At 68.4% G+C, this 55,279-nt stretch carries 54 protein-coding genes and 1 pseudogene (2 of these 55 cut by a window edge); 31 read left to right on the top strand and 24 right to left on the bottom strand.

What is annotated here, in order from left to right; all coding sequences use genetic code 11:
• Positions 1 to 1,350 carry the 5' portion of an acetolactate synthase large subunit gene (locus tag AB7E83_RS00560; protein WP_428563970.1) on the bottom strand. It extends 285 nt beyond the left edge of the window, so the window shows 1,350 of its 1,635 coding nt (coding positions 1-1,350); the start codon lies at positions 1,348 to 1,350; the stop codon falls past the left edge of the window.
• A gap of 110 nt (positions 1,351 to 1,460) precedes the next feature.
• Positions 1,461 to 2,732: an acetyl-CoA hydrolase/transferase family protein gene (locus AB7E83_RS00555; protein ID WP_428563967.1), complete on the bottom strand. Its 1,272-nt coding sequence runs from the start codon at positions 2,730 to 2,732 to the stop codon at positions 1,461 to 1,463.
• Positions 2,733 to 2,779: 47 nt separating this feature from the next.
• Between AB7E83_RS00555 and AB7E83_RS00550 the strand changes: the two genes are divergently transcribed.
• Positions 2,780 to 3,712 (top strand): LysR family transcriptional regulator, encoded by a 933-nt coding sequence (locus tag AB7E83_RS00550; protein WP_428563964.1) that lies wholly within the window; start codon positions 2,780 to 2,782, stop codon positions 3,710 to 3,712.
• A gap of 30 nt (positions 3,713 to 3,742) precedes the next feature.
• Here AB7E83_RS00550 and AB7E83_RS00545 read toward each other — a convergent pair whose 3' ends face one another.
• The 3 genes from AB7E83_RS00545 to AB7E83_RS00535 are packed head-to-tail and all read right to left on the bottom strand — an operon-like array spanning position 3,743 to position 5,854.
• On the bottom strand, positions 3,743 to 4,921 hold the full coding sequence (locus tag AB7E83_RS00545) for a CaiB/BaiF CoA transferase family protein (protein ID WP_428563961.1): 1,179 nt from the start codon (positions 4,919 to 4,921) through the stop codon (positions 3,743 to 3,745).
• A gap of 19 nt (positions 4,922 to 4,940) precedes the next feature.
• A complete protein-coding gene (locus tag AB7E83_RS00540) occupies positions 4,941 to 5,363 on the bottom strand; it encodes a MaoC/PaaZ C-terminal domain-containing protein (RefSeq protein ID WP_428563958.1) in 423 nt (140 codons plus the stop codon).
• A gap of 2 nt (positions 5,364 to 5,365) precedes the next feature.
• Positions 5,366 to 5,854 (bottom strand): FAS1-like dehydratase domain-containing protein, encoded by a 489-nt coding sequence (locus tag AB7E83_RS00535; RefSeq protein WP_428563955.1) that lies wholly within the window; start codon positions 5,852 to 5,854, stop codon positions 5,366 to 5,368.
• Positions 5,855 to 5,962: 108 nt separating this feature from the next.
• Between AB7E83_RS00535 and AB7E83_RS00530 the strand changes: the two genes are divergently transcribed.
• The 6 genes from AB7E83_RS00530 to AB7E83_RS00505 all read left to right on the top strand — a co-directional run bounded on the left by AB7E83_RS00530 (position 5,963) and on the right by AB7E83_RS00505 (position 12,167).
• Positions 5,963 to 7,561, top strand: coding sequence for a carboxylesterase/lipase family protein (locus AB7E83_RS00530; RefSeq protein ID WP_428563952.1), 1,599 nt, complete (start codon positions 5,963 to 5,965; stop codon positions 7,559 to 7,561).
• Between the two features lie 123 nt (positions 7,562 to 7,684).
• Positions 7,685 to 8,647, top strand: a complete 963-nt coding sequence (locus AB7E83_RS00525) for a Bug family tripartite tricarboxylate transporter substrate binding protein (RefSeq protein WP_428563949.1) — start codon at positions 7,685 to 7,687, stop codon at positions 8,645 to 8,647.
• Positions 8,648 to 8,810: 163 nt separating this feature from the next.
• Positions 8,811 to 9,773, top strand: coding sequence for a Bug family tripartite tricarboxylate transporter substrate binding protein (locus AB7E83_RS00520; protein WP_428563946.1), 963 nt, complete (start codon positions 8,811 to 8,813; stop codon positions 9,771 to 9,773).
• A gap of 11 nt (positions 9,774 to 9,784) precedes the next feature.
• On the top strand, positions 9,785 to 10,483 hold the full coding sequence (locus AB7E83_RS00515; RefSeq protein WP_428563943.1) for a nitroreductase: 699 nt from the start codon (positions 9,785 to 9,787) through the stop codon (positions 10,481 to 10,483).
• Between the two features lie 69 nt (positions 10,484 to 10,552).
• Positions 10,553 to 11,035, top strand: a complete 483-nt coding sequence (locus AB7E83_RS00510; protein ID WP_428563940.1) for a TspO/MBR family protein — start codon at positions 10,553 to 10,555, stop codon at positions 11,033 to 11,035.
• A 97-nt stretch (positions 11,036 to 11,132) separates the two neighbouring features.
• Positions 11,133 to 12,167, top strand: coding sequence for an STAS-like domain-containing protein (locus tag AB7E83_RS00505; RefSeq protein WP_428563937.1), 1,035 nt, complete (start codon positions 11,133 to 11,135; stop codon positions 12,165 to 12,167).
• 17 nt (positions 12,168 to 12,184) lie between these two features.
• On the opposite strand, the gene AB7E83_RS00500 is transcribed toward AB7E83_RS00505, so the two are convergent.
• On the bottom strand, positions 12,185 to 13,621 hold the full coding sequence (locus AB7E83_RS00500; protein ID WP_428563935.1) for an N-acyl-D-amino-acid deacylase family protein: 1,437 nt from the start codon (positions 13,619 to 13,621) through the stop codon (positions 12,185 to 12,187).
• Positions 13,622 to 13,755: 134 nt separating this feature from the next.
• Between AB7E83_RS00500 and AB7E83_RS00495 the strand changes: the two genes are divergently transcribed.
• Together AB7E83_RS00495 and AB7E83_RS00490 are read left to right on the top strand one after the other, a co-directional pair.
• Positions 13,756 to 14,064: a toxin-antitoxin system TumE family protein gene (locus AB7E83_RS00495; protein ID WP_428563932.1), complete on the top strand. Its 309-nt coding sequence runs from the start codon at positions 13,756 to 13,758 to the stop codon at positions 14,062 to 14,064.
• Positions 14,045 to 14,392 carry a DNA-binding protein gene (locus tag AB7E83_RS00490; RefSeq protein WP_428563929.1) on the top strand — a complete coding sequence of 116 codons (348 nt, stop codon included), beginning with the start codon at positions 14,045 to 14,047 and terminating at the stop codon, positions 14,390 to 14,392. Before AB7E83_RS00495 ends, AB7E83_RS00490 begins: the two co-directional genes overlap by 20 nt.
• Positions 14,393 to 14,414: 22 nt before the next feature.
• Here AB7E83_RS00490 and AB7E83_RS00485 read toward each other — a convergent pair whose 3' ends face one another.
• Complete coding sequence (locus tag AB7E83_RS00485) at positions 14,415 to 15,182, bottom strand: IclR family transcriptional regulator (RefSeq protein ID WP_428563926.1); 768 nt, start codon at positions 15,180 to 15,182, stop codon at positions 14,415 to 14,417.
• Positions 15,183 to 15,285: 103 nt separating this feature from the next.
• Between AB7E83_RS00485 and AB7E83_RS00480 the strand changes: the two genes are divergently transcribed.
• From AB7E83_RS00480 to AB7E83_RS00470, 3 genes are read left to right on the top strand one after another with little or no spacing between them, the layout of a single operon-like run.
• Positions 15,286 to 16,251, top strand: coding sequence for a Bug family tripartite tricarboxylate transporter substrate binding protein (locus AB7E83_RS00480; protein WP_428563923.1), 966 nt, complete (start codon positions 15,286 to 15,288; stop codon positions 16,249 to 16,251).
• A 39-nt stretch (positions 16,252 to 16,290) separates the two neighbouring features.
• The gene (locus tag AB7E83_RS00475; protein WP_428563920.1) at positions 16,291 to 16,971 is read left to right on the top strand and encodes an RraA family protein; all 681 of its coding nucleotides are present in this window, start codon (positions 16,291 to 16,293) and stop codon (positions 16,969 to 16,971) included.
• A 2-nt stretch (positions 16,972 to 16,973) separates the two neighbouring features.
• Positions 16,974 to 17,939, top strand: coding sequence for an NAD(P)-dependent oxidoreductase (locus AB7E83_RS00470; RefSeq protein WP_428564716.1), 966 nt, complete (start codon positions 16,974 to 16,976; stop codon positions 17,937 to 17,939).
• Here the strand turns inward: AB7E83_RS00470 and AB7E83_RS00465 are convergent.
• Entirely contained in the window at positions 17,908 to 18,906 is a 999-nt protein-coding gene (locus AB7E83_RS00465) for an NAD(P)H-dependent flavin oxidoreductase (protein WP_428563917.1), read from the bottom strand. The genes AB7E83_RS00470 and AB7E83_RS00465 overlap by 32 nt on opposite strands.
• A 165-nt stretch (positions 18,907 to 19,071) precedes the next feature.
• Complete coding sequence (locus AB7E83_RS00460; protein WP_428563914.1) at positions 19,072 to 19,989, bottom strand: LysR family transcriptional regulator; 918 nt, start codon at positions 19,987 to 19,989, stop codon at positions 19,072 to 19,074.
• Between the two features lie 162 nt (positions 19,990 to 20,151).
• On the opposite strand from AB7E83_RS00460, the gene AB7E83_RS00455 reads away from it, so the two are divergent.
• From AB7E83_RS00455 to AB7E83_RS00420, 8 genes and pseudogenes are all read left to right on the top strand, one after another.
• On the top strand, positions 20,152 to 20,919 hold the full coding sequence (locus tag AB7E83_RS00455) for an enoyl-CoA hydratase/isomerase family protein (protein WP_428563911.1): 768 nt from the start codon (positions 20,152 to 20,154) through the stop codon (positions 20,917 to 20,919).
• 2 nt (positions 20,920 to 20,921) lie between these two features.
• Positions 20,922 to 22,112 carry a CaiB/BaiF CoA transferase family protein gene (locus AB7E83_RS00450; protein ID WP_428563908.1) on the top strand — a complete coding sequence of 397 codons (1,191 nt, stop codon included), beginning with the start codon at positions 20,922 to 20,924 and terminating at the stop codon, positions 22,110 to 22,112.
• Positions 22,109 to 23,086, top strand: a complete 978-nt coding sequence (locus tag AB7E83_RS00445) for a Bug family tripartite tricarboxylate transporter substrate binding protein (RefSeq protein WP_428563905.1) — start codon at positions 22,109 to 22,111, stop codon at positions 23,084 to 23,086. Before AB7E83_RS00450 ends, AB7E83_RS00445 begins: the two co-directional genes overlap by 4 nt.
• A gap of 5 nt (positions 23,087 to 23,091) precedes the next feature.
• On the top strand, positions 23,092 to 23,883 hold the full coding sequence (locus AB7E83_RS00440) for an enoyl-CoA hydratase/isomerase family protein (protein ID WP_428563902.1): 792 nt from the start codon (positions 23,092 to 23,094) through the stop codon (positions 23,881 to 23,883).
• A 16-nt stretch (positions 23,884 to 23,899) separates the two neighbouring features.
• Complete coding sequence (locus AB7E83_RS00435; protein WP_428563899.1) at positions 23,900 to 24,883, top strand: tripartite tricarboxylate transporter substrate-binding protein; 984 nt, start codon at positions 23,900 to 23,902, stop codon at positions 24,881 to 24,883.
• Entirely contained in the window at positions 24,880 to 25,428 is a 549-nt protein-coding gene (locus AB7E83_RS00430; protein WP_428563896.1) for an FAS1-like dehydratase domain-containing protein, read from the top strand. The genes AB7E83_RS00435 and AB7E83_RS00430 overlap by 4 nt, the downstream gene beginning before the upstream one ends.
• Positions 25,419 to 25,928 (top strand): MaoC family dehydratase, encoded by a 510-nt coding sequence (locus AB7E83_RS00425; protein WP_428563893.1) that lies wholly within the window; start codon positions 25,419 to 25,421, stop codon positions 25,926 to 25,928. Before AB7E83_RS00430 ends, AB7E83_RS00425 begins: the two co-directional genes overlap by 10 nt.
• Before the next feature lie 28 nt (positions 25,929 to 25,956).
• A pseudogene (locus AB7E83_RS00420) lies at positions 25,957 to 27,176 on the top strand (CaiB/BaiF CoA transferase family protein).
• 150 nt (positions 27,177 to 27,326) lie between these two features.
• Here AB7E83_RS00420 and AB7E83_RS00415 read toward each other — a convergent pair.
• From AB7E83_RS00415 to AB7E83_RS00385, 7 genes are all read right to left on the bottom strand, one after another.
• The gene (locus AB7E83_RS00415) at positions 27,327 to 28,775 is read right to left on the bottom strand and encodes an NAD-dependent succinate-semialdehyde dehydrogenase (RefSeq protein WP_428563890.1); all 1,449 of its coding nucleotides are present in this window, start codon (positions 28,773 to 28,775) and stop codon (positions 27,327 to 27,329) included.
• 11 nt (positions 28,776 to 28,786) lie between these two features.
• Complete coding sequence (locus AB7E83_RS00410) at positions 28,787 to 30,409, bottom strand: GMC family oxidoreductase (RefSeq protein WP_428563887.1); 1,623 nt, start codon at positions 30,407 to 30,409, stop codon at positions 28,787 to 28,789.
• A 4-nt stretch (positions 30,410 to 30,413) separates the two neighbouring features.
• Positions 30,414 to 31,406, bottom strand: a complete 993-nt coding sequence (locus AB7E83_RS00405; RefSeq protein ID WP_428563884.1) for a Bug family tripartite tricarboxylate transporter substrate binding protein — start codon at positions 31,404 to 31,406, stop codon at positions 30,414 to 30,416.
• Positions 31,407 to 31,531: 125 nt separating this feature from the next.
• Positions 31,532 to 32,512 carry a LysR family transcriptional regulator gene (locus tag AB7E83_RS00400; RefSeq protein ID WP_428563881.1) on the bottom strand — a complete coding sequence of 327 codons (981 nt, stop codon included), beginning with the start codon at positions 32,510 to 32,512 and terminating at the stop codon, positions 31,532 to 31,534.
• A 102-nt stretch (positions 32,513 to 32,614) separates the two neighbouring features.
• The gene (locus tag AB7E83_RS00395) at positions 32,615 to 34,573 is read right to left on the bottom strand and encodes an AMP-binding protein (RefSeq protein ID WP_428563878.1); all 1,959 of its coding nucleotides are present in this window, start codon (positions 34,571 to 34,573) and stop codon (positions 32,615 to 32,617) included.
• The gene (locus AB7E83_RS00390) at positions 34,570 to 35,361 is read right to left on the bottom strand and encodes an enoyl-CoA hydratase/isomerase family protein (protein ID WP_428563875.1); all 792 of its coding nucleotides are present in this window, start codon (positions 35,359 to 35,361) and stop codon (positions 34,570 to 34,572) included. The genes AB7E83_RS00395 and AB7E83_RS00390 overlap by 4 nt, the downstream gene beginning before the upstream one ends.
• 9 nt (positions 35,362 to 35,370) lie before the next feature.
• Positions 35,371 to 36,324, bottom strand: a complete 954-nt coding sequence (locus AB7E83_RS00385; protein ID WP_428564713.1) for a Bug family tripartite tricarboxylate transporter substrate binding protein — start codon at positions 36,322 to 36,324, stop codon at positions 35,371 to 35,373.
• A gap of 220 nt (positions 36,325 to 36,544) precedes the next feature.
• Between AB7E83_RS00385 and AB7E83_RS00380 the strand changes: the two genes are divergently transcribed.
• The 3 genes from AB7E83_RS00380 to AB7E83_RS00370 all read left to right on the top strand — a co-directional run bounded on the left by AB7E83_RS00380 (position 36,545) and on the right by AB7E83_RS00370 (position 39,601).
• The gene (locus AB7E83_RS00380) at positions 36,545 to 37,462 is read left to right on the top strand and encodes a LysR family transcriptional regulator (protein ID WP_428563872.1); all 918 of its coding nucleotides are present in this window, start codon (positions 36,545 to 36,547) and stop codon (positions 37,460 to 37,462) included.
• Positions 37,463 to 37,535: 73 nt separating this feature from the next.
• Positions 37,536 to 38,621: a Bug family tripartite tricarboxylate transporter substrate binding protein gene (locus tag AB7E83_RS00375; RefSeq protein WP_428563869.1), complete on the top strand. Its 1,086-nt coding sequence runs from the start codon at positions 37,536 to 37,538 to the stop codon at positions 38,619 to 38,621.
• 20 nt (positions 38,622 to 38,641) lie between these two features.
• Positions 38,642 to 39,601, top strand: coding sequence for a Bug family tripartite tricarboxylate transporter substrate binding protein (locus tag AB7E83_RS00370; RefSeq protein WP_428563866.1), 960 nt, complete (start codon positions 38,642 to 38,644; stop codon positions 39,599 to 39,601).
• A gap of 77 nt (positions 39,602 to 39,678) precedes the next feature.
• On the opposite strand, the gene AB7E83_RS00365 is transcribed toward AB7E83_RS00370, so the two are convergent.
• Entirely contained in the window at positions 39,679 to 40,455 is a 777-nt protein-coding gene (locus tag AB7E83_RS00365; protein WP_428563863.1) for an SDR family oxidoreductase, read from the bottom strand.
• Positions 40,456 to 40,669: 214 nt separating this feature from the next.
• On the opposite strand from AB7E83_RS00365, the gene AB7E83_RS00360 reads away from it, so the two are divergent.
• The 3 genes from AB7E83_RS00360 to AB7E83_RS00350 are packed head-to-tail and all read left to right on the top strand — an operon-like array spanning position 40,670 to position 44,055.
• Entirely contained in the window at positions 40,670 to 41,935 is a 1,266-nt protein-coding gene (locus AB7E83_RS00360; RefSeq protein WP_428563860.1) for a CaiB/BaiF CoA transferase family protein, read from the top strand.
• Between the two features lie 20 nt (positions 41,936 to 41,955).
• Positions 41,956 to 43,140: a CaiB/BaiF CoA transferase family protein gene (locus AB7E83_RS00355; RefSeq protein WP_428563857.1), complete on the top strand. Its 1,185-nt coding sequence runs from the start codon at positions 41,956 to 41,958 to the stop codon at positions 43,138 to 43,140.
• A gap of 24 nt (positions 43,141 to 43,164) precedes the next feature.
• Positions 43,165 to 44,055, top strand: coding sequence for an HpcH/HpaI aldolase/citrate lyase family protein (locus AB7E83_RS00350; protein WP_428563854.1), 891 nt, complete (start codon positions 43,165 to 43,167; stop codon positions 44,053 to 44,055).
• Positions 44,056 to 44,068: 13 nt separating this feature from the next.
• Here the strand turns inward: AB7E83_RS00350 and AB7E83_RS00345 are convergent, their stop codons facing one another.
• From AB7E83_RS00345 to AB7E83_RS00335, 3 genes are read right to left on the bottom strand one after another with little or no spacing between them, the layout of a single operon-like run.
• Positions 44,069 to 45,031, bottom strand: a complete 963-nt coding sequence (locus AB7E83_RS00345) for a Bug family tripartite tricarboxylate transporter substrate binding protein (RefSeq protein WP_428563851.1) — start codon at positions 45,029 to 45,031, stop codon at positions 44,069 to 44,071.
• Between the two features lie 41 nt (positions 45,032 to 45,072).
• Positions 45,073 to 46,224 carry an MFS transporter gene (locus AB7E83_RS00340; protein WP_428563849.1) on the bottom strand — a complete coding sequence of 384 codons (1,152 nt, stop codon included), beginning with the start codon at positions 46,222 to 46,224 and terminating at the stop codon, positions 45,073 to 45,075.
• Between the two features lie 58 nt (positions 46,225 to 46,282).
• On the bottom strand, positions 46,283 to 47,050 hold the full coding sequence (locus tag AB7E83_RS00335; protein WP_428563846.1) for an enoyl-CoA hydratase/isomerase family protein: 768 nt from the start codon (positions 47,048 to 47,050) through the stop codon (positions 46,283 to 46,285).
• A gap of 159 nt (positions 47,051 to 47,209) precedes the next feature.
• Between AB7E83_RS00335 and AB7E83_RS00330 the strand changes: the two genes are divergently transcribed.
• Positions 47,210 to 47,440, top strand: a complete 231-nt coding sequence (locus AB7E83_RS00330; RefSeq protein ID WP_428564710.1) for a helix-turn-helix domain-containing protein — start codon at positions 47,210 to 47,212, stop codon at positions 47,438 to 47,440.
• Positions 47,441 to 47,507: 67 nt separating this feature from the next.
• Here AB7E83_RS00330 and AB7E83_RS00325 read toward each other — a convergent pair whose 3' ends face one another.
• Entirely contained in the window at positions 47,508 to 47,789 is a 282-nt protein-coding gene (locus tag AB7E83_RS00325) for a hypothetical protein (RefSeq protein ID WP_428563843.1), read from the bottom strand.
• Between the two features lie 73 nt (positions 47,790 to 47,862).
• On the bottom strand, positions 47,863 to 48,492 hold the full coding sequence (locus AB7E83_RS00320) for a nucleotidyltransferase domain-containing protein (RefSeq protein WP_428563840.1): 630 nt from the start codon (positions 48,490 to 48,492) through the stop codon (positions 47,863 to 47,865).
• Between the two features lie 147 nt (positions 48,493 to 48,639).
• Here AB7E83_RS00320 and AB7E83_RS00315 point away from each other — a divergent pair, with 147 nt between their 5' ends.
• Complete coding sequence (locus AB7E83_RS00315; protein ID WP_428563837.1) at positions 48,640 to 50,067, top strand: APC family permease; 1,428 nt, start codon at positions 48,640 to 48,642, stop codon at positions 50,065 to 50,067.
• 19 nt (positions 50,068 to 50,086) lie between these two features.
• On the opposite strand, the gene AB7E83_RS00310 is transcribed toward AB7E83_RS00315, so the two are convergent.
• Complete coding sequence (locus AB7E83_RS00310; protein WP_428563834.1) at positions 50,087 to 51,262, bottom strand: MFS transporter; 1,176 nt, start codon at positions 51,260 to 51,262, stop codon at positions 50,087 to 50,089.
• A gap of 109 nt (positions 51,263 to 51,371) precedes the next feature.
• On the opposite strand from AB7E83_RS00310, the gene AB7E83_RS00305 reads away from it, so the two are divergent.
• Positions 51,372 to 52,190: an enoyl-CoA hydratase/isomerase family protein gene (locus AB7E83_RS00305; RefSeq protein WP_428563831.1), complete on the top strand. Its 819-nt coding sequence runs from the start codon at positions 51,372 to 51,374 to the stop codon at positions 52,188 to 52,190.
• A gap of 60 nt (positions 52,191 to 52,250) precedes the next feature.
• Positions 52,251 to 52,865 (top strand): isochorismatase family protein, encoded by a 615-nt coding sequence (locus AB7E83_RS00300; RefSeq protein ID WP_428563828.1) that lies wholly within the window; start codon positions 52,251 to 52,253, stop codon positions 52,863 to 52,865.
• A 13-nt stretch (positions 52,866 to 52,878) separates the two neighbouring features.
• Here AB7E83_RS00300 and AB7E83_RS00295 read toward each other — a convergent pair whose 3' ends face one another.
• Complete coding sequence (locus tag AB7E83_RS00295; RefSeq protein ID WP_428563825.1) at positions 52,879 to 54,057, bottom strand: MFS transporter; 1,179 nt, start codon at positions 54,055 to 54,057, stop codon at positions 52,879 to 52,881.
• A gap of 121 nt (positions 54,058 to 54,178) precedes the next feature.
• On the opposite strand from AB7E83_RS00295, the gene AB7E83_RS00290 reads away from it, so the two are divergent.
• Positions 54,179 to 55,279 carry the 5' portion of a CaiB/BaiF CoA transferase family protein gene (locus AB7E83_RS00290; RefSeq protein ID WP_428563822.1) on the top strand. The gene runs 45 nt beyond the window's last position, so only the first 1,101 of its 1,146 coding nucleotides appear in the window; it begins with the start codon at positions 54,179 to 54,181; its stop codon lies beyond the right edge, outside the window.

The raw sequence follows: 55,279 nt of genomic DNA, 5'->3' as shown, positions 1-55,279 counted from the left end.
GCGCGCCTGCGTCCAGAGCGACTGCACCGTATACATCGCGCCGCCGTCGCCGTGGAACACGAGCGTCTGGCGGCCCGGCGTCGCGATGGCCGCGCCGGTGCCCGCCGGCAGGCCCTGGCCGATGGAGCCGCCCGTGAGGTTCATCCACGAATGCGGTGCGGCCCCCTTCATCGTGTCGTCCGCGCCGACGGAGGACACGCCCGATTCGTCGCTCACCACCGCGCCTTCGGGCAGCGCCCGGTTGACGGCGGCCCACACGGCCTTGGGCGAGAGCGCGCCGGCGGGGGCGTCCGACTGCGTGCGCGCGACGACGCGCGGGGCGGGCAGGGTGCCGGCGAGCTGCGCCATCTGCTCCAGCAGCGCGACCGGCGACTGCGTGGGCGCATGCGCGAGCACTTGCGCATCGGGCGCGGTGAGGACGCTGCCCGCATCCGGGCTGCCGAAGAACGACACCGGCGGGCGGCTGCCGAGCAGAAGCAGATGGCGCGTCGAGGCGAGCTTGTCGACGGCGAGTTCGCGGAAGTAGGGCAGGCGCTCGACGTGCGGCACGCCCGCCCCGCGCTCGTGCAGCGCATTGAAGGTTTCGCACATCAGCGTGCAGCCGGTGAGTTGCGCGAGGCTGTCGGCGAGCTTCAGCGCGTGCGCCGAGAGCGCCGCGCCGCCCAGCAGAACCGTGGCGCCCGGAGAGCGCAGGAACGCGAGCGCCTTCGCGGCGTCGAGCGGGGGAGGGCGGTCTGCCGGGCTCGATGTGTTCGAGGTACCTGGCGCGCTCGATTCGTGCGATGCGCCCCCTGCGTCGGACACGCCCGATGCACCCGCCACCCCCGGCGCACCCCACATCACATCCGCATTCGCCACCACCACGACCGGCCCCGACGGCCGCGCCTGCGTCGCGGCGACGGCGCGCGCGATCAGCGCATCGAGGTCATCCCCCGGCCGCGCGTGCATCACCTCCTTCGCGGCGTAGCCCGCCAACGATTCGAGATCGCTCCTCAAGGGCGACTCGTACTGCAGGTGCTGCGTCGCATGTTCGCCCACCAGCACGATCATCGGCGTGCCGGCCTTCATCGCGTTGTGCAGGTTCGCGAGGCCGTTCGCGAGGCCGGGGCCGAGGTGCAGCAGCACGGCGGCGGGCTTGCCCGAAGCGCGCGCGTAGCCGTCCGCCGCGCCCGTGGCGACGCCCTCGAACAGGCACAGCACCGCGCGCGCCGTCGGATGCCGGTCGATCGCGGAGACGAGGTGGATCTCCGACGTGCCGGGGTTCGCGAAGAAAGTGTCGACGCCGTGGGCGACGAGCGATGCGACGACGACGTCGGCGCCGAAGGAGGGGGTTGCCGCGGAAGAGGTCATGGCGGCCATGCTAAGGGGCCGCGGCAGGGCGCCGCAAGCCGGGCGGCCGCGCCCTCGGCGGAATACCTGCAATCGGGTAGCGCCATCCCCCGAAGGACGGCCTGCGGTTGCTAGGCGACCGCCAGCCCCGCATCCCGCGCGAGCGGGTCGCGGAAATCCGGGTGCGCCAGCGGAATCATCGCCTCGATGCGCTGCTTCAGGCTCTTGCCGCGCAGGTCCGCGATGCCGAACTCCGTCACCACGTACTGCACGTCGCTGCGCGGCGTGGTCACCACCGGCTCCGACAGGCGCGCGACGATGCGGCTCACCTTGCCGCGGCGCGCGGTCGACGAGAACATCATGATCGACGCGCCGCCCGGCGACAGGTTCGCGCCGCGCACGAAGTCGCCCGCGCCGCCCACCGCGCCGATGTAGCGGCCGTTGGCGATCTCGCCGTTCACCTGTCCGGTGAGGTCGATCTCCACGCCCGACGAGACCGAGAAGAATCGCGGGATGTCGCGCATGTTCGCGATGTCGTGCGTGAACGAGGTCGGCGCGACGCGCAGGCGCGGGTTGCGGTGCGCATAGGCGAGCAGCCTCCGGCTGCCCATCAGCATGTTGGCGACCGAGACGCCCGTGTAGACCGGCTTCGATTCGTTCGTGACGACGCCTGACTCGATCAGCTCCACCACCGCTTCGCCGATCGCGCCCGAATGGATGCCGAGGTTGCGGTGGTTCAGCATCGCGCGCATCACGAAATTGGGCATCGACCCGACCCCCAGCGCGAGGGTCGCGCCGTCGGGCACGAGCTTCGCCACGTTCGCGGCGATGGCGCGCTCCTCGTCGGAGCCCTCGCCCGTCTCCGGCATCGCCACCGGCTCCGCGCCCGCGCGCAGCAGCACGTGCGGACGAATGTCGTCGGGCAGCTCCGCGCCGTTCATCCACGGCAGGCCCGGCATCACTTCCGCGATCACGACGCGCGCCCTGCGCGCGGCCGCCACGGCATAGTCGTTCGCCGTGCCGAGGTTGAAGCGGCCCTGCGCGTCGGGCTCCGTGAGCGCGAGGAACGCGACGTCGCAGGGCATCGCGCCGCTCGCGAAGACCCGCGGGTACTCCGAGAAATGCGTCGGCACCGGATCGAGCGCGCCAGCGTCGGCCAGCAGCGCGTTGCGCGCCGTGCCGCAATAGCTGCGGAAGGTGATGAAGTCCGCGTGCTCGGGGCCGAAGGTGTCGGCCAGCAGGGGGCCGATGAAGATGCTCACCTTGCCGATGGCGGCGCGCTGCGCGATGAGGCGGCGCACCAGCGTCACGGGCTCGGCATGCATCTGCGTGGTGACGAGGGCGTCGCCCGCGCGGATGTAGCGGGTGAGGTCGAGCTGCTCGGGGTTGTCGAGTTCGATCATGGCTTCACCGGGGACCCCGGTGTTTTCCTTTGATGTAAATTGGACGCATGGCTGGCGCATTCAACAAGATCCACCTCATCCGGTCGGTGGACCTGTTCACCCTGAAGCTCTTCCTGACGGTCGTGCAGGAGGGGCAGGTCGGGCGCGCCGCCGCGCAGGAGAACATCACCGCCTCGGCGGCGACGAAACGAATCCGGGACCTGGAGGAAATCGTCGGCGTCCAGCTGTTCGAGCGCAATCCGCGCGGCGTGCTGCCCACGGCCGCGGGCCGCGTGCTCGCGCGTTACGTCACGCAGGTGTTCGGATTGTTCGAAGACGTGCGCCGTGACTTCAGCGAGTTCACCGAGGGCGTGCGCGGCACGATCCGCGTGTGCGCCACCGGCGGCATCATCAGCCTGTACCTCGCGCACGAGATCGCGGAGTTCGCGCACGCCTTCCCGATGGTCGACATCGACCTGAGCGAGGGCCACAACGCCGAGGTGATCCGCCGGGTGGCCTTCGGCGAGGTCGACGTGGCCGTGTTCGTCCACACGCCCGCGGCCGACGGGGACTCCATCGACATGCTGCCCTACCGCGCCGATCGCCTCGTGGCGGTGGTGCCGCGCGGCCACGTGCTGGCCGACCGCGAAGCGGTGAGCGTGCCCGAGCTCCTGAGCCACAACTTCATCGGCATCGCGCCCTCCACCAACCTCATGAGCCAGATTCCGCGCGAGGCGGCGCAGGCCGGCGTGGAGTTCAAGCCCAAGTACATGGTCAACAGCGTGTACGCGGCGACGGCGCTGGTGCGCGTGAAGCAGGGCGTGACCATCCAGCCGGACAACATGCTGTCGGCCGCCGACCTGGACCTCGTGCAGTCGATCCCGCTGGTCGAGCCGTGGGCGAAGCGGCAACTGGTCGTCGGCACGGCGCGCGGACGCACGCAGACCGTGGCCGCGCGCAACTTCCTCGCGCAGCTGATCGGCCAGGGCCAGGTGCAGTAGGCGCAGCGCGCGCATGCCGGACCTCGTCCGCTAGCGCGGGACGGCGTTGACGGTGCCGCCGGCGATGAGCGCCTCCACCTGCTCGGGCGTGCGCAGCTCCTGGAGGATTTCGCGCGTGTGCTGTCCGATGTGCGGCGCGGCCTGGGTGCGGTCCGGGCGCTCGCCGTCGAAGCGCCAGGGCGGGCGCACCAGCAACTTGCCGCCCGGCTCGCGCGACGTCATTTGTAGCCACTGCATCTGCGGATGGTCGGCGTACTGCAGCAGGTCGAGCACCGGCGCATAGGGGACGTCGAGCGCGGTGAGCTTCTCCTCCCACTCGGCCAGCGGGCGCTTCGCGATCTCTTTCGCGAAGATGTCCACGAGCGCGAAGTAGTGGTCCGGCACCATGCGGTCGGCGTAGGTCGCGAAACGCTTGTCCTGCAGCAGGTCCTCGCGCTCGACGACGCGCAGGAGGTTGGTCCAGAATTTCTGCGAACTCGACAGGTGCAGCGTCACGGCCGCGCCGTCCGAGGTCTTCAGGCAGAAGTTCTGCGCCTGCGGATGGCGCGCCTGGCGCGTGGGCGCCTCGCCCATCTCGAAGGCCTGCGTCATCGAGTCGACGGTGATCAGCGACACCGCTTCCAGCAGCGAGGTGCCGACGGCCGAGCCCTTGCCGGTGCGGCCCTTCGCGACGAGGCCTGCGAGGATGCCCATCACGCAGCTCACGCCCGTGATGAGGTCCGCGACGGGCGAGCCCGTGAGGCCCGGCTTGCCCGCGTCGTGCATCAGCGAATAAAGGCCGCCGTAGCTCTGGCCGATGGTGTCGTAGGCGGGCCGGTCGACGAGCGGGCCGCCGTCGCCGAAGCCGGAGATCGATGCGTAGACCAGGCCCGCATGCACCGCGCGGCAGGCGTCCTTGCCGAGGCCGAGCGCGTCCATCTTGCCGGGCCGCATGTTCTCGATCAGCACGTCGAACTTCGGCAGCATGTCCTTCACGAGCGCGACGCCCTCCTTCGACTTCAGGTCGATGGCGATGCTGCGCTTGCCCGCGTTGTACTGCACGAAGTAGTCGCTCCCGATGCCCATGCCGCGGCGGAAGGCGTCGCCTTCGGGCGGCTCCACCTTCACGACGTCGGCGCCCAGCGCGGCCAGCAGCGAACCCGCATACGGCGCGGAGATGTAGGCGCCGATCTCCAGCACCCGGATGCCGTCCAGCGGCTTGTTGCTCATTTCAGGGTCTCCTGCGTTTTCATTCGTCGATGCGCGCCGTGGCCCAGCCCGCGAGCACTTCGGCCCCGTGCTGGTTGACGGTCGCGATGGTCAGGTCCGCGAGGCGCCGTCCGCCTTCCTCGCGCAGGGCCGTCACGGTCACGGTGGTGTCGAGCGTGTCGCCCGGCCAGACCTGGCCGCGGAACTGCGCGCCGTACTTCGCGAGGCGGCCCGCGCCCACGAAGTCGGTCACGGCCCTGCCCGTCATGCCCATGGTGAGCATGCCGTGCGCGAAGATCGACTTGTAGCCGCCGATCTCGGTGGCGAAGACTTCGTCGGAATGCAGCGGGTGGTAGTCGCCGGAGGCGCCCGCGTATTGCACGAGCTGCGTGCGCTTCAGGTCTTCCACGACGCGCGTGGTGCGCGAGTCGCCGACGCGCAGGGTCGATGCGGACAAGGCCATGCTCATGCGCTCCCGGCGGGCGGCTGGTCCAGCAGCACGCGCACGCGGCGCACGCTCAGCACGAGCTCGCCCTGCGCGTCGCGGTAGTCGTAGAGGTACTCGACGAAGCGCATCTTCCCGGCGCGCTTGCCTTCCTTCTCCCACGTGTCGCCCGTGCGCAGCTCGACCGTCAGCACGTCGCCGGGACGGATGTCGCGGTGGTAGGTGAACTCCTGGCTCGCGTGCAGGCCCTGCGGACCGAAGGCGAAGCCGGGCGTCGCACCCGAGCCGAACCAGGGCTGCCCCGGGCGCGGCCGCGCGTAGTGCTCGGGGTCGAACTGCTCGGCGATCATCCCGAAGGTCGGCGGCGCGACGATGCCGCCGCTGGCCTCCGCCTCGGGTGAATCGGCATCGCGGAAGGCGGGGTTGTCGTCGCCGATGGCGCGCGCGAACAGCTGGATCTGCGTGGCTTCGACCGGAAAAGTCCACTGGCGTGGGGGCGGGGCGCTCATGACGGCGAATCTTGCCCGTGCGCAGGCGCGCGGCACAGTGCCGAAACACGAATCGGTGCTTCTTCGACCGGAAATTGATGCGCCGCGCCGGTTTCCTTAGGATGCGCCGTGGACAATGAAGACCGAATTTCGACCCCGGTCGAGACGCGCAGCGGCAGGCTGCGGGGACTGCGGGGCCCGCGTGCCGGCTCGGCGCTGAGCTTCCGGGGCATCCCCTATGCGGCGGACACGTCGGGCGCGAACCGCTTCGTCGCGCCGAAGCCCGTGCCCGCGTGGACCGGCGTGCATGATGCGTTCGCGCTCGGCGACCGCTGCCCGCAGCTGCCCGAGAACCTCGTGAAGATCCCGGCCTTCGCCTGGTACGGCGAATCCACCGGCTTCAGCGAGAACTGCTGCGTGCTCAACGTCTTCACGCCGGACCTCGACCCGCAGGCGAGGCGCCCCGTGATGGTCTATCTGCACGGCGGCGGCTACTGGAGCGGCGGCAGCGGCAGCCCCGCGTCCGACGGCAGCGAGCTCGCGGCTTTCGGCGACGTGGTCGTCGTCACCCTCAATCACCGGCTCAACGTGTTCGGCCACACCGATTTCGCGGGCCAGGGCGCGACCGACTTTCCTGATGCCTGCCACGTGGGCCAGCTCGACATCGTCGCCGCGCTCCAGTGGGTGCAGGACAACATCCGCGCCTTCGGCGGCGACCCGGACAACGTCACGCTCTTCGGCCAGTCCGGCGGCGGCGGCAAGGTGCTGGTGGCGATGATGATGCCGGCCGCGCGCGGGCTCTTCCACCGCGCCATCAACATGAGCGGCGCGACGGGGCTGCGGCTCGTGCGGTCGGCCGACGTCGCGCCCTACGTGCGCGAACTGCTGAAGGCGCTCGGCGTCGATGCGCGCGACGTCCGCCGCCTGCAGGATGTGCCGGCCGACGTGCTGGTCGCCGCGCGCGCGAAGGCGATGGCGGCCGCGCGCATGGAGGGCGCGCACCCGGTGATCGACGGCCGCCATGTGCTCGCGAGCCCCTTCGATCCCGAGGGGATCGCCCTGCAATCGTCGGTGCCGCTCATGATGGGCACGACAGGGACGGAGGCGACGCTCTTCCTCGGCAACAACCGCGCCAACTTCGCGATCGGCGAGGCGCAGCTGAAGGCGCGCGTGCAGGCGCAGTTCGGCATGAATGCCGCCGAGGCCGACGCGATGATCGCGGCCTACCGCACCGACGACCCCGGGCGCAGCGCCGCCGATCTCCTGGCCTCGCTCGCGAGCGACATCCTCGCGCGCGGCGCGATGATCCGGTGCGTGGAGGCGAAGGCGTCGGCGCCGGGCGCGCCCGTCTACCTCTACCACCTCGCCTGGCGCAGCCCGGTGGAAGGCGGCGTCTGGCGCTCGCCGCACACCATCGACATTCCGCTCGTCTTCGGCACGCTGGAAGCCGCCCCCGCGCTGATCGGCGATGCGTCGGCGGCCCGCGGCGTGTCGCACGACATCATGTCGGCCTTCGTCGCTTTCGCGCGCACCGGCGACCCGAACAATGCGCGCCTGCCCGCGTGGAAACCCTATGACATGGCCACGCGCGCGACGATGGTGTTCGACACCGAGAGCCGCGCGGTGAACGACTACGAAGGTGCGCAGCGCATCGCGTGTACGCCGCACATCGCCGAGGTGCCCATCGCGCTGATGCGCGGCCCGCTCTTCAGGGGCGTGCCGGACTGAGCTTGCCCGGTATCGGGGTTTTTGCGCCTTGTGGCTTGCGGCAAGGCTCCCTAGGATGCGGACCGAGCGGCCTTCGGGTCGACCCCCGCGATTCCCTTTGTCATTACCCTGGAGACACCAAGCATGATCACGAGGCGCAGCCTTCTCGCTTCTTCGGCCCTGGCCACCCTTCCCGCCGGATTCGCTTTCGCCGACGACTACCCGAGCAAGCCCGTGCGCATCGTCGTGTCCATCGGCGCGGGCTCCGCGACCGACGCGGCGGCGCGCTACACGGCCAGCCAGCTTTCGAAGATGCTGAACCAACCCTTCGTGGTCGAGAACGTCGCGGGCGCGGGCGGCGTCATCGCGACCACGCAGGTCTTCCGCGCGCCGGCCGACGGCTACACGCTGCTCTTCACGTATGCCTCCCATTACTCGAACCAGTGGTCGACCAAAACGCCTTACGACGCGGTCGCCGATTTCGAGCCGGTCGCGCGCGTGGCGACCACGGCCCTCGTGCTGGCCGTCAAGCCCGACTCGCCGTTCAAGACCGCGCAGGACGTCGCCGCCGCCGCGAAGCGCGCGCCCGGCACGCTGACCTACGGCACCGCCGGCCCGGGCACCACCGGCCACATGGCGGGCGCGCTGTTCGCGAGCCTGACCGGCGGCGAACTGAAGCACGTGCCGTACAAGACGCCGGCCGCCGCTGCCGTCGATGCCTCGTCGGGCGTGCTCGACATGTGTTTCACCGGTCCCGCGGCGGTGCTTCCGCTCGTGCAGGGCGGGCGACTGCGGGTCCTCGCGCAGACGGGCCTGAAGCGCATGTCCTCCTTCCCCGACATCCCCACGATGGTCGAGGCGGGCGTGCCCGGCTACGAGAACTCCTCGCCGATCTGGATGTTCGCCGTGAAAGGCGTGCCGCAGCCGGTCCTCGCGAAGCTGTCGGACGCGCTGGTTCGCATCGGCAACACGCCCGAGTACAAGGAAGCCGTGGCCAAGGCCGGCCTCGACGTCGACGTGCAGGGCATGGCGCAGGCCAAGGCCCACGGCCCCGTCGAGCTCGAGAAGTGGAAACGCCTGACGGCGCTGGTCACGGCCAAGAACTAGGAACCGTGCGCGCCCGCCGTTCAGCGGCGTGTCAGCCTGAAGAAAATCGAATCGGGGGTTCACCGCTCGGAACTTGCCGCATGCGGTGGGGCTCCCTACGATTCCCACAGAGCGCCCGTCCGGTATCCGGCGGGCGATTCGTTCATCTTCTGGAGACATTCCCATGATCACGAGGCGCAGCCTTCTCGCATCTTCGGCCCTGGCCACCCTTCCCGCCGGCTTCGCTTTCGCCGACGAATACCCGAGCAAGACGATCCGCATCCTCGTGTCCACCGGCGCGGGCACCGCGACGGACGCCACCGCGCGCTATGCGGCCAGCCAGCTCACGAAGATGTGGAACCAGCCCGTCGTCGTCGAGAACGTTACCGGCGCGGGCGGCGTGATCGCGACCACGCAGGTGTTCCGCGCGCCGGCCGACGGCTACACGCTGCTGTTCACGTACGCGTCGCACTACTCGAACCAGTGGACGACCAAGACGCCCTACGACGCCGTCAACGACTTCGAGCCCGTGGCGCGCATGGCGAGCACGGCGCTCGTGCTGGCCGTCAAGCCCGACTCCCCGTTCAAGACGGCGCGCGACGTGATCGCCGCCGCGAAGAAGGCGCCCGGCACGCTGACCTACGGCACCGCCGGCCCCGGCACCACCGGCCACATGGCAGGCGCGCTGTTCGCGAGTATCGCGGGCATCGAGCTCAAGCACGTGCCTTACAAGACGCCGGGCGCCGCCGCCGTGGATGCCGCATCGGGCGTGCTCGACATGTGCTTCAACGGCCCCGCGTCGGTGATGCCGCTCGTGCAGGGCGGACGGCTGCGCATCGTCGCGCAGACCGGCACGAAGCGCATGAGCTCCATGCCCGACGTGCCGACGATGGTCGAGGCGGGCCTGCCCGGCTACGAGAACTCGTCGCCGGTGTGGATGTTCGCCGTGAAGGGCACGCCGCAGCCGATCCTCGCCAAGCTGTCCGACGCGCTCGTGCGCATCGGCAACACGCCCGAGTTCAGGGATGCCGTGGCGAAGGCCGGCCTCGAAGTCGACGTGGCGGGCATGGCGCAGTCCAAGGCCGCCGGCCCGGCCGAACTCGAGAAGTGGAAGCGCATGACGGCGCTCACCGCGTCCAAGGACTGAGCGCGTCCGCCATGCTGCAAGCGTCCGAACAAGTGGGCAGCGACATCGAGCAGCTCGACGCGCTGCTCGCGCGCCGCCACAGCTGCCGCGCGTTCCGCCCGGACCCCGTGCCGCGCGAGGTGATCGAACGGCTGCTCGCGACGGCGGGCCGCACGGCCTCGTGGTGCAACTTCCAGCCGTGGCAGATCCACGTGGTGAGCGGCGAGCCGCTCGAGCGGCTGCGCGCGGACCTCGTCGCGCGTGCGTCTTCGGGCGCGCAGCCCGCGCCCGAGCTCGACTGGCCGAAGGACTACGGCGGCGTGTACGTCGAGCGCCGCCGCGCCACCGGCTGGAGCCTCTACCAGGCGGTCGGCATCGGCAAGGGCGACCGCGAAGCGTCGGCGAAGCAGGCGCTCGAGAATTTCCGCATGTTCGGCGCGCCGCACCTCGTGGTGCTGACGAGCCCGCAGACGCACGGCACGCACGGCGTGATGGACTGCGGCGCGTGGGTCGCGACCTTCCTGCTCGCCATCGAGGCGCTCGGCCTCGGCGCGATCGCGCAGGCCGCGCTCGCTTCCTGGCCCGACATCCTGCGCGCGCACGTCGAGATCCCCGAAGGGCGGCGCATCGTGTGCGGCATCTCGTTCGGCTACGAGGACGCGTCGCACATCGCGAACTCGTACCGGCTGGGGCGCGCATCCCTGGACGAACTGGTCACCTGGGTCGGCTGAGCGCGCGAGTCGCGTCGAGGGCCGGCACGAATCGAACCGGCGCGCGGCGCGCACGTGCTTCAATGCGGCATGCAATCCCGTCCGCCCATCCGCAATCTCGTTCCCTGGCTTCTATTCGTCGGCGCTTTCGCCGTTCTCGCCTCGCTGGCGTCCCGCGAGGCGGGGACCTTCTATGCCCAGCTCGCCAGGCCCGCCTGGGCGCCGCCCGCGGCGATCTTCGGCCCGGTGTGGAGCGCGCTCTACGTGCTCATGGCCGTGGCCGCATGGCTGACCATCGCGCCGCTGGCCGATCACCGCAAGCTCGCGGGACTGTTCGTCGCGCAGCTCGCGGTCAACGCGCTGTGGTCGTGGCTGTTCTTCTCATGGAAGATGGGCGGCGCCGCGTTCTTCGACATCCTGCTGCTGATCGCGCTGGTGATCGCGACCATGGTCGGCTTCGCACGGCGGCGACGCCTCGCGGCGGTCCTGATGGCGCCCTACCTGCTGTGGATCTGCTTCGCCGCCGCGCTCAACTGGAGCGTGTGGCGGATGAATCCGCAGCTGCTCGGATAGCCGCGCCCCAACGGCGGCGGCCCCCGCCGGAAGGGCGCCACCCTTCGAGCCGGCGATACAATAAGGTATCGAAGGCGACATAGCGGCGATACAATCGATGGACACCCACGACGCGACGATCCTCGCCCTGGCCCGTACCACGCGGCAACTGGCCGGCGATGCCGCACGCGCGACCGGCCTTTCGCGGGTCGCCGTGTCGCGCCGCATCAAGCGGCTGGCCGATACCGGGTATCTCCAGCGCCATGGCAGCGGGACGCGCCAGACCTACTCGCCGGGTACGAACGGTTTCTGGACGCTGTCGATCGCCTGCACGGAAAAGTCGCCGGACGAGTTCGCGCTCTGGGAGGCGCATCTGCATCCCATGACAGGCGGGCTGCAGCCCAACGTCATGAACATGGCGCAGATCGTCTTCACCGAGCTCGTGAACAACGTGCGCGACCACGCGAAGGCCCGCACGCTCGCCATGGGCGCCCACATCCACAGCGGCCGCCTGCAGATCGCCGTGATGGACGACGGCGTGGGCATCTTCCGCAACATCGCGCAGGCGCAGGATCTGTTCGACGACCGGCTCGCCGTGCTGGAGCTCGCCAAGGGCAAGTACACCACGGCCGCGAGCGGCCACTCGGGCATGGGCATCTTCGTCAGCTCGCGCCTGGCCGACGGATTCTGCGTGTACTCGCGCGGCATCACCTACGCGCCGCGCACGCCGCGAGGCGTCGACCTGAGCTTCGGCTGGATCGACTGGCGTCCTTATACGCAGGGGACGATCGTGCTGGTCGATATCGCGCTCGATTCCACGCGCACGGCCCAGTCGATCTACGAGCGGTACTTGACGCCGGACGAGGTCGGCGGCGAGGCTTTCCACACGACCGAGGTGCCGGTGAAACTGGCGGAGCTGAGCAGCCAGCTGGTCTCGCGCTCGCAGGGTAAATGGGTCGTCGCGCGCGCGACGCAGTTCCAGACGGTGATCCTCGACTTCGCGGGCGTCGAGTTCGCGGGACAGGCGTTTCTCGACGAAGTCTTTCGCGTCTTCGCGACCGCACACCCGCAGGTGCGGCTGGTGCCGGTGAACCTGGCGCCTCAGGTGGAGCGGAATCTGAGGACGTTCGCCCCGGGCGCACTGGCCGCCTGACGCGCGCCGGAACCGTCTCACCCGTTCACGATCTTCCCCGGCAGCGCCCCCGAGTGCTTGCCCTTCTCGTACAGCAGTTCCCCGTTCACGAACACGAACTCCATGCCCGTCGGCGGCGACGACAGGCGCTTGCCGCCGGCGGGCAGGTCGTAGAGCACCTTCTCCGCGAGGGCGGAGGACCGCACCGTGCGCGGATCGAACACCATGAGATCGCCCGCCTTGCCCTGCGCCACGCGGCCGCGGTCGGCGAAGCCGAAGAAGTCCGCCGGGTCCGAAGTGATGCGCTGGATCGCGTGCTCCATCGTCATCGCCTGCTTCTCGCGCACCCAGTGGCCGAGCATGTAGGTGGGGAAGTTCCCCATGAACATCATGTCGACGTGCGCGCCCGCGTCGTGCTGGCCGAGCAGGATGCGCGGGTCGGCGATCTGGCGCGCCAGGAACTCGGGGTCGCTGTTGAAGATCTCCGCGCGGATCACGAGGTCGAGGTTGTCCGCGACGGCGATGTCCATCATCGCGTCGAGCGGGTCCACGCCGCGTTCGCGCGCGATGTCCTCGATCGTGCGGTCGAGCAGCGGCTCCACCTCGGCGCTCTTCACATGGTGGATCGTCGCCGTGCGCCAGCGGCTCAGGATCTTGCCGCCGGCCGCGAGCTCGGCCTTCGCTTCGGTGCGCCAGGCAGGGTCACGGTACATCGCGATCTGCTCTTCGCGCGAACGGTTCAGCACCCGCTTGAAGGCCGTCACGTCCGCGAACATCATCGGGCTGCGGAAATTGATCTCCATCGTGAAGGGAATCGTGGTCGTCTGCGGCCGCGCGCCGCGCTGGCGCAGCGGCTCCACCTTCTGCAGCATGCGCTCCACCGCGCCGGGGTCGTCGCTTCGATGCAGCGCGCCCGAATACGTGACGGGCCGGCCGCCGCTTTCCTCGATCAGCAGGTCGATGATCTTCAGTTCGTCGTCGAGCGGCTTCGCCACCGCGTCGATCACGTTGAACTGCATCGCGCCCTTGCCCAGGTCGCGCAGCACGTGCGCATACGCGCGCAGTTCATCCTCGTCGGTGAGCTGCCCCGGCATCGGGTTGCCCTTGTAACCGACCTGCCGGCGCACCGTCGTCGCGCTGAAGCCGAGCGCGCCCGCCTCGACCGCCTCGCGGTCCTGCGGCCTGCACGGCGCGATGCCGATGCCGCAGTTGCCCTGCACGACGGTGGTGACGCCATGCTCGGCGGACGCACCGAGCAAGCCGTTCCAGACGACTTCGGCGTCGTAGTGGGTATGCACGTCGATCGCGCCGGGCGCGACGACGAGGCCGGTGGCGTCGATCGTGCGGCGCGCGGGCGCGTCGATCTTGCCGATGGCGGCGATGCGCCCGTCCTGCAGCGCCACGTCCGCCTGGAATGCGGGCGCGCCGGTGCCGTCGACGACGGTGCCGCCCTGGATCAGGATGTCGTAGGTCATGCGTGCAGCCCTCCTCGAGCCCGGATCGAGAACTCGTCCGGTCATTCTGCCCCGAGCGTGGGCCCGGTTCGCGGAATTCGAATCCGCGGGCGCGGAACGTGTTGGAGTCATTGACAACGCGATGGACTGTTGGCATGATCTCCATCATGAAGGCAACGCTGATTGCCCGGACTCGCATCGTGTACTCCCCTCGGGCCTTTGCCGAACTGGTTCTCTGGCGAGTTCCGGCGCCGGTCAGCGGGTCTGTCCACGAGTTCAAGTACCGGCTGGCCTACATCGTCGACGAGATTTGTGTCGTACGGTACGACAACGAAGTCGGAAAGGGCGATCACCGCCACTTCGGGCGGACCGAGACCGCGTACGAGTTCAGCACGCCCGAGAAGCTGATGGTCGATTTCCAGAAGGACATTGCGAGGTGGAATGATGAAAACCGTGGTGCTTGAGGTTCGGTCCCCGGCGGAATCGATGGCGGAGTTTGCGCAGGCCTGGAAGACAGGGAAGGCCGCGCGATCGGCGCGCATCGCCTTCGCAACGCCCGAGTTGCTCTGGCAGGTCCTGACGGCGAAGCGGTGGGAATTGCTGAAAGTCCTGTGCGGCGCCGGACCGATCTCCATCCGTGAGGCTGCGCGACGTGTCGAGCGGGATGTGAAGGCGGTTCATTCGGACATCACGGCGCTGCTCGATGCGGGCGTTCTCGACCGGGCGGAAGGGGGCGGCGTCGTGTTTCCCTTCGACGCCGTCAAGGTCGACTTCCTGCTGAAGGCGGCTTAGCGAAAAAACGCCGCGGCACGTCTCACGGATGCCACTTTGAGAGCGCCGCCGGCGTCGCCGGCGACTTGCTGCCGGCGAGCGCATACGATAGCTGGTTCGCCGCGCGGATCACTTCCTTCGCATACTTCTCCAGCTTCGTTTTCGTGAGCCGCGAACTCGGGCCCGAAATGCACATCGAGCCGAGCAGGCGCCAGTTGAGGCCGAACACCGGCGCGGCCGCGCTCGCGACCTCGGCCTCGCGCTCGCCCAGCGAAATGTGGAAGCCGCGCTTGCGGATCGACTCGTACGGTTCGCCCGATGCGCCCGTGAACGCGAGGATCACGCGGCCGGGGGCACCCTTGTCGAGCGGCAGGCGCTCGCCGATGCGCACGTTGTGCCGCACCGAACGCGGACCCTCGACGCGGGCGACGCAGGAGCGGATCGCGCCCTCTCGCACATAGAACGAGGCGCTCTCGCCCGTCTGCTTCACGAGTTCGTGCAACGCGGGCTCCACCACGTTGTTCACGTCGAAGCCGGCCTGGTAACGCGCGCCGAGCCAGCCGCTCGCGGGGCCGAGCCGCCACTGGCCGTCTTCCGTCTGCACCATGTACTGCGACAAGGCGAGCGTACGCGCCAGGCGCAGCGCCGTGGTCTTGTGCATGCCCGCGCGCCGGCTCAGCTCGGCGAGCGGCAGCGACGATTCGCCGAGCGCGAACGCCTCCATCAGCGAAAGCGCGCGCGTGACCGCGATCACGCCGCCGTCGCGGCCGCCGGCCGCACCTTCGGACTCCTCCATCTGGGCGTTGCGCATCCTGCACCTCGGTTCACTGTACGCAACGGGATTGTACGGTGCGCAACGCCCTTCTACAGTCCGGTCCACACCCCGCGCCAGAGCGGAAACAGGAGACAAACCCATGCAGACTTCCCGCCGTTCGTTGTTCGTCCTCGCCGCCGGCGCCGTGCTCGCCGGCAGCCTGCATGCGCAGGCCTGGCCGTCCAAGCCCGTGCGCCTCGTCGTGCCGTTTCCGGCCGGCGGCGGCACGGACATCATCGCGCGCGAGGTCGCGAACAAGATGACGGCCTCGGGCTACACCTTCATCATCGACAACAGGCCCGGCTCGGGCGGCAACCTCGGCGTCGATGCGGCCGCGAAGGCGGCGGGCGACGGCTACACCTTCGTGCTCGGGCAGACGAGCAATCTCGCGATCAATCCCTCGCTCTACGCGAAGCTGCCCTACGATCCGCTGAAGGACCTCGCGCCGGTGAGCCTGGTCGCGAGCGCGCCGCTCGTGATCGTCACGGGCGCGGACTCGCCGTACAAGACGCTGGCCGACGTGGTCGCCGCCGCCAGGGCGAAGCCCGGTTCGATCAACTATGCGACGTCGGGCAACGGCACGGTCGCGCATCTGGCCGCCGAGTCATTCCAGAAGACGGCCGGCATCAAGCTCACGCACGTTCCGTACAAGGGCGCGGCGCAGGGCGCGACCGACGTGATGAGCGGGCAGGTGCAGCTGTACGTGTCGTCCATTCCCACGCTCATCGGCCACGTGAAGAGCGGCAAGATGCGCCCCATCGCCGTGACCTCGCCCAAGCGCGCGGACGATCTGCCGCAGGTTCCCGCCATCGCGGAGAGCTACAAGGGCTTCGAAGCCGTCACCTGGTTCGGCATCGCCGGCCCGGCGTCGCTGCCGAAGGACGTGGTCGCGAAGTTCAACGCCGACATCAACAAGGCCCTGAAGGACGCGGACCTGCAGAAGAAGCTCGGCGACCAGGGCGCCGACGTGGCGGGCAGCACCCCCGACCAGTTCGCGAAGCTCATCCGCGACGACATCGGCCGCTGGGGGAAGATCGTCAAGGAATCGGGTGCGAAGGTCGACTGATCCCCATCGAACCCCACGAACACAACAGGACACTTCGCCATGAGCACCGACATCCTCCGCGACTTCGAGCGCGTTCCCTCAAGCCTCGTGCGCCAGGCCGCCGAGTATCAAGCCGCCATCCTCGCCGACGTCAATGGCCGGCGCGGCGCGCTGCACGGCCGCATCGCCGCGCTGCGCCCGCGCATGAAGATCGCCGGCACGGCGCTCACGGTCGACGTGCGCCCCGGCGACAACCTCATGATCCACGCGGCCATCGCGCTGGCGAAGCCGGGCGACGTGCTCGTCATCGACGGCAAGGGCGACCAGACGGCGGCGCTCATGGGCACGATCATGATGACCGCTTGCAAGCAGCTCGGCATCGCGGGCGTGGTCATCGACGGCGCGGTGCGCGACAGCCTGGAGATCGACGAGATGGATTTCCCCGTCTTCTCGGTCGGCACGAACCCGAACGGGCCTACGAAGAACGTCCCCGGCCGCATCGGCCATCCGATCACCTGCGGCGGCGTCACCGTGCGCTCGGGCGACCTCGTGGTTGCCGATGCCGATGGCGTGACCGTCATCGAGCGCGAGCGCGTCGAGGCGCTGCTGCCGCAGGCGCGCAGGAAGGTCGAGGACGAGTCGGCGCGCATCGCGCAGATCCAGGCCGGCCACACCGCCGCGCCGTGGCTCGCCGCCGCGCTGCGCACGGCCGGCGTCCTGAAGGAAGGCGAGTCGCTGTGAGCATGCGTTCCGTGGTCATGGTGACGGGCGCGGACCTCGCGCCCCAGGCCCTTGAGTTGCTGCACGACTTCGACGTCGTGTATGCCGGCAAGACCTGCACCGAGCCGGAATTGCTGGAACTGTGTCGCAAGCACGACCCGGTCGCCATCATCGTCCGCTACGGCAAGGTGCCTGCCGCCGTGATGGACGCCGCGCCCGCGCTGCGCGTGGTCTCCAAGCATGGCAGCGGCACCGACACGATCGACAAGGATGCGGCGCGCGAGCGCGGGATCGAGGTGCGCGCGGCCGTGGGCGCCAACGCCGCCGCGGTGGCCGAGCAGGCGCTCGCGCTGCTGCTGGCCTGCGCCAAGTCCGTGACCCATCTCGACGCCCGCATGCACGCCGGTCATTGGGACAAGGCCACGCACAAGAGCGTGGAACTGCAGGGCCGCACCGTCGGGCTCGTGGGCCTGGGCGCCATCGGCCAGCGCTTCGCGCGCATGTGCGATGCGATGGGCATGACGGTGATCGGCCACGATCCGTTCGCGAAGGATCTTCCTTCGTTCATCCGCGTGGTCGATCTCGAAGCGATCTGGCGCGAGTCCGATGCGATCTCGCTGCACTGCCCGCTGACGCCGGAAAACCGCGCGATGCTGAACGCGCATACGCTGGCCCGCTGCAAGTCCGGCGTCATGATCGTGAACACCGCGCGCGGCGGGCTGATCGACGAGGCCTCGCTGCAGGACGCCGTGCGCTCGCGCCACGTCCTCGCCGCGGGACTCGACAGCTTCGCGGTCGAGCCGATGGCGCCGGGCCATCCCTTCCACGGCGAAGCGAACATCGTCCTGAGCCCGCACATCGGCGGCGTGACGAGCGACGCCTACGTGAACATGGGCGTGGCGGCGGCGCGCAACGTGCTGGCCGTGCTGCTGCCGCAAGGGCGCGGCGGCCTGAAGGTCAGCTGCCCAGTCCGCTCAGGCGTTGCGTGATGCGCCGCGCGTCCGCGATCATCCGCGACAGCAGTTCCTCGCACGTCGGCACGTCGTCGATGAGCGCCTGCACCTGGCTCGCGGCCCAGGTGCCGTGGTCGAGATCGCCGGTCTCGTAGACCATCTTTCCGCGCTGCCCCGACACCAGCGGCGCGAGGTCCTGGATCGTCGCGCCCTCGCGCTCGCGCGCGATGATGTCGTCGCTCACCTTGTTCTTCGCGACGCGCACCGTGTTGCGCAGCGTGCGCAGGATCAGGTTGGTCTGCATCTCGTCGTTCGCGACGATCTGCTGCTTCACGCGCTCGTGGATGTGGCTCTCGGCCGTACACATGAAGCGCGTGCCCATGTTGATGCCTTCGGCGCCGAGCGCGAGCGCGGCGACGAGCCCCGCGCCGTCCGCGAAACCGCCGGAGGCGATGACCGGAATCGTCACCTTGCGCACCGTCGCCGGGATGAGGATCAGCCCCGGCGTGTCGTTCTCGCCGGGGTGGCCCGCGCACTCGAAGCCGTCGATGGACACGACGTCCACGCCGAGTTCCTCGGCCTTGACCGCGTGGCGCACCGACGTGCATTTGTGGACGACCTTGATGCCGGCCGCCTTGAATGCGCGCACGTGCTCGCCGGGGTTGTTGCCCGCCGTCTCCACCACCTTCACGCCCGACTCGATGATCGCCTGCCGGTACTCGGCGTAAGGCGGCGTCTTCAGCGCCGGCAGGATCGTCAGGTTGACCGCGAAGGGCTGGTCGGTGAGGTCGCGGCAGCGCGCGATCTCGCGGCGCAGGTCCTCGGGCGTGGGCTGCGTGAGCGCCGTGAGGCAACCCAGCGCGCCCGCGTTCGAAACCGCGGCGGCGAGCTGCGCGCGGCCCACCCATTGCATGCCGCCCTGCATGACCGGGTAGCGGCAGCCGACGGTTTCGGTGAAGCGCGTGCTGAACACGGGCGGCGTCCTCGTCGGGTCAGCGCGCATGCGGCGCCCGTGTGGTGCGGATTCGGACTCTGACTGTCATGCAATGCGTCTCCTTGTGCCGAGTCTAGTCGGCCTTACGGTGAGCGGCCACCATGCGCTGCGGAACGTACTGCTGCCCCGGCTCGCGCCGGTTGCGTGCGAGTACCTGGCAACCCGTCGCCGTTCTCAACGTTCGAACGTTGCCGGAGTGCCTTGCGCGTAGTGCGCAACGAGCGTCTCCACGAGCGCCTGCGCGAACTCCGGAAGCGACTCGCTGTCGCGCACGACGACGTAGCGCTCGAGCTTGCGCCACTCGTCTTCGAGTTCGAGTTGCGCAAGCGGATGCGCCAGCAGGTTTCGTGCGGCGATGTTGGCCGGAATCGCGCCGATGCCGACGCCGGTGGCGATCATCCGGCAGATCGTGTCGAAGTTCGAAAGATGCACGCGCGTGCGCAGCGGCATGCCGATGCCGACCGCGACCATCTCGAGAAACTCCGTGATCGTGCTGCCCTGATGCATACCCACGTAGTCGTGCTCCAGCGTTTCGGAGAAGAGGACGCTCTCGCGCGCGGCCAGGGGATGTGCCTGCGGCACCACCAGCACGAGCCGGTCGGAGCAGAAGTGGATCAACCGCAGCCCTGGGAGTTCGGTACGGGCGGAGACGATGCCGAGGTCGGCCCGGCGGTCCAGCACGGCCATGGCGATCTCCTCGTTCCTGTGCTCCCGCAGATCGAGGTTGATGCGGGGATGCGCGGTGAGTAAGCCCGGCAGGATTTCGGGAAGGATGTGCGTGAACCCCGTCGTGTTCGCATGGACGCGGACCTGCGCGCGCAATCCGCGGCTGTAGTCGTCCATCTCGGCGCGCAGGGCCTCGAAGTCGCGAAGGATCGCGCGCGCGCGATGCAAAAAGGCCTGTCCTGCGGCGGTGAGCCGGACGCCGCGTGGCTCGCGATGCAGCAGTTCCACGCCCGCGCCGGACTCCATCGCCTTCACGCGCGCACTGGCGGCGGTGAGCGAGAGGTGAGCGTCGGCCGCGCCGCGTGTCATGTTCCCGTGCTGGGCGATGGCGACGAAGAGCCGCAGGTCGGCGGGGTCCAGCTTCATCGTGAGGTTTATCCGGGCGGGAGGGTTCAATGAACCGGAAGGATCTGTTCCGAAGTTCGGCATTGTGCGGCATGGCCGCGGAGATCACCATCGGGGCCGGCATGCGTCGGGTGGATCCGAGCGCGTGCGGATTGTCTCGATTGCACGAAGGTTGGAATTTCAATGATCAGGTACGAAGTCAAGGAAGGCGTCGCGGTGGTGGCGCTTGCCCGCCCCGAGCGGCTGAACGCGCTCACGTTCGAAATGCGCGAAGCCCTTGCCGGCTGGTTCGAGCAGGCGGCGCGCGACGACAAGGTGCGCAGCGTCCTGCTGCGGGGCGAAGGTCGCGCCTTCTGCGCCGGCGGCGACGTGGGCAGCATCGCGGACAGCACGCCCGAGGCGAACGCGGAGGTGGGAAAGATGTCTCACCGGATGATCCTCAACTTGGTCGACATCCAGAAACCGGTGATCGTGGCCGTGCGCGGCGCCGTCGCCGGCATCGGCTGGAGCCTAGCGCTCGCTTGCGACATCGTGCTTGCGTCGGACAACGCGAAGTTCGCCCAGGTGTTTCGCAACATCGGCCTCGTGCCGGACGGCGGCGCTGTCTGGTTCCTCACCCGGTACGTCGGCGCCTTGCGGGCAAAGGAACTCGTCTTTTCCGGGCGGCGCGTCGAGGCACAGGAGGCGCTTTCGCTCGGCCTTGCGACCCGTGTTGTCGCCGACGCGGAGCTAGACGCGGTCGGTTGGCAGACCGCGCTCGACTACGCTTCGGCGCCCACGCGCGCCCTGGGTGCCGGCAAGAAACTCTTCCGCTTCGTGCACCAGCCCGATCTCGTCGCGCTGCTCGAAGTGGAAGCGGCGGCGCAGGCGACCGCGATCCGCAGCTTCGATCATCGCGAGGGCATCGCCGCCTTTCTGGAGAAGCGCCCGGCGCGTTTCGAAGGACGCTGACCTTGCACGACCCGGAATCCACGGACGCCCGCACGACCTTGCCGCTCGCCGGGCTCATCGCGGTCGAGGTGGGCGACAGTGCGTCGGCGCCTTTCGCCGGCCAGATCCTCGCGGGCCTCGGCGTCGAGGTATGGAAGGTGGAGCGGCCAGTCACGGGCGACTCGACGCGGTCGTGGGGGCCGAAGAGCTGCAAGGGCAGCGCCGCCGCGTTCCATGCCCTCAACCGCGGGAAGAAGTCGTTGTGCCTCGACATCAAGGACGGCGCAGACCTGGCGGCGCTGCATGAGTTCATCGTGGCGCGCGCGGACATCTTCCTGCACAACCTGCGTCCGGGTTCGGCCGCACGCTACGGGCTGGACCCGGCAAGCCTGCGCGAAGGCAAGCCCGGGCTCGTCTGCTGCGAGATCGGGGCCTACGGCCACGTCGGCGCAATGAACCGACTGCCCGGCTACGACCCCCTCATGCAGGCCTTCGCCGGCATCATGAGCGTGACGGGCGAGGAGGGGCGGCAGCCGGTGCGCGCGGGGGTCTCGGTCAACGATTCCGGCACGGGCATGTGGGCGGTCATCGGCATACTCGCCGCCCTCGCGACTCGCGCGCGAACGGGTACCGGCGCGACGGTGAACAGCTCGCTGCTGGAAACCGCGATCTCGTGGATGTCGACCAATATCGCTTGCCTCGCCGCCGACGGCGACCCGGGACGCCGCTACGGTTCGGGCACCGCGACGGTGGTGCCTCACCGCGCGTATGCGGCGGCCGATGGCCACATCGCCGTGAGCTGCGCGAATGACCGGTTGTTCGCGAAGCTGTCCGACGTGCTCGGCCACCCGCAGTGGGCACGGGATCCGCGGTTCGCGACGAACCCCGCGCGCATCGAGAACAGGGCGGCCATCGACGGACTCATCGAGACGCAACTTGCGCGTGCATCGCGCGAGCATTGGCAGGCGCGCCTCGCGGCCGTCGGCGTCGCCTCGGCGCCGGTCCAGACCACGTCCGAGATCGTCGCCCATGCACAGACCGCTGCCTTGCAGATCCTGCAAAGCCCCGCAGCGGACGAACTTGCGCTCGTCGGCCTGCCGCTCTCGTTCGACGGCCGGCGCCCGCCGCCACTTTCAGCAGCGCCGCGCCTGGGCGAGCACAACGCACTGCTGCGCGCAGCCCTCTTACCCATCAAGATTCAGGAGACACAATGAAAAGCCTCTTCCTTCGGCCGATCGCCGCCGTGCTCGCATGCGCGAGCGTGTGGCCCGCCGCGTCGATCGCTTCCGATTCCTTTCCGCAGAAGCCGGTCACGGTGCTGATCCCCGCGGGCCCCGGCGGCTCGGTCGACCGGCTCGCGCGGATCATCCACCCGAAGCTTTCGGAGAGCTTGGGACAGCCCGTCGTCATCGACTACAAGCCAGGCGCGAGCGGCGTGATTGCCGAGGAACTGCTCGTCAAGTCTATGCCGGACGGACACACCATCCTGCTAGACGCCTCCACCGTCACCATGAATGCGGTGCTGCTCGCGCCGAAACTTCGATTCGATATCCAGAAGGACATGCTGCCGGTCACGTGCATGGTGCGCTACCAGCACATGCTGGTAGTGCATCCGAGCGTGCCGGCCCGCACGGTGCCGGAGTTTGTGGAGTACATCCGTGCCAACCCCGGCAAGGTCAACTATGCCTCGGCCGGCACGGGCAGCGCGCAGCACGTCGTGGCGGAGATCTTCCTGCGGGCGAATGGCCTCAAGGCGACGAACGTCAACTACAAGGGCGGCGGACAAATGCTGCTGGCGGTCGCGAGCGGCGACGTTCACTTCTCCATGTTCGGCGTCAATACCGGCGCCGAGTTCGTGAAGGCCGGAAAGCTGCGCGCGCTTGCGGTGCTCGATGAGGCGCGCGCGAAGACCATGTCCGGCACGCCGACGTTCACGGAGCTTGGCTACAAGAACATGACGTCGCCCTGGGCGGGCGTCTTCGTGCCGCGCGCGACACCTGCGACGGTGGTGCAACGCATCCACCTGGAGATGACGAAGGCCTTGCGCGACCCCGGCGTCCAGCAGCAGCTGGCGGCGGCCGACTTCCCGGTGTGCAGCAACACGCCCGCCGAGTTCGCTCGGATGATCGCCGACGAAATCGCGCTCAACGCGACGCTTGTGCGCGACCTGCAGCTCAAGGCGGAGTAGCCGGCATGACAGCCATGGACCAGTTGCGGACCGTTGTCTACGAAAGGATCTCCCGCGTCGGAATCCTCACGCTGAACGCGGCCGACACGCTCAATGCGCTGACCGAGCGCCAGATGTCCGAGGTCGAGCGCGTGCTCGACGACGCGGCGAAGGACGAGTCCCTCGGCGCCTTCATCCTCACCGGCGTCGACAAGGCGTTCTGCGTTGGCGTGCATTTCGAAATCCTGGACCGGTGTTTCGAGGATATTCGAGCGTTCGAAGCACTCGTGCGCCGCGTGAGCGGAATCGCAGAGCGCATCGAGGCGCTGCCGATGCCGACCATAGCCGCCGTCAATGGCCACGCACGTGCCGCCGGCTTCGAGATCAGCCTCGGCTGCGATTTCGCGTTGATCGCGGACGAGGCGCGTTGCGGCGACGTGCATACCGACGTCGGCGTCATTCCCGGCGCGGGCGCCATGCGGCTCGCGCGCCGCGTGGGCGAGCAGCGGGCGAAGGAACTCGTGTGGAGTTCGCGCTGGTGGTCCGCGGCCGAGGCGGTGGCCGCGGGCTATGCGTTGAAGAGCGTTCCGCGCGCGCGTCTGCGAGACGAGGCGATCGCGTTCGCGAGCACCCTCTCGAACAAGTCGCGCCCCGCGCTGCAGGCCAGCAAGCGGGTGTTCCAGGAAGCGGCGCACCTCGCGCCCGGTGAAGCCCGGGAGTTCGAGCTATGCAACTTCATCGCTTACATGGGGTCGGCGACGCTGCCGCGCGAGTTCTACCTCGCTGCGCGCGAGAACTTCAGACAGAAGCAGAAGTGAAATGCAGGAGACAGACATGAAGAAACATTTCGCATTCCGGGGTTGGGGTCTTGGGCCTGTCCTCTTCGCGGCCGCGGTGGCGGCGTCGTACCCTGCGAGCGCGCAACAGAGCTTCAAGGGCCCGATTCGCATTGTCGTTTCCTCGGCGCCCGGCGCCGGAATCGATCTCGTGGCGCGCGTCCTCGGCCCGCACCTCTCGAAGGAGTTGGGGCAGACGGTGGTCATCGAGAACAAGCCCGGTGCGAACGGCATGATTGCCGCGCAGCAGGTGATGGCCGCGCCGCCGAACGGAACGATGATCCTGTGTACCGTCGACCACACGATGATCGTCCTGCCCGCCACGACCCCTGACGTCAAGTTCAAGGCCAGCACCGACTTCACCGCGCTCGGCCATGCGGCCAAGACCTACTGGACGCTCGTCGCGCCCGCGCAAGCGGGGTACGGGAGCTTTCGCGACTATGTCGGGGCGCTGCAGCGCGAACCGCTGTTGCGCTCGTACGGCGCGCCCTGGAACGGAGGCGCGCCGACCGCCGTGGGCAGCGCTGTCGGCAAGTACGCGAACGTGAAGATGGTCGAGGTGCCATACCTCGGCTCGGGACCGGTCCTCCAGAACGTGCTCGCCGGCCAGGTGCCTGCCGGGACCATGGGCATGCCGGGCGCGGTCAACGTGCATCGGACGGGCAAGGCCAAGGTGCTCGCGGTGACGGGTTCGGCGCGCAGCCCCCGGATGCCCGACGTGCCGACCTTCAAGGAACTTGGGGTCGCGGGGCTGGAATCGGTCACGACGATCGTGAGCTTCTTCGGGCCCAGGGACATGCCGCCCGCGATGGCGCAGGAATTCAACGCCGCGCTGCGCAAGGCGCTCGCGAATCCCGACATCGAGGAGAAGTTCGCCGGGCAGACGCCCGCGCCCACGACACTGGAAGAGGTGAAGCAGGACGTGATCGAGCTCGAACAGTTCTGGAAGAACCTTCACGCATCGCAGCAGCCTGCACGATGATCGCCGACCCTCCTTCAGTCACGGCGTCAGGTCCCTATGATCGCTATGTGGGCGTGACGGGCGCGATCTTGCGGGCGCATGCGCCGCTCGACCGCGAGACGGTTCGCCGCTTCGTGCAAGCCACCATGGACTCCGACCCGCTCTACCACGACGAGGCCTTTGCTGCGGCATCGCGCGAGGGTACGATCGTCGCGCCCGCCTTGTATCCCGTGCATGCCTTTCGCACGCCGGCAGGCGCACCCGACCCGCTTGCGGCGCTGTGGGCAGATCCCGACGCGGACGGGACACAGGGAATGGAGGGCGTCCACTTCGGACTTGCGCCCATCGACTCGCCGTTCAAGCGCCTTGTCAATGGCGGCAATGAGTTCGAAGTCTCGCGCTGCCTCGCAGTCGGCGAACTGTGCGTCGCGCAAGCGCGGTACGCCAGCGTCGAACTCAAGCAGGCGAAGTCCGGGCCGATGCTGGTCGTTCAGATCGAGACCGAGTTTCGAACCGATGCCGGCGACCGGCTTCTGATATCCCGTCAAACACTGTTGTGGAGATGAGCGTGCCGATTCCTTTCGATCGAATCGAGGTCGGGTCGCTTCTGCCCGTCCTCGACAAGAACACCGTGACCAGCGTTCATCTCATGCGATGGTGCGCGGCCGTAGAGAACTTCCACCGCATCCACTTCGACCACCCCTTCGCAACCGGTCACGACGGACTGCCGGGCGTGTTGATCAACGGGTCGTTCATGCAGCAGGTGATCATGCAACTCCTCAAGGACGGCTTCGGCCGCGAGAGCTGGACATGGCGCATGAAGTTCCGGACGCTCAAGATGTGCCTCGTCGGAGACTCGCTCCGCGGCACCGGCGAGGTCATGAGCAAGCAGTCGGTGGGCGATCTCGGGTTTGTCACCACCCGCGTATCCATCCTCAATCGGCACGACGACGTCTGTGCTGTCGGGCATGCCGTGAACGTGCTTCCATCGGCCGCGGGTGCGCGCGTGCCGTACCCCTTCGTTCCCTCCAAGGACCAGGCCGCGATCCGGCTCCCCACGCAATGATGCGCTGCGCAGTCGACGGAGGCTCGCGATGGGCCCGCTGAAGGGCATCAGGGTCCTGGACCTCTCGAGAGTGCTTGCGGGTCCCTGGGCCTGCCAGATCTTTGCGGACATGGGCGCCGACGTGGTGAAGGTCGAGCGGCCGTCGACCGGCGACGACACGCGCGGGTTCGGCCCCCCTGGATCGAGGATGGAACGACAGGCGAGAGCGTGGATTCCGTCTATCACGCCGCCGCGAACCGCGGGAAACGCGCGGTGACTGTCGATTTCGGGCGCGAGGAGGGCCAGGCGATCGTGCGGGCCCTGGCTCGCCAGTGCGATGTGGTCATCGAGAACTACAGGGTGGGCACGCTGGCGCGATACGGACTGGACTACGCGACATTGCGCTCGGCGGACCCGCGAATTGTCTACTGCTCTATCACCGGGTTCGGTCAGACGGGTCCGTATAGCAATCGTCCCGGCTACGACGGGCTCGTCCAGGCGATGGGAGGGCTCATGAGCATCACGGGCGAGCGCGACGGAATGCCGGGCGGCGGACCGCAGCGCGTGGGCGTGGCACTGGTGGATATCGTGACCGGCCTGTATGCGACGAGCGCGGTGACCTCCGCGCTTTATCACCGCGAACGGACCGGTCAGGGCCAATACATCGACATTGCGCTGCTCGACTCGCTCGTCGCGGCACTTGCCAATCAAGGCTTGAACTGGCTGGTCGGCGGTATCGTTCCACAGCGCGCAGGGACCGGCCATCCGAACATGGTGCCCAATCAAGCGTTCCGTACGCGAGACGGATTCCTTCTCCTGACCGTTGGCAACGATGAGCAGTACAAACGGTTTTGCGAAGCGTGCGGCCACCCCGAATATGCGTGGAATCCGCGATATGCGACCACGGCCGCACGAAGCGAGAATCGTTCTGAACTTGTTCCGATCGTCGAGCGGTGGATCCTAGAGCGGACCACATCGGGGTGGATCGACATACTCGAACGCGCCAAGGTGCCGGCCGGGCCGATCCATTCGATCGACCAGGTGTTCGCGGATCCGCAGGTCATGGCACGGGGGATGCGCATCGATCTGGCGCATTCGCGCGCAGGAAGCGTGGCCTCCATCGCCAACCCGATCCGCTTCGCGGCCACGCCCATCGAATATTCCCATGCGCCGCCGATGCTGGGCGAGCACACGGAGGAGGTCTTGACGGAACTGCTGGGCCTGAGCGAGTCGGAGCTGCGCGAACTGCGCGCGGAGGGAGTGGTCTAGAACAGGGGCTGGCATCCGGCCGCTCGTTTCCCATGTCGAGATTGCGAACGGACCGAGATTCGGCCGCGAAGACATGCTCGGTTGAGCGGCGTGATCGGCGGGTGCATGGTCCGGCCGTCGCGCGTCCCAACGAGCATCGGCCATCTCCCCTCAGGTGGGCGAAGTCCGCTGCAGAATGGTTTTCGTCACCATGTACGCGTCCAGGCTGAAGGGGCCGCCTTCGCGCCCGAGGCCGCTGTCCCCGACCCCGCCGAACGGCGTGTCGGCGCCGGGCGTGTCGAAATGATTGACGGACAGCATGCCGCACTCGAGCCGGCGCGAGAGTTGCTCCGCTTCGTCGAGAGAATCGGTAAAGGCATAGGCCGCCAGTCCAAGCGGCAGGGCATTGGCGATGCGAATCGCCTCGTCCAGGTCCGCTGCGGGAACGCATGCGGCGACGGGACCGAAGGGCTCCGTGTTCATGACAGCGGCCGTGGGAGGCACGTCCGCCAGCAACGTCGGCGCGAAGAAATAGCCGCGAGTTCCGAGCCGATGGCCGCCTGTGACGACACGCGCGTTCACGCTTCTCGCATCGTCGATCAACGCCTGGACCGCGGCCAGCCTGCGCGCGTTCGCCACCGGCCCGACGTCGACGCCGGGGTCGATTCCGTTGCCGACCCGCAGTTCGGCAAGCGCAGCCGCGAATGCCTGCACGAACTGCTCGTACACCTCCCGATGCACGATGAAGCGGGTCGGCGACGTGCAGATCTGCCCCGCCGCCCTTGTCTTCGTCACCGCGGCCAGGCGTGCGATCTCCGCGGCTCGCACATTTCTGCCCACGACGACGGGCGCGTGTCCTCCCAGTTCGAGCAACACCGGCTTCAATGCGCGTGCCGAGAGTTCCGCGAGGCTCCTGCCGACCCTGACGGACCCCGTAAACGTCACCATGCGGATCGTCGGCGACGCAATCATCGTCGACGAGATTTCCGGGGCATCGCCGAGCACCAGGTTCAGAACGCCGGCCGGCAGTCCCGCCTCGTCGAAGCAGCGCACGACCTCGCACGCCGTGCCCGGCGTTTCTTCCGCGGCTTTCAGCACGAGCGAGCAACCGGCCGCGAGTGCCGCGCCCGTCTTGCGCGCGATGGCGCCCATGGGTCCGTTCCATGGCGTCGCCGCATAGACGGGTCCGACGGGCCGACGCAGCACCAGCTTCTGCATCCCGGGACCGCCCGGGACGATCACTCCGTACGCGCGCTCTGCCTGGCCGATGTCCCACTCGAGGAACTCGAGCGATCGCTCCATTTCGGCGCTCGCCTGCGCGAGAGGCTTCCCGTTCTCGAGCGTCAGAATCGTCGCGATCGTCCGCATCCGCGCGCGCATCCGGGCCACCGCGTCCTTCAGGATGCGAACCCTGTGCCGCACGGGCGTGTCCCTCCACGCCACGAAGCCGCGGGCTGCCGCGTCGAGCGCACGCGTCAGGTCGGCCTTGCTCGCCTTCGGAACCTCGGAGAGAACTTCCTCGGTCGCCGGATCGATGACCTGCCCGCAGGATGGCCGATCATGGATCCATTCGCCATCGATGTAGAGGCCGATAGGCGGGTAGTCCGGGCGTTGTGTCACTGGATCGCTCCTCACGCCGCGATGGGCCGCCGAACACGGGCGTCCCTGCGGATCATGTCCGCGCCCTTCGCGCCGATCATCAGCGAAGGCGCATTGGTGTTGCCCGACGTCAGGTGCGGCATCACCGATGCATCGACGACGCGCAACCTCGCGATGTCCCTGACGCAGAGCCTTTCGTCAACCACCGCCAAGTCGTCGCGACCCATCCTGCAGGTGCTGCTTTGATGAAATGCGGAGTTGCCTGTCTCGGCCATGAACTCGACGAGCTCATGATCCGTTCGCACATGGGGACCCGGCAGGAATTCGCCGGTGACGCGGCTCGCGATGGGCGCCGTTGCCATGATCTGCCGGATCTGCCGAAGGCCGCTCACCATCGCGCTCACGTCGTCGTCGTGCTGCAGGAAGTTCGGCGCGAGCTTCGGCGGGTCGGCGGCATTCGCCGAACGAAGGGTCACGGCGCCGTTCGACTTCGGCCGCAGGAGGCAGACCGACACCCCCATGCCGGGTTGGGCGTCGACCTCCCAGCGCTTGCTCGGGTGAAAGCTGAAGGTCATCGGCCGAAAGCTGATCTGCAGGTCCGCATAGGCGACCCCGGGACCGCTCTTCACGAAGGCGGCGGCTTGCGATGCGCCCAGCGAAAGGTATCCCCCGCGCGTCGCGAGGTAGCGCGCACCCTCGAGGTATTTCCACGCGCCTCGAAGGTTGCGGTTGTAGGAACTCGAGGGGGTCGACCGGTATCCCGTATGCACATAGAAATGATCCTGGAGATTCGCCCCGACTCCGCGCAGCTCCTGGATCACCTCGATGCCGTGCTTTCGCAGTTCCGGCGCGGGTCCGATTCCCGACAACATCAACAATTGCGGAGAGCCGATCGATCCGGCGCAAACGATGACTTCCCTCGCCGCGGCGATGAATTGCTTCGAGCCCCTGGCGATCACTTCGACGCCCGTCGCCTGCCGGCCTTCGATCGCGATGCGTTGCACCAGGCAGTCGGATCGGATGGCGAGGTTCGGTCGATTCCGAATGGGTGCGATGAAAGCCGTGTAGGCCGACTGTCGCCGTCCGTTGCGGATCGTGTGCTGCATGAACCCGACGCCGTCATGCAGCGCGCCGTTCAAATCGTCGGTGCGCGGAATGCCGGTGTTCGCCGCGGCTTCGATGAAGTCGAACGAACTCGCCACCTTCAGCTTCGGGTCGCTGATCCACAGCGGTCCGCCGACGGCGCGCCACGCGTCGGGACCGCGTTCGTTGTGCTCGATCGCCTTGAAGTAAGGCAGCACGTCCTCATAGCCCCATCCGGCGTTGCCCAGTCGTGCCCAGCTGTCGAAGTCCGAGCGATGGCCGCGGATGTAGATCATGCCGTTGATCGCGCTGGAGCCGCCGAGGCCCTTGCCGCGCGGCCAGTACATCTCGCGACCGCGAAGCGCGTTGATCGGCTCCGTCATGAAATTCCAGTTCAGCTCCGGATCCCAGAACAGCTTCGCCATGCCGGCGGGCGTGCGCACCCAGAAGCGGTCAGTCTCGGGGCCTGCCTCCAGCAGGAGGACCCGGGTGCCGGAGTCCTCGCTGAGGCCATGGGCCACGACGCAGCCGGCCGAGCCGGCGCCGACGATGACGTAGTCGTACGTCTCCATCGGCCTATTTGGGTCCGAGGTTCGATGCTTTGACCGCCGCGCCCCACTTGTCGAGCTCCGAACGTTGGAAGGCATCGAATTCCTTTCCGGAAAGCGGCATCGGATCGAGCGAGAAGGTGGAAAGCACGTCGGTCACGTGTTTTGTCTTCATCGCTTCGGCGATCAGCTCGCGCATGCGCGAGGTCGTCGCTGCCGGCGTGCTGGCGGGGAAGTAAGTCGCGAACCACACCGAAACTTCGTACGAAGGCATTCCCTCTTCCTGCGCGGTCGGCACGTTGGGGAATGCGGCGATTCGCCGGCCGCTCACATTCAGCAAGGGTCGCATCCCCGAAGCCACGAACGGCTTCATCGTCCCGATGTCGATGATCATCGTGTGGATTTCGCCGGAGATCAGGTTCGTCATCAGGTCGCTGAAGCTCTTGTACGGTACCGAGAGCACCTGAATGCCTGCCGCCTGCGCAAGCATCTCGCCCGCGAGGCGCGTGGTGGCCGATGCGCTGCCGACCGTGTACTTCCCAGGGTTGGCGCGGGCGGCCACGATGAATTCGCGCGCGGAAGCGAATGGGAACTTCGGGCCGACGGCGGCCACCAGCGGACCCTTCGCCACGCCGGTGATCGGTGTAAAGTCCTTCACCGCGTCGTACGGCAGATTCGGGATCATGTGCGGGTTGACGGCATGCGTCGACAGGGTCGTCAGCAGCAGTGTGTAGCCGTCGGGGGCCGCCTGCTTGACGGCGCGCGCGCCCAGCACCGCCTCCGCGCCGGGAATGTTTTCGACCACGACGTTGACGCCCGCGACATCGGACATTCCGCGTGCAAGCGCCCGTCCTATCGAGTCCGTGGAGGTGCCCGCATTGAAGGGCACCACGATGCGGATCGGCTTCGACTTGTCCGGATAGGACTGTGCGGCGGCACTGCCCGCGCCCACCGCCAGGGACAGCGCCATAAGTCCGAACATCCGGCGGCCGAGGCCGTATCCATCTCTCACTTTTCGCACGATCAGTCTCCTGGAAAGTTGTGTGTAGACGCTCCGCTGCGATCGAACGTGCGCCGCCTGAAATTGAAGCGCGAACAGCCCGCAGCTTGAAGACTTGCAGTCCTATAGTGGATATAGGCTTGCAGCTATTCCGCTGTCGCCGCAGCGGGTTCGAGGTGCTCGGCGCGCCGCGCCATCGCCCTGACGCATCGCTCCGTGGCCGTGCGCAACCAGATGTGGCCGGGGTCCTTCTGATATCGCTCGTGCCACAGCAGGCGTGACGTGAAGCGCCCGAACTCGAATGGCAGCGGGACCAGCTTCACGGGGAACAGCGAGGCCAGCTTGTGCGCCATCACGACGTTTGGGACGGTGCAGATCAGGTCCGCATCCGAGACCGCCTGTGCCGCCGCGAAGTGATTGTCGACCCGCAGCACCACGTCGCGGTGCATGCCCATGACACGCAGCCGATCCGTGATGCGATCCAGCGAGTCGCTCAGGCGCTGCACGACGACGTGCCTGGCGCTGGCGAAGCCCTCCTGCGTCAGCCGGGCGTCGGCCCATCGGCCTCGCGTGCTCACCATGCAGGTCGCTGCGAATTCGCCGAGCGTCTGCTGGCGCAGCAGGCCATCGGCCCCCGAGAGTGTGCCTAGCGCGACGTCTGCATCACCGCGTTCAAGCGCGTCGCGCAGCCTGCTTTGCTCCAGGCGAACGGTCCTGAGCGCGCAGCCGGGCGCTTCCTCGGCGAAGATGGAAGCGAGACCGGGAACGACGAGGAATTCGGCAATGTCCGAAGTGCAGACCACGAACTCGCGCCGAGCGGCCGTCGCGTTGAACTCCGCGTTCGATTGGAAGACGAGGGACAGGTCGCGCATCAAGCGATGCACGGCCGGGGCAAGATCGAGCGCGCGCGGCGTCGGCCGCATCGCGTTGCCGCTGCGCACGAACAATTCGTCGCCGAAGTAGTCGCGCAGCCGCTTGAGTGCCTGGCTCACGCTCGGCTGCGTCACGCCCAGCGAGTCCGCCGCCCGCGAGACGTTGCCGGTGTCCAGCAGCGCCTTCAGCGTGGCGATCATCGTCAGGTCGCGACGGCCGCGGCCCGGCTCCCGCGCGCCCGCGAGTGATGCCATGGCTTGGGCGTTCAACCGGGCCGTTCGGCCATCGCGCGAACGGCCAGGAAGTGGGCCGATGCGCGCCGATTTCCCTGCCGATGTCGCGGTCATCTGGTGCCTTCAGCGCGTGGCGGCGAGGACGGTGAGGGCGCGAATCTCCTCCAGCGACGCCGGATTGTCTAGCGAAGACAGGTCGCCCGCCGGCTCGCCGCAATACACGCTGCGGATCACGCGTCGCATGATTTTCGAGCTGCGCGTCTTCGGCAACAGCGCTACCGTATGGACGGCACTGGGCCGGAAAGGCTTTCCGAGCCTTTCGCCCACGTGATGGGTGACCTGTTGCGCGGTAGCGCCCTCGGGCGTCCCGGCGGTCGCGGCCAGCACCACGAAGACCACGAGACGCTGCCCCTTCTCCGCATCGCTCACGCCGATCGCCGCCGCCTCGGCGATCTGCGGCAACTCCAGCACCACCTCCTCGACCTCTGCCGGACCCAGGCGCTTGCCCGCCACCTTGAGGGTGTCGTCGGAGCGGCCGAGGATGAAAAAGTTGCCGTCCTCGCGGCGCAATGCCAGGTCACCATGAGCCCACACGCCGGGAATGCTGCGCCAGTACGTGTCGAGATAGCGCTCGTCGTCCTTCCAGAACGATTGCGTCATGCCGACGAAGGGCTGCCTCACCACCAGTTCGCCGACGGAGCCTGTCAGGGAGGCCCCTGAAGTGTCCGCCACATCGACCTCGACGCCGGGTGAGATCGTGTTGAAGCCGCTCGGCGGGATGGGTCGCACGACGACGCTCGCGAGCAGCGAACCCGATGCCTCGGTGCCGCCGGTGGAGTTGATCACCGGCTGCGTGCCGCGGCCGAAGGTGCGCCGGAACCAGTTGAAGTGCTCGGGGTCGATGCCTTCGCCCGCGGTGATGAGCAGGCGCACGCTCGACACGTCGCCCTGCAGCGCTACCGATTCGTTGTTCGCCATGCCGCGGATGAGCGTCGGCGCCGAGCCGAAGTGGGTGATCCGGTGCCGCTCCACGAGCCGCGACATGCGCGACCAGTCGGGAAAGTCGGGCGCGCCGTCGTAGCAGACGAGCGTGGCGCCGCGCAGCAGCGACACGCTCAGCACCAGCGTGCCCGCGATCCAGCCCATGTCCGCCGGCCAGCAGAACACGCTTTGCGGGCGCACGTCGAAATGCACCACGGCATCGTGGGCGATCTTGAGGGGGAAACTGCCGTGCGTGTGGACGACGCCCTTCGGCTTGCCGGTCGTGCCCGACGTATAGATCACCAGAAAGGGATCGTTCGCGTCGAGGATCTCCGCGGCGAGCGACGAGCCGCGCCCGCTTTCGAGGACCGCGTTCCAGGCAAACTCGTTCGCGCCTGCGCGCGCTTCCGCGACGGACGACTTCCACACGACCTTGCGCAACATCGGCAGCTTCGCCCAGGCCTCGCGCACCGGCGCTTCCACATCCACGCGCTTGCCGCGCCGCGCGAAGCCGGTCGAGGCGAGCAGCACCGACGCTTCCGCCGCACCGAGACGCGCGACGATCGCATCCACGCCGAAGCCGCTGAAGAGCGGCACGAGGATCGCGCCGAGCCAGGACACGGCCATCAGCGAAACCGTGGCCTCGATGCCGTTCTCCATCAGCAGACCGACGCGGTCGCCGCGCGTGACACCGAGTTGCGACAGTCCCTGGGCGAACTCCCGCACGGCCACCGCGAGTTCCGCGTACGTCAGGCTTTCGACCTGCCCATCTTCACGCTCGGCGACCACGGCAGGGTGCGCGGCCGTCTCCTCGCGGCGCGCCCAGGCGAGCGCGGTGTTCACCCAGTTCAGTCGCCCGCCCGGAAACCAGCGCGGGAACTCGCGGCCCGCGCTGTCGTCCAGGTAGCCATGCGGCTCGGCATCCCACACGATGCGGCAGTGCTTCGTCGCGACGCGCCAGTAGCGGGCCGGGTCGGCGACCGAAACCGCCAGCAGATCGTCGTAGCTCTCGACCTCGAGCGCGCGCATCATCTGCGCGATGCCTGAGCTGGCGCGGTCTTCCGCGCCGGGCTGCCAGTCCGTGATGGCGTCGGCGTTCATGACTGCACGAACTTCGGCGCGCGGCGCTCGCGATACGACTTCACGCCTTCCTTGACCTCCGGGCCCGAGAAGCCGAGGAATTCGAGGGCGAGGGACGAGTCGAAGATCGGCATGAACTGACGGTAGAAGCCGTTCATCGAATATTTCGTGTGGCCGATGGCCTCCTGCGCACCCTGCGCGAGTTCGCGCGCCGTCTCCCGCGCGGTCTCGAGCAGCCTGTCGTCGTCGACGCACAGCGACACGAGGCCGATGCGTTCCGCCTCCTCGCCCGAGAGGTGCTTGCAGGTCATGAGGTAGTACTTCGCCTTGGCCATGCCGCACAGCATGGGCCAGACCATGGCGCCGTGGTCGCCCGCGGCGACGCCCAGGCGCGTGTGGCCGTCGACGATCTTGGCGGTGCGTGCGGCGATCGAGATGTCCGCCAGCATCGCGATCACGAGTCCCGCGCCCACTGCCGGGCCATGGATCGCGGAGACGACCGGCTTCCTGAAGTTGATCATGTTCATGACCAGCTCCCGCGCTTCGTAGTACGCGCGCATGTTCGGCGCGTGTCCGCTGATCTGCTCCTCGACCAGGTCGAAGCTGCCACCCGCGGAGAACGCACGGCCCTCGCCGCGCACGAGCACGACGCGTGTCTCGGGATCGTCGTCGATCGCCGGCCAGATCTTCGGCAGCTCCGCGTGCATGCGGGCACTGACCGCAGTGAGGTTGGGGCCGTCGAACACGAGCTCCAGCACGCCGTCCTGTTGTCGGTCGAACCGGATGCCGAAGTGCTTGTAGCGTTCCATGACGGATCCTTATTGCGGCTCGATGCCGGCGGACTTGGTGACGCGACGCCAGACGTTGATCTCGTTGGCCTGGAAGGATTTCATCGCATCGCCGCAGTGCGCGAATGGGATGAGGTTGCGCTTTTCGATGGCCGCCTTCATGTCGGGTTTCGCGAGCGCCTGGGACACGGCGGTGCGCACCTGTTCGACCACGGTCGCGGGCGTCTTGCCGGAGAGGTACAGGCCGAACCACGGCGTGACGTTGAATTCGGGCAGGCCCGCCTCGGTGGCGGAGGGAATGTCCGGCAGTTCCTTCAGGCGTGTCGCGCCCGAGACGATGACGGGGCGGATCTTGCCGGACTGGTAGAACGGCCCGGCGGAGGCGGTGTCGATGAAGAAGAAGTTGACCTGTCCCGCGGCAACCTCCGTCAGGCCTTGCGCGCTGGAGCGGTAGGGCACGCCGGTGAGCTTCACGCCTGCGGCCTGCTGGAACAGCTCGCCGGCAAGCCGCGTCGACGCGCTCGAGTAGGCGAACGTGAGCTTGCCCGGCGCGGCCTTGGCCGCCGCGATCACTTCCGCCACCGTCTTCCACGGGCTCGCGGCGGTCATGTTCAGCAGGAAGCGTGTGCCGCCTACCGTGCAGATCGGCGCGAAGTCGTTGATCGGGTCGTAGCCCAGGTTCGCGCGCATCAGCGGGTCGAGCACGGTGATCGAGCTGCTGGTGAACAGCATCATGTGCCCGTCCTGCGGGCCGTTGAGCACGGCGCGCGCGCCGATGGCGCCTTCGGCGCCGGTGCGGTTGTCGACGGCCACGCCCTGGTTCAGCGAGCGCTGCAAGCCATCGGCGAGCGTGCGCGCGGCGACGTCGGTCGCGGAGCCTGCGGCGAAGGGCACGATCATGGTGACGCCCTTGTCGGGAAACGCGTGGCTCGTGCCGGCCGCGGCGATGGCAGCGGCGAGGGCGACGCTCTTGAGGATGTCCATTGACACGTTTGTCTCCTGTTGAAATTGCGTGGAAATGGCGAGGAAGGTCCGCCGGATCGGCGAATGATAGGAATGGCGGCTTCCAATTGCGATTGCCGATTCGCGAGTCCGCCGATGCCGAACCGGCATTGGGGGCGCAGCGGGGGGACCGCGGCATCCTGCGAAAGGCCGAAGGCCCCGACGAGCGCTCGGCGAGAATGCCGCAAAAGCAGGAGACGCCATGACCGTATTGAGTGCCCACACCCTCACGAGACGCATCGACCTGTTCACCTTGCGCCTGTTCCTGACGATCGTCGAGGAGCAGCAGATCCGTCGTGCGGCCCTGCGGGAGAACATCGCACCGTCGGCGGCAACGCGGCGCGTCCACGAGTTGGAGGAGGTCGCCGGCATCAGTCTGTTCGACCGGCAGCCGAACGGCATGGTCACAACCCCCGCAGGCGAGGTCCTCGCGCGCCACGTCCGGCTGATGTTCGCGAATCTCGACGTGATGGGGCGCGAGGTCGCGCAGTTCACGGAGGGCGTGCGCGGGCACATTTCCATCAGCTCGACCAGTGCGATCATCGTGCAGCTGCTGGCGCCGCGCATCGCGGAGTTCGCCCGCGAATTCCCGCTCATCGACATCGAACTGCGGGAAGAGCCGAACGTCAACGTGGTGAATGCCGTGCTGGCCGGACACGCCGACATCGCGATGTTCTACGCCACCAGCGACATCGACGCGGGCGGACTCGACGTCGTGGAGTGCCGCACCGACCGGCTGGCGGCGCTGGTTCCCCGCGGGCACCCGCTCGCCGAGAGAACGAGCGTGACGATGCGGGACCTGCTCGATGAAGTGGTGATCGGCATCGGCCCGACCACTTCACTCATGGTCCAGGCGCGCAAGGCCGCGGAGGCGCTGGGCAGGCAGCTGCCCGAGAAGTACCGGGTGACCACCGTGGAAGCCGCGCGCAGCCTGGTGAAAGCGGGCCTCGGCGTCATGGTTCACCCCGACTGCATGTTGCCGACCGCGGATCTCGACCGAATGGAATTGTTGCGGCTGGATGAGCCATGGGCCGTGCGCATGCTCTGCGCGGGCACCAAGCGGGGGGAGCCCGTGACCGCGGCTGCGAAGGCGTTCATCGCGCAGCTCGTCGATAAGTAGCGGGCCAGCCCAGACCGCCGATCGCCGGCGGTGCTTGCACGAACGACGAGGCGTCCGACGCAATTCCCGCGAAATGCGGGTGTTGACGAACCGGCATTTCCGAGATCGAAAATCCGCATTCGCTATCGGATGCCCGGCTTCCTATGATCCGCCGCAAAAGTCATCCCGGCTTTTTGATCATCGAGAGACTGGAGACAACGTGTTCAATCGAATCATCCGGCGGATCGCCGTCGCGCTGACGTTCGCCGCCGCGGGGGCGAGCCATGGATTCCCCGACAAGCCGATTACGCTTATCGCGCCCTTCGCGGCCGGCTCCGCGACCGACGTCGCTGCCCGTACGTTCGCCGATGTGCTGTCGAAGGCCCTGAACCAGGGGGTCGTGACCGACAACCGAACGGGCGCCGAGGGCTCGATCGGCGCACGCGCCGTGATCACCGGGCCGACCGACGGCCACACGATGCTGTTCACGAGCAGTTCGCTGACCGTGCTCGACCCGCTGATGAAGGCGAACATGCCATACGACCCCTCGACCGATCTGATACCGGTCTGCAGCGTGGCGAGCGTGCGGTTCCTCGCGAACGTCACGGGCGCCAGCCCCTACAAGTCCGTCGCCGACCTTGTCGCGGCCGCGAAGGCAGCGCCCGGCAAGCTGACGTTTGCCTACTCGAGCGCCTCGACGCGGCTCGCGGGCGAACTGTTCCAGCAGGCCGCAGGCATCAAGCTTACCGGCATTCCCTACCGCTCCAGCGTGCTGGGCCTGACCGAAGTGGCGGCAGGCCAGGTCGACCTCTTCTTCATCGACCCTGTGTCGGCTGCGTCGTTCCACCAGTCCGGCAAGATCCGGCCATTGGTGGTCGCCGGGCCCGCGCGCATGAAGGAACTGCCGGATGTTCCTTCAGCGGTCGAGGCGGGCATTGCCGAGTTCAACGTGGCCCCCTGGTACGGGGTGTACATCACAGCGAAGGCGCCTGCTGCCGTCGTCGAGCAAGTCCGCAATGCCGTCGCTCAGGCGATGAGGCGACCCGAAATGAAGGCGGCTCTCGAGCAGCGCAATCTGATCTCGGGCTCGGTGTGCGGTGAAGCGATGCGCACCTTCCAGAGGGACGAGGTGAACCTGTGGCGCCGCGTCACGACCAAGGCAGGCATCGCGCCCCAGTGACCCGGATACAGCACACCGCCATGAATCTCCTTGTCAAAGCAGCATGCGCGCTCGCCGTGGCGTTGCCCCTCGCATCCCTCGCGCAGTCGTATCCCACGAAGCCGGTTCGCATCGTCATCCCTCTGTCGACGGGCAGCACCACCGACATCTTCGTGCGTGCCATGGCCGTCAAGCTGGGCGCCGGACTGGGTCAGCCGGTCGTCATCGACAACCAGCCAGGCGCGGGAGGCATGCTGGGCACGGCCGCGGTGGCTCGTGCTGCGCCCGATGGCTACACGTGGCTCGTCGTCACCTCCGGTGCCTTCGCGGCAAACCCGCACCTGCGCAAGGAAATGCCGTACTCCCCCTCGAAGGATTTCGTTCCGGTCTGCCGCATCGGCCTGAGCCCCTACATCCTCGTTGCACATCCTTCCCTGGGCGTGCGTTCCGTTCAGGAGCTGCTTGCGAAGGCGAAGACCACGACGCTCTCGTTCGCGTCCGCGGGCGTGGGCTCTTCCCCGCACATGGCGCAGGAGATGTTCAAGTCGCGCACGGGCATGCCCTTTCTTCACGTGCCGTACAAGGGAACGGCTCAAGCCGTCACCGACACGATGGGGGGCCACGCCCAGGTGCTGATGGATTCACCGGGGCCGCTGCTGCCGCATATTCGCGCCGGCAAGCTGGTCGCCCTCGGCATGACAGGCGGGCGCCGCCTGGCATCGGCCCCGGAGGTGCCCACCTTTGAAGAGCTGGGCTTCGCGGGACTGCGGCTGGAAGGCTGGATCGGGTTGGCCCTTCCCGCGAGCACGCCGGGGTCCATCGTGGCCCGCGCATCGGAGGCGTGTCAGTCCGCAGTGGCCGCTTCCGATCTGCAGACGCTTGCGCGGGAACAAGGCCTCGATGCCGACCACGTGGGGCCGCGTGAGTTCGGGGAATTCATCGCCAGCGAATCCCAGAAGTGGGGAGATCTCATCCGCCGCGCAGGCATCAAGCCCGAATAGCGAATCGCAGCGTCCTCGGCGGATGCAGAGGCCAATCGAGGGGGCGTTCTCGGAAAAGGCCGCCGTCCGGCGTGCGTTCAGACCGAACGCTTCGAGGCGATGCCGCCGTCCACCGTCACGATCGTACCCGTCGTGTAGCGCGAGAGGTCGCTGGCCAGATACACGAAGAGATTCGCCACCTCGGCCACGCTTGCCGGGCGGCCCAGGGGGTAGCGTGCGATCAGTTCGTCGTAGCGTTCCGCCTCGCCGAACAGCTTCTCGGCACGGCCGCACATCACCTTGCGGATGCGGTCGGTGTCCACCGGGCCGGGGTTGATGCCGACGACACGGATGCCGTCTTCGAGGCTGCGTCCGCCGAGGGCGCAAGTGAATGCCATCAGCGCCGCATTGCCCGTCGTGCCGGCGATATAGTTGAAGTCGAAGTTCTGGCCGCCGTTGCCGATGTTGTTCAGGATGACGCCGCTGCCGCGCTGCTTCATCACCGGGTAGATGGCGCGCGTCAGGTCGATGTAGCCGAACACCTTGAGGTCCCAGCCTTTCCGCCAGGCGGCACGGTCCACGTCCCACAACGTGCCGCCGGGAATGCTCCCCGCGTTGTTCACGAGGATGTCGACGTCGCCCGCGGAGCGTGCGACTTCGTCTATCGCGCGGTCCGTCGTCAGGTCGACCGCCATGGCACGCACGTTCACGCCGAGCGCGCGCGCCTCGCCTGCGACCTGCTGCAGCCTTTCCGCGGAGCGCGCGACCAGGAAGAGGTCGCAGCCCTCGCCCGCGAAGGCCTGGGCAAGACCTGCGCCGATGCCCTGCGATGCGCCGGTGACGAGGACGCGCCGTCCCTTCAAACCCAATTCCACTGCATGCTCCGACGGACTGAATGCGGCGAATGGTAGGAAGGTCGCCATCGATTTGCGACTGCTGGTTCGCGACCCGAGCGTTGTCCGTTCGTGAACACATTCGCGGGACAGGGACGCGTTGCGAAAGCAGCACCGCGCCGGTCGCGAATCGGCATTTGGCTTGCCACGAGGTCCTGCCTAGCATCCACGCATCTCAAGCCAAGGAACGAGTGCCATGCAAGCCGTCAGCGCGACCCCGATCAACGAACGCGAACGCGCCGACCCGGCTGGCGTCGACCGACCTCTCTCGGGCATCCGCGTTCTCGCCATCGAGAACTTCGTCGCGGCGCCGTTCGCCACCATGTGGCTTGCCGACGCCGGCGCCGAAGTCATCAAGATTGAAACGCGCGACGGCGGCGACCATGCCCGCGGCACGAGCCCGGTGAAGCCCGGCATCGACGGCAATCCCAACGGCCTGTCGTTCTTCCGCACGAACCGCAACAAGAAGAGCGTCACGCTCGACCTGAAGAACCCCGAAGGCAAGGCGGTGTTCAAGGCGCTCGTGGCGGAGGCCGACATCTTCATCGAGAACTTGAGGCCCAACGTCATGGACCGGCTCGGCCTCGGCTACGAAGTGCTGAGCAAGGTCAATCCCAAGCTGATCTACGGCGCGATCTCGGGCTTCGGCCACGACGACATCCTGCCCAGCCCCTATGGCGAATTCCCTGCGTTCGACATCGTTGGCCAAGCGATGGCCGGCCTGATGTACCGACCCGAGCGCCAGGACGACAAGCCGACGTACCTCGGCTTCTCGCTGGCCGACGTCGAGGTCGGCATCGTCGGGCTGTATGGCCTGGTGCTCGCGCTGTTCCATCGCACGCGCACCGGCCGCGGCAAGAAGGTCGACGTGTCGATGTACGACGCATCGCTCATCCTCAACGAGATTTCCGTCACGATGTACTCCCAGTCGCGCAAGGCCGCGCCCCCCGGCGTGCATGCGGTCACGGCGCCGTTCGGCGCCTACCGCGCGAAGGACGGCTACCTCGTGCTCGCCATCGTGGGCGAGCACATCTGGAAGCGCTTTGCCGAGACGATCGGCATCCCGCACCTCGTGGACGATCCGAAGTACAGCGATGGCGTTCGACGCCGCGCCAACCTGGCGGAACTCGACGTACACGTGAACGCATGGCTGTCCGGCCGCAGCCGGGAAGAGGCGATGCGCGTGCTGCGCGCGGCCGGCGCACCGTGCGCGCCGGTCAACGACATCGGCGAGATCTTCGAATGCCCGCACGTCGCCGCGCGCAACATGATCCTGACCCTCGACGACCCGGTGTGGGGACGGGTGGCCGTGACCGGCAACCCCGTGAAGATGTCCGATGTGCCGGAGCCCGAGGCGCATCTTCCGCCCCTGCTCGGCGAGCACAACGGCCAGGTGCTGCGCGACTGGCTGCGCATGACGGAGTCCGACATCGCGCGTCTGAAGAACGAGCAGGTGATCTGAGCGTGGAAGGACACACACCCATGGGCAACGTGCTGGAGGGCGTGCGAGTCCTCGACTTCGGGCGTTTCATCGCGGGCCCGTTCTGCGCGGCGCTTCTCGCCGACTACGGAGCGGACGTGATCCGCATCGACCGCGTGGGCGGCAGCGAAGACCGGTTCATCCTGCCCGTCACGCCCGACGGCGACGGCGCCGTCTACCTGCAGGTGAACCGCAACAAACGCTCGATCACGCTCGATCTCGACCGGCGCGAGGGCAGGGAGGTGGTGCGTCGCCTGCTGCAAGGCGCCGACGTCGTCGTCGCCAACATGCCGCAGCGCACGCTGGAGAGCCTGGGCCTCGACTACGAGTCGCTGCGGCGCCTCAAGCCGGACATCATCCTCACCGCCGCGTCCGCCTTCGGCATCGCGCCGGCGGTGCGCGACCGCACGGGCTTCGACGGCGTCGCGCAGTGCATGAGCGGGGCGGTGCATGTGTCCGGCGATCCGCACCAGCCGATCAAGTCGATGGTGCCCGTGGTCGACTACGGCACCGCGATGTCGTCCGCCATGGGAACCATGATGGCCCTGTACGAGCGAAAGTCGAGCGGGATGGGTCAGGAGGTCACGGGTTCGCTGATGCAGACCGCGCTGAATATGTCGAGCGGCCACCTCATCGAGGAGGCGGTGCTGCGCCTCGACCGTTCGGCGACGCGCAACCGTGCGCCGCAGTACGCGCCCTCCGACATCTTCCGGGTGAAGGACGGCTGGATCATGACGCAGGTGGTCGGCACGGCGATGTTCAAGCGCTGGTCGCGCATGATCGGCCGACCGGATCTGGCGAGCGACGTGCGTTTCGACGACGACGCGAAGCGGGGGCTGCAGGGCGAACTGCTCGGCGGCTGGATGTCCGAGTGGTGCGCAAGGTATACGCGCGCCGAGGCGCTGAGCCTCCTCGCCGAAGCGCGGCTGCCCGCCGGGCCGGTCAACTCGCCGCGCGAGGTTCTGGCCGATCCGGACATTCGCGCCGCGGGTGCGTTCCAGCCGATGAAGGTGGATGGAATCGAGGAGCCGGTGCCTTTCGTTTCGCCACCCGTTTCGCTGTCGCGCACGCCGCCCGCGATCCGTCGGCCCGCGCCAAAGGCCGGCGAGCACACTGACGCGATCCTGCGCGAGATCGGCTACCCGGACGAGGCCATCGACGCGCTGCGCCGCAGCCGGGTCGTTTGACAGCGACAGCACCCCAGGATTTTCATGACACACCTTCACAAGCCCGTGCGCACCTTCCTTTTCGTGCCTGGCAACAAGCCGACGTGGATCGAGAAGGCGGCCGCCGCGAAGGCGGACGCCCTCATCCTCGATCTCGAAGACAGCGTTCCGCCGGACCACAAGGCGGCGGCGCGCGAGATTGTCACGTCCAGGCTCGCGTGGCTTGCCGAGCAGCGACAGCGCACGTGGGTCCGCATCAACCGGACCCCCTACCTCTACGACTTCGACGACATCCTGGCCGTCGTCGGCCCGCACATCGAAGGTGTCTTCATCTCCAAGCCCATGGGCGTGGAGGACGTGAACCTCGTCTCGGCGATGCTTTCCGAAGCGGAGCACCGGCGCGGAATGCCCGTCGGCTCCACCCGTGTGATCCCCATCATGGAGACCGCGCGGGCCATGCAGTTCGCCTTCGAGCTCGCGTCGCACGAGCGCGTGGCCGCGTTGTCGGGCGCGACCGCGCGCAACGGCGACGTCGAGCGCGCGCTGAACACGGTGTGGTCCGTCGATGGCCGGGAGAGCCTTTACATGAAATCGCGCGTCGTGATGGCGGCGCGCGCGGCGGGCAAGCTGCCCATTGGGGGCATGTGGCAGCAGGTGCATGACCTCGACGGTCTGCGCATCGCGTGCATGAGGGACCGTGCCATCGGCATGAGCGGAGAACTCGTGATCCATCCTTCGAACGTGCCGATCGTGAACGCCGTCTACAGCCCGTCGGCCGAACAACTCGCCTACTACCGGGGAATGATCGCCGCCCTCGACCAGGCGCAGGCCGAAGGCCGCGCGTCGTGCCTGTACGACGGCGAGCACATCGACATCGCGCACGTCCGGACGGCGCGCGAAATCGTCGCCGCCGCGCAGGAGCGAGGCGGCCCATGAGGAGCGCGCGAGCTTACTGCGGCTCGATTCCCGCGTTCTTCGTCACGCGCCGCCACACGTTGATCTCGTTGTTCAGGTAGTTCTTCATCGCGTCGCCGCAATGCGCGAAGGGCAGGATGTTGCGCTTCTCGAGCGATTCCCTCATCTCCGGCCGGGCGAGCGCGCGCGACACGGCCGTGCGGACCTGTTCCAGGATGGGCGCGGGCGTCTTGCCCGAGATGTAGAGGCCGAACCACGGCGTGACGTTGAAGTCGGCCAGGCCGAATTCGGACGCGGCGGGAACGTCCGGGAACTCCTTCAGGCGCCCGGTGCCCGACACGACCACGGGGCGGATCTTGCCGGACTGGTAGAACGGCCCGGCCGAGGGCGTGTCGATGAAGAAGATGTCGACCTGGCCCGCCGCGACTTCGGTCAGCCCCTGCGCGCTGGAGCGATAGGGCACGCCCCTGAACTTCACGCCGGCCACCTGCTGGAAGAGCTCGCCCGCGAGCCGTGTCGAGGCGCTCGAATAAGCGAACGTGATCTTGCCCGGCGCCGCCTTCGCCGCGGCGATGATGTCGGCCACCGTCTTGTACGGGCTCGCGCCGGTGATGTTCAGCAGGAAGCGCGTGCCGCCCACCGTGCAGATCGGCGTGAAGTCGTTGACCGGGTCGTAGCCGAGGTTCGCGCGCATCAGCGGGTCGAGCACCGTGACCGAGCTGCTCGTGAACATCATCACGTGGCCGTCGGCCGGCGCGCTCAGCACCGCGCGCGCGCCGATGGCGCCCTCGGCGCCCGTGCGGTTCTCGACCGCGACGCCCTGGTTGATGGCGCGCGACAGGCCTTCGGCCAGCGTGCGCGCAGCGATGTCGGTGGAAGAGCCCGCGGCGAACGGCACGATCACCTGCACCTGTTTCTCGGGGAATGCGTGCGCGCCGATGGCCGCCGCGGCGACCGTGGCGATCGCGAGTTTGCCGAACAATTTGCCTAAGAACATGCTTGTCTCCTTGTGATGAATCTTCATTGACCAACTTCGAATCAGGTCCTGCGCGTCGCGACGAATCCGCCCGCGGCCATCAGCAGCGCGCCGCACCAGAACACCGGCCCCAGGCCGACGGCCGTGCCGATGCCGCCCAGGAACATGGGCACCAATGCCTGCCCCGCGCTGGCGATGGCGGCGCGCAGGCCCAGCGCCTCGCCCACGCGCTCGGCCGGCGCATTGCCGGTGATGAGCGTCATCGCCAGCGGCGCGGAGGCGCCGAGCGTCATGCCCAGCACGGCCGATGCCGCGCACAGCAGCCACAGATGATGCAGGAACGGATACACGGCGAAGCCAGCGGCCGTGACGAACAGGGCGAGCATGACGATGCGCCAGTCGCCGATCCGGCGCGACATCCACGGCAGCGCCGCGCGGATCGCGATGCTGCCCACGCTGAAGGCGCCGACCGTGATGCCGACGGCCGTGGCGCTCAGTCCGGCGGCCACGCCCTGCAGCGGCGCGAGCAGCGTGAAAGTGTCCACGCCGATGGACAGCATGCCGCCGACGATGAAGACGGCCCGCAGGTCCGGGTAGCGGAAGAGGTCCCACACGCGCCGGCGTGCGTGGGATGCAGCCGGCGGGGGCGGCAACACGTAGCGGCGGCTGGCCCACCAGAACTGCGCGCCGCTCGCGAGCGTCGACACCAGCATCGTGAGGTAGGCCGCGCGGTGGCCGTAGTGGTCGATCACCCAGCCGCCGACCACGGGGCCGGCGAGCGGCGAGAACGAGAAGCCGATGGAGAGCACCGCGAACGCGCGCGTCATCTCCGCGCTCGGCGTGAGCCGGGCGATGGCGTTGACCACCGAGACGTAGGCGAGCATGTAGCCGGTGCCGACCAGGGCGCTCGCGACATAGAGCACCGGCAGGCTCGACGCCATCGCGGCGGCGATGCCGCCGACGCAGACGGTGGCGATCGAGAATCCACTCAGCCGCGCATAGCCCCAGCGGTCGGCCCAGCGTCCGTACTGGACCGACAGCAGCATCGGCCCGAGCATCAACACGCCGAGCACCAGGCCTACTTCGCCCGGCGCGGCGCCCAGCGCCACGGCATGCAGCGTGAGCACGAAGCGGCAGCCGATGAAGGCCGCGTGCGACAGCACGACGGCGATGATGATGCGAAGCGGAATCGCGGGCGTGGAATTCGGAGGCAAGGCGCTACTTCGGCTTCTGTCGCAGGATCTTCTCGGGCGCTCTCGGTGTCGTCGAAGTTCAGCGTCCTTCGAATTTCGGCGGGCGCTTCTCGAGGAAGGCCGTGACGCCCTCGCGATGATCGTAGCCGCGAATGGCGGCCATCTGCTCGGCGGCTTCCAGCTCCAGGAACTCGACGAGGTCGGGCTGGTGCATGAAGCGGAACATCTTCTTCGCCGCGCCGAGCGCGCGCGTCGGGCCCTGCGCGAGGTCGCGGGCCGTCTGCCGGGCGATGGCGTCCAGCTCCGCGTCGGGCACGACGCGCGTGACGAGGCCGAGCGAATGCGCTTCCGCCGCATCGATGCGCCGGGCCGAGAACACCAGCTCCTTCGCGCGCAGCGTGCCGAGGTACTGGGTGAGGAACCACACCGCGCCGCCATCGGGCACCAGGCCGATGTTGCGGAAGACCTGCGCGAATTTCGCGGTGTCCGAGGCGACGACGACGTCGGCGGCGAGCGCGAGGCTCCAGCCCATGCCGGCGCAGGCGCCGCGCACGGCCGCGACCACGGGCTTTCGCACCGCGGCAAGGTTGCGGATCATCCGGTGCGAGCGCTTCATCACCTCGCGGTTGGTCTCCGGCGTGTCCTCGGCGATGCGCCCGACGTCGCCGCCCGCGCAGAACGCCTTGCCCTCGGCCTGCAGCAGCACGCAACGCACGCGCTCGTCGCGGTCGGCTTCCTCGAAGTGGGTGCCGAGCGCCTCGCGCATCTCGAAGAGCAGCGCGTTCAGCCGCTCGGGGCGGGCCAGCGTGACGACGGCCACGCCGTCCTTCACTTCGTAACGGATCATCGGGTCGCCCGGGGTCGGAGGTGAATCGGGCGATGCTAGTGGCGCGATGGCGAATTTGCACAACGGGCGCGGCCTTGTTCCGCGTGGCAAAACTCGCCGTGTCGCGCAACGCCGCGGGTTGATACGCTGGGCTTCTCGGTGCAAGGGAGGTGAGCCGTGATGCCAGAAGACGCGACGGAAGCACAGCCGACGATACGGTCGCTCGAACGCGGACTCGCGATCCTGCGCATGATGCAGCTGGCCGACCGGCCGATCAGCCATCACGAGGTCGTGGCGGGGACGGGCCTGGCCAAGGCGACGGTGTCGCGCCTGCTGTTCACGCTCTGCGCGACGGGCCACGTGCGCCGGCTGGAGCGGGGGATGTATGTGCTGGAGGACGGGAGCGCATGAGCGGAGTCCTCGAAGCCGGGACGAGCGTCACCGCCTCGCGAATCGCGGCTTGTGCTTTTCCGGGTCGCTACTTCCGCGTGACGGCAACCGCCTGCTCGAGCGCGGTGGCCAGCAAGCGAGTCGCGTCGTCCGCCTCGGCTTCCGACGCGTCCAGCGGCATCTTGTAGATCTTGTTGTTCCGTTGCTCATGCACCCAGACCACCAGGGCGAGATCCTGGGGCGCGAGTCCGATGACGCCGAGCGCCCCTTGCAATGCGGTCACGCGATGACCTTCCTTGTCGCCGGGTCGAAGCTGGTAGTGCGCGAGAACGCCCATTGCAAGCGCGAACAGTCCCTCGTAGGCGATCACGAATCGGTCGTGACTGCGCAGGCCCTTCACTCGCGCGCTTTGAAGCGAGCCCTTCGCCCGGTTGAAGAAGACCTCAGCGCCTGCGCCTGCCGGCGCGGGCTTCAGGTAGCCCTTTTGCAGCAGGTTTTGGAGATTGGGTGGCGTCGGTCCGTTCATGGATGATGATTCTGGGTTCGGCCATGATCGAGGCGATCACGGGATCCTTCTGCATTCGCTGCCATTCAACGGGCGAATAGATATTGAAGCTGACGGGCCGCATGAGCTGCTCGTCGAGGCTCCGCATGGCCTCGATCAGGTCCACGGTCGTGACCTCGCCGACGACCATCAGGTCGATGTCGCTGCCGGCGTGATCCGTGCCCTTCGCGACGGACCCGAATACGAACGCGAGCTGCACCCGATCGATCAGGGGACCGAGCGCCTCGCGAATCGGCTCCGCGACGCCGAACGACTTCACGCACATCGTCCGCAATTCCTGCGCAAGTGGCCACGCCTCGTTGAAGCGCATCCGCCGCTGGTTGCCGACTCGTTCCTCGCCGATCAGGCCGGACTTCGAGAAACGCTCGATGATCGCCATGCTCGCGGACTTGCTGTCTCCACCCAGGCGGCATAGTTCATTCACCGAGAACGAACGGTCGGGATGAAGGACGAGCGCTCGCAACAGCCGCTGCTCGCGGCGGGGAATCAGGGCATCGAGGAGTGTCATGTCAGTCCTGAATTCGGACCGATCATCCCGGAAAACGGACTGATTTACAAGGGGTTCGCTCCAATGCGATTCCGCGAGCCCGACTGTATAGTCCCGCGTGGGTCGAAACCGGCCCTTCCTTTTCAAACCTAGGAAGCGGGGTTGTCAATGAGTCTTCCGACGACGTCTGTCGCGGGCGAAAGCGTTCCCACCGGGCGGCCTGCCGCGCTCCTCGGCCTGCGCGAAGCGGTGCTTCTCATCGTGGGCGTGGTCATCGGCGCGGGCATCTTCAAGGCGCCCTCGATGGTCGCCCAGATGACGGGTTCGCCCGAATGGATGTTCGGCGCCTGGATCCTGGGCGGCGCGATCTCCCTCATCGGCGCGCTCTGCTACGCCGAACTGACGACGAGTTTCCCGAGCGCCGGGGGCGATTACAACTTTCTTTCGCGTGCGTACGGGCGCTCGGTCGCGTTCCTCTTCGGCTGGGCGCGGTTCTCCGTCATCACCACCGGCTCCATCGCACTGCTCGCCTTCGTCTTCGGCGACTACCTGCACCAGGTCGTGCCGCTGCGCGCGGGCGGCATGGCGATCGGGCCGACCGTGTACGCGCTCGCGGTCATCGGGGTGCTGTGGGCCGTGAACGCGCGCGGCCTGCGCGCGGGCGCGTCGGCCCAGAGCTGGCTCACGGTCATGGAGGTGAGCGGCCTGCTGCTGATCGTGCTGGCCGCGTTGTGGCTGGTGGTCGGGCCGTCGAGCGCCGCGCCGGCCGCCGCGCCCGCGGCGCAGGCTGCGGCGGGCGCGCCGAGCATGTCGGCGTTCGGCCTCGCGATGGTCTTCGTGCTCCTGACCTTCGGCGGCTGGAACGAGGCAGCGTACATCAGCGCGGAGCTCAAGGACGCGCGCCGCAACATGGTGCGCGCGCTGATCTACTCCATCGCGATCATCACCCTGCTGTATCTGCTGGTCACCTGGGCTTACTGGCGCGGCCTCGGCATTGCCGGCATGGCGAAGTCCGAAGCGGTCGCGGCGGACCTGCTGCGCGTGGCATTCGGTCCGGTGGGCGAGAAGGTCATCGCGCTGCTGGCGGCGGTGGCGGCGCTCACCTCGATCAACGCCACGATGATCGTCGGCGCGCGCACCAATTACGCGCTCGCCAACGACTGGCCGCAACTGCGGACCATCGCGCTGTGGGACGCCGGGCGCAGCACGCCCGCCAATGCGATGCACCTGCAGAACGTCGCCGCCGTGCTTCTCGTGGGCCTCGGCGCCTGGACCGGCAGCGGCTTCCGCGCCATGGTCGAATTCACCGCGCCGGTGTTCTGGCTGTTCTTCCTGCTGTCGGGCCTGTCGCTGTTCATCCTGCGGCGGCGCGCGCCGGACGCCGAGCGGCCGTTCCGCGTGCCGATGTATCCGGTGCTGCCCATGGTCTTCTGCGCGAGCTGCGCGTACATGCTCTGGTCGAGCCTCTCGTACGTCTACAGCCAGTCGCTCGGCGGCCTGAACGCCGCGTGGATCGGCGTCGGCGTGCTGGCCATCGGCGGCGTGCTGCTGCTGCTCATGCGGCGCGCCTCGCCGGCGTCGCCGGCCGCGGTCTGATCGCGTCGGGGCGCCGTGCTCAGCGGGCGCGGCGCAGCGTGAGCGCCACGACCGACAGCGCCGTCGCCGCGGCCGCGACGGCGTAGCCCGCGCGATAGCTGCCCGTGAGGCTCGCCACGACGCCGAAGGCGGGCGGGCCGAGCACCACGCCGAAATAGGTGATGGCGAGCGAGCCGCCCGTGGCCATGCCCGCTTCGCCGGGCGGCGCCTGGCGCGCGACCTCGGCGAGATACACCCCGTTCCAGCCGATCGCGGTCATGCCGTACACGGTCATGATCGCGAACACGAGCCACGGGCTCGCGCCCGGCTGCAGCAGCGCCGTGGCGACGCAGGCCAGGCTCATCGTCGCGCCGAGCACGAGCAGCATGCGCCGCGCGCCGAGCCAGCGGTCGGAGATGTAGCCCCAGACGACGCGGCCGCCGACGCCCGCGAACTGCGAGACCGAAAGCACGAGGCCGGCGGCGACGAGGGTGTAGGCCAGCGAGGTGTGCAGGAAGGTGACGATGTAGGCGGTGAGCGACAGCTGAGCCATCGAGAACAGGAACGAGCAGAACGCGAGCATGCGCAGCTCGCGGTGCGCGAACACCATGCGCAGCGGCCGCGCGAGGTTGCCGAACACGAGCGGGGCCGAGGCGCTGCGGTCCTCGTCGAGCGCCGCGCGCATCGGCTGCGCGAGCAGGGCGCACAGCAGGTTGGCGAGCGCCACGCCCAGCAGCGCCGCCTGCCAGCCCCAGCCGAGCAGCAGCGGCACGAAGGCGCCCGCGAGCACGCCGCCCAGCGGCACGCCCGTCTGCTTGACCGAGAACACGAGCGACATGCGATGCGCGGGTGTCGTCTTGGCGAGCAGGTGCGAGCTCGCGGGGGTCATGGGGCCGTAGCCGAAGCCGATGAAGACGGCGCCCAGCACCGTAGCCGCGAGCGAGGGGGTCGCGCTGATCGCGAGGCCCGCCGCGCACAGGACCACGCAGGCCTGGCTCACGCGGATCGCGCCGAAGCGCGCGACCATCGAGCCGCCCGCCAGGCTGGCGAACATGGCGGCGCCATACACGATGCCGACGTACGGGCCGACGAGCGCGGGCGAGACCGCCAGCGCCTGCGCCATGGCCGGCGCCATCGCGGGCACCGTGATGACGGCCATGGACACGAGTGCCTGAAGCACGAGCGTGACGGCCAGCGTGCCCCAGGGTCCTCTCATGGGCGTCGATGGTACAGGCACGAGGGCGGCGGGGTCCGGCCAGTTTCGCAAAGCGGAACACGCCGCCGCGCGTTTGGGCGAGGCGGTGCGCCGCCCGCATGATGCGGGGATGACGACTTCGCCATCCCCCGCCGCCGTCGAGCGCCTTGCCGACGGCCTCCTCCTCACGCGCCTCGAAGGCGGCGTGGCCGAACTGCGCATCGACCGGCCCGAGGCGCGCAACGCGCTGAGCGTCGCGATCTTCGCCGGCCTGACCGCCTTCTGGAAGCGCGTCGACGACGACGCGACGATCAACGCGGTGATCCTCACCTCGTCCGACTGCGGCACCTTCTGCGCCGGCATGGACCTCAAGGAGGCGGCGCGGCTCAAGCAGGAGACCGGCCGGGACATCATGGCGTTCATCGAAGACCCGTTCCAGCGCACGATGCGCAGCGTGAAGAAGCCCCTCATCGCCGCGATGACGGGCAGCTTCACGGCGGGCGGCATGATGCTCTCGCTGATGTGCGACCTGCGTATCGGCCTCGCGGGCACGCAGGGCGGCATCGCCGAAGTGAAGGTGGGCCGCGGCTCGCCCTGGGCCGTGCCCCTGCTGTGGATGATGCCGCAGCCGGTGCTGATGGAGATGACCCTCACCGGCGACTTCATGCCCATCGAGCGGCTGCACCGCATCGGCTTCGTCAACGACGTCGCCGCGACGCCGGACGAGGTGCGCGCACGCGCCCTCGCGCTGGCGCAGCGCATCGCGGAGAATGCGCCGCTGTCGGTGCGCGCGGGCAAGGAGTCGCTGATGCACGCGGCCGCCGTGGGCGCGGAGCAGGGCCTCGACGACGCAGTGGAAATCTACCGCAAGGTGTATACCAGCGAGGACGCGCAGGAAGGCATGCGCGCCTTCGCCGAGAAGCGCAAGCCGCGCTGGCAGGGCCGCTGAGCCGTTCGCGTCACCTTCGAACACATCGAACGATATCGAACGACATCCAAGGAGCAGTACATGAAAATGAAAAATCCGAAGCTGAACCCCGACGACGCCATCGTCGTCTTCGCCGACCTGCAGACCGGCATCGTCGACCTGCCTGGCCTCACGGTCGACCCGAAGGAGATGCTGCGCTTCGCCGCCGGCCTCGCGCGCCTGGCGGAAATCCTCGACATGCCGACCATCGCGCTCACGATCCCGAAGCGCGGCGGCGGCACGCCCGTCGTCGTGCCCGAGATCACCGAGCGGCGCAGCAAGTTCAAGCACGTGCAGCGCACGCGTCCCGACTCGTTCGAGAACCCCGACATCGTGGCGGCCATCGAGGAGAGCGGCCGCAAGACGCTGATCGTGTGCGGCGTGGCCACCGAGATCGTCGTGCAGTGGCTGGTGCTCTCCGGCATCGCCAACGGCTACAAGGTCTACGTGGCCGTCGATGCCTGCGCCGGCCTGAGCCCGCGCTCGGAAGATGCCGCGCTGCGCCGCTTCGAGCAGGCCGGCGCCGTCATCACCTCCGTGCATGCCTTGTCCGGCGAGTTCGCGGGCGACATGACGAAGCAGCCCGGCTGGGACGTGATCGGCGTGTGCTACCAGCTCATCGCGGGCGAAACGCCCTCGGCGCAGTCGACGAAGTAGGCGCCCGGCCGGTTCAGACGCGATGACGCAGCGCCCGCGCGCCGCCCGCGATCAGCAGCGCCGCCGTACACCAGAAGACGGCCGCGAGGCCGACGGCCGAACCCAGCGCGCCGAAGATCATGGGCAGCGCGGTCTGGCTGCTGCTCACGATGGCCGCGCGCACGCCGCCTGCCTCGCCCGCGCGTTCGGGCGGCGAGGCGCGGTAGATGAGGCTCATCGACGTGGGTTGCGCGCAGCCGAGGCTCATGCCGAGGACGAAGGCGACGGCGACCAGCGCCCAGAAATTCGTGAGCACCGGAAATGCGACGAAGCCCGCGCCGGTGACCAGCAGCGCGATGCACAGGATGCGCCATTCGCCCAGCCGGCGCGAGAGCAGGGGCAGCGCGAGTCGTACCGCGAAGCTGCCGCCCGCGAAGATGCCGACGATCACGCCGATGGCCGTGGCGCTCAGCCCGGCATGCACGCCGTGCAGCGGCGCGAGGAAGCCGAAGGTGTCCCAGCCCATCGAGAGCAGGGCGCTCACCATGAAGATGGTGCGCAGGTTCGGATGCCAGATCAGTTCGAGCAGGCTGCCGCTGGATTTCGCCACGGCCGGCATGGGCGCGACCCTGTACTTGCGCACGGCCCAGGCGAGCAGCGACAGGCTGATGACGGTGGAGCCCGCCATCGCCGCATAGCCCGCGGCGTGGCCCCAGTGGTCGATGGCGTAGCCGCACACCAGCGGCGCGACCAGCGCCGAGAGCGACAGCGACATCGTGAGCATCGCGAAGGCGCGCGTCATGTCCTCGGAGCGCGTGAGCTTGCCGGTGGCGTTGAGCGCGGCCACGTAGGCGAGCATGTAGCCGCAGCCGGTGAGCACGCTCGTGACATAGAGCGCGGGCATCGACGCGCCGGCGATGGCGAGCACCCCGGCCACGAATTCCATCGAGAAGCCCAGCGCGCAAAGCCGTCCGTAGCCGAAGCGGTCGGACCAGCGGCCGAACTGCACGGACAGCAGCATCGGCCCGAGCATGAGCAGGCCCAGCAGCACGCCGATCTCGAGCGGCGCCGCGCCCAGCTTCACCGCATGCAGCAGGAAGGTGAAGCGGTAGCCGATGAAGGCGACGTGGCCGAAGGTGAGCGCGGCGACGAGGCGCACCGGGATCGGCGAGGGCGCGGAGGGCGCGAGGGGCGTGGAGGAGGCGGGCGGCAAGGCACTTCCAGTCTAGGCGGAGGCGGGCCGTGCGCGCTTTCCGAATCCCGAACCGAGCTTTCGAAATTTGCGGATTGGTGCGGCGCGGCCTTTGCCCTAGCCTCGCGGCAGGAGACACGACATGCAGGATGACTTGCCCCTCGCGGGCGTGGTGGCCGTCGAGCTGAGCGACAACGCGTCGCTGCCCTACGGCGGACAATTGCTGGCCGGGCTGGGCGCCGAGGTCTGGAAGGTGGAGCGCCCCGGCGGCGACGCCACGCGCACCTGGGGACCCAGTCGCTGGCGCGGCGAAGGCGTCGCGTTCCACGCGCTCAACCGAGGCAAGCGCTCGATCTGCCTCGACATCAAGGACCCGCACGACCTCGCGACGCTCAAGGACCTGATCCAGGGGCACGCGCACGTGTTCTCGCACAACCTGCGGCCCGGCTCGGCCGCCCAATACGGGCTCGACGCCGCCAGCCTGCGCGCGAACAAGCCCGAGCTCGTCTGCTGCGAACTCGGCGCCTTCGGCCACGTCGGCCCGCTGAACAAGGAGCCCGGCTACGACCCGCTGATGCAGGCCTTCGGCGGCATCATGACCCTGACCGGCGAAGAGGGCCAGCCGCCCGTGCGCGCGGGCGTGTCGGTGTGCGACTTCGGCACCGGCATGTGGTCGGTGATCGGCATCCTCGCCGCGCTCTATCGTTGCAAGGGGACGAACAAGGGCGCGACCGTCAATTCGTCGCTGCTGGAGACCGCCATCGCGTGGATGTCGCTCGGCCTCGCGAGCTACGCGGCCGACGGCTACCCCGGCAGCCGGCACGGCTCGGGCGTCGCGTTTCTCGTGCCGCACCGCGCCTACCCGGCCGCCGACGGCCACATCGCGGTGAGCTGCGGCAACGACCGTCTGTTCGCGAAACTGTGCGAGGCACTGGGCCACGCCGAGTGGGCGACGGACGAACGCTTCGCGAACAACATGGCGCGCGTCGCGAACCGCGACGCCATCGACGGACTCATCGGCGATGCGCTGGCGGAGCACACGCGCGCGCACTGGAAGGACGTGCTCGGCCGCGCCGGCATCGCGTCGGCGCCGGTGCAGACCACCGCCGAGATCTTCGCGCACGAGCAGACGAAGGCGCTGGGCATCCTCGGCCATCCGGCCGACGACACGCTCGAGCTCGTGGGCGTGCCGCTGTCCTTCGACGGCCAGCGCCCGCCGCCGCTTTCCGCCGCGCCCTCGCTC

It is taken from the genome of Ramlibacter sp., from assembly GCF_050250995.1.
Taxonomy (GTDB): Bacteria; Pseudomonadota; Gammaproteobacteria; order Burkholderiales; family Burkholderiaceae_C; genus Ramlibacter.
This window is presented reverse-complemented; position numbering and strand designations above follow the sequence as displayed.

Excerpts from the sequence above, each read along its gene's own strand:
- AB7E83_RS00300 (WP_428563828.1), top strand. The coding sequence starts at position 52,251 with ATGAAAATGAAAAATCCGAAGCTGAACCCCGACGACGCCATCGTCGTC.
- AB7E83_RS00515 (WP_428563943.1), top strand. The coding sequence starts at position 9,785 with ATGCTGCAAGCGTCCGAACAAGTGGGCAGCGACATCGAGCAGCTCGAC.
- AB7E83_RS00335 (WP_428563846.1), bottom strand. The coding sequence starts at position 47,050 with ATGATCCGTTACGAAGTGAAGGACGGCGTGGCCGTCGTCACGCTGGCC.
- AB7E83_RS00345 (WP_428563851.1), bottom strand. The coding sequence starts at position 45,031 with ATGTTCTTAGGCAAATTGTTCGGCAAACTCGCGATCGCCACGGTCGCC.
- AB7E83_RS00410 (WP_428563887.1), bottom strand. The coding sequence starts at position 30,409 with ATGGAGACGTACGACTACGTCATCGTCGGCGCCGGCTCGGCCGGCTGC.
- AB7E83_RS00445 (WP_428563905.1), top strand. The coding sequence starts at position 22,109 with ATGAAAAGCCTCTTCCTTCGGCCGATCGCCGCCGTGCTCGCATGCGCG.
- AB7E83_RS00360 (WP_428563860.1), top strand. The coding sequence starts at position 40,670 with ATGCAAGCCGTCAGCGCGACCCCGATCAACGAACGCGAACGCGCCGAC.
- AB7E83_RS00460 (WP_428563914.1), bottom strand. The coding sequence starts at position 19,989 with ATGAAGCTGGACCCCGCCGACCTGCGGCTCTTCGTCGCCATCGCCCAG.
- AB7E83_RS00430 (WP_428563896.1), top strand. The coding sequence starts at position 24,880 with ATGATCGCCGACCCTCCTTCAGTCACGGCGTCAGGTCCCTATGATCGC.
- AB7E83_RS00490 (WP_428563929.1), top strand. The coding sequence starts at position 14,045 with ATGAAAACCGTGGTGCTTGAGGTTCGGTCCCCGGCGGAATCGATGGCG.
- AB7E83_RS00380 (WP_428563872.1), top strand. The coding sequence starts at position 36,545 with ATGACCGTATTGAGTGCCCACACCCTCACGAGACGCATCGACCTGTTC.
- AB7E83_RS00305 (WP_428563831.1), top strand. The coding sequence starts at position 51,372 with ATGACGACTTCGCCATCCCCCGCCGCCGTCGAGCGCCTTGCCGACGGC.
- AB7E83_RS00385 (WP_428564713.1), bottom strand. The coding sequence starts at position 36,324 with ATGGACATCCTCAAGAGCGTCGCCCTCGCCGCTGCCATCGCCGCGGCC.
- AB7E83_RS00435 (WP_428563899.1), top strand. The coding sequence starts at position 23,900 with ATGAAGAAACATTTCGCATTCCGGGGTTGGGGTCTTGGGCCTGTCCTC.
- AB7E83_RS00540 (WP_428563958.1), bottom strand. The coding sequence starts at position 5,363 with ATGGCCTTGTCCGCATCGACCCTGCGCGTCGGCGACTCGCGCACCACG.
- AB7E83_RS00495 (WP_428563932.1), top strand. The coding sequence starts at position 13,756 with ATGATCTCCATCATGAAGGCAACGCTGATTGCCCGGACTCGCATCGTG.
- AB7E83_RS00330 (WP_428564710.1), top strand. The coding sequence starts at position 47,210 with ATGCCAGAAGACGCGACGGAAGCACAGCCGACGATACGGTCGCTCGAA.
- AB7E83_RS00320 (WP_428563840.1), bottom strand. The coding sequence starts at position 48,492 with ATGACACTCCTCGATGCCCTGATTCCCCGCCGCGAGCAGCGGCTGTTG.
- AB7E83_RS00355 (WP_428563857.1), top strand. The coding sequence starts at position 41,956 with ATGGGCAACGTGCTGGAGGGCGTGCGAGTCCTCGACTTCGGGCGTTTC.
- AB7E83_RS00545 (WP_428563961.1), bottom strand. The coding sequence starts at position 4,921 with ATGAGCAACAAGCCGCTGGACGGCATCCGGGTGCTGGAGATCGGCGCC.
- AB7E83_RS00470 (WP_428564716.1), top strand. The coding sequence starts at position 16,974 with ATGCGTTCCGTGGTCATGGTGACGGGCGCGGACCTCGCGCCCCAGGCC.
- AB7E83_RS00315 (WP_428563837.1), top strand. The coding sequence starts at position 48,640 with ATGAGTCTTCCGACGACGTCTGTCGCGGGCGAAAGCGTTCCCACCGGG.
- AB7E83_RS00375 (WP_428563869.1), top strand. The coding sequence starts at position 37,536 with ATGCGGGTGTTGACGAACCGGCATTTCCGAGATCGAAAATCCGCATTC.
- AB7E83_RS00395 (WP_428563878.1), bottom strand. The coding sequence starts at position 34,573 with ATGAACGCCGACGCCATCACGGACTGGCAGCCCGGCGCGGAAGACCGC.
- AB7E83_RS00525 (WP_428563949.1), top strand. The coding sequence starts at position 7,685 with ATGATCACGAGGCGCAGCCTTCTCGCTTCTTCGGCCCTGGCCACCCTT.
- AB7E83_RS00350 (WP_428563854.1), top strand. The coding sequence starts at position 43,165 with ATGACACACCTTCACAAGCCCGTGCGCACCTTCCTTTTCGTGCCTGGC.
- AB7E83_RS00535 (WP_428563955.1), bottom strand. The coding sequence starts at position 5,854 with ATGAGCGCCCCGCCCCCACGCCAGTGGACTTTTCCGGTCGAAGCCACG.
- AB7E83_RS00510 (WP_428563940.1), top strand. The coding sequence starts at position 10,553 with ATGCAATCCCGTCCGCCCATCCGCAATCTCGTTCCCTGGCTTCTATTC.
- AB7E83_RS00370 (WP_428563866.1), top strand. The coding sequence starts at position 38,642 with ATGAATCTCCTTGTCAAAGCAGCATGCGCGCTCGCCGTGGCGTTGCCC.
- AB7E83_RS00440 (WP_428563902.1), top strand. The coding sequence starts at position 23,092 with ATGACAGCCATGGACCAGTTGCGGACCGTTGTCTACGAAAGGATCTCC.
- AB7E83_RS00485 (WP_428563926.1), bottom strand. The coding sequence starts at position 15,182 with ATGCGCAACGCCCAGATGGAGGAGTCCGAAGGTGCGGCCGGCGGCCGC.
- AB7E83_RS00555 (WP_428563967.1), bottom strand. The coding sequence starts at position 2,732 with ATGATCGAACTCGACAACCCCGAGCAGCTCGACCTCACCCGCTACATC.
- AB7E83_RS00480 (WP_428563923.1), top strand. The coding sequence starts at position 15,286 with ATGCAGACTTCCCGCCGTTCGTTGTTCGTCCTCGCCGCCGGCGCCGTG.
- AB7E83_RS00520 (WP_428563946.1), top strand. The coding sequence starts at position 8,811 with ATGATCACGAGGCGCAGCCTTCTCGCATCTTCGGCCCTGGCCACCCTT.
- AB7E83_RS00310 (WP_428563834.1), bottom strand. The coding sequence starts at position 51,262 with ATGAGAGGACCCTGGGGCACGCTGGCCGTCACGCTCGTGCTTCAGGCA.
- AB7E83_RS00550 (WP_428563964.1), top strand. The coding sequence starts at position 2,780 with ATGGCTGGCGCATTCAACAAGATCCACCTCATCCGGTCGGTGGACCTG.
- AB7E83_RS00390 (WP_428563875.1), bottom strand. The coding sequence starts at position 35,361 with ATGGAACGCTACAAGCACTTCGGCATCCGGTTCGACCGACAACAGGAC.
- AB7E83_RS00505 (WP_428563937.1), top strand. The coding sequence starts at position 11,133 with ATGGACACCCACGACGCGACGATCCTCGCCCTGGCCCGTACCACGCGG.
- AB7E83_RS00475 (WP_428563920.1), top strand. The coding sequence starts at position 16,291 with ATGAGCACCGACATCCTCCGCGACTTCGAGCGCGTTCCCTCAAGCCTC.
- AB7E83_RS00400 (WP_428563881.1), bottom strand. The coding sequence starts at position 32,512 with ATGGCATCACTCGCGGGCGCGCGGGAGCCGGGCCGCGGCCGTCGCGAC.
- AB7E83_RS00465 (WP_428563917.1), bottom strand. The coding sequence starts at position 18,906 with ATGCGCGCTGACCCGACGAGGACGCCGCCCGTGTTCAGCACGCGCTTC.
- AB7E83_RS00455 (WP_428563911.1), top strand. The coding sequence starts at position 20,152 with ATGATCAGGTACGAAGTCAAGGAAGGCGTCGCGGTGGTGGCGCTTGCC.
- AB7E83_RS00500 (WP_428563935.1), bottom strand. The coding sequence starts at position 13,621 with ATGACCTACGACATCCTGATCCAGGGCGGCACCGTCGTCGACGGCACC.